This window comes from Variovorax raffinosi (assembly GCF_051216615.1).
Taxonomy (GTDB): domain Bacteria; phylum Pseudomonadota; class Gammaproteobacteria; order Burkholderiales; family Burkholderiaceae_C; genus Variovorax.
The window spans coordinates 1-53,343 of sequence record NZ_JBPJZR010000004.1; the positions used below are offsets into that span (position 1 = coordinate 1).

The following is a 53,343-nucleotide window of genomic DNA, read 5'->3' on the forward strand; positions in this document are numbered from 1 at the left end:
GAAAAACCGTATGACTTCCGTACCTGTAGTCCATACCAGCCACCTCCAGCACCACATCTTGGTGCTAAAGCTGACCGGCTGAAAGCCGGTGGTTTTAACCCTCTGATGGAAAATAAAAAAGCCCTCGTTGCGAGGGCTTGATTCATTCAATTCATCGACCAAAGAAAAAAGGCCCTTTGAAAATCAAAGGGCCTTTTAAATTGGTTGCGCGAGGGGGATTTGGACAGAAGAGCTTGGTACTCATCCCCAGCAGCCGTGCGCGATCCTAGGCAGGATCGGCCGCAGGTCCGCTCGCTCTGCCGTTTGTGCGACCTATTCGGGGTGAGTCACAGGCTCAAGCCCGGCCCCGTTGACGTCTGCAAGCCAACAGCGCCGTCACCCAGCGCGCCACAAGCTGAAGCAGCATGCCGCAGCGGGGTGTCCTGCGAAACAGATTCGCTCGCTTTTTGGCTCACGAGCCGAGCAGCGCCAGCAAACCGCCATGCCGACGCCCAATGCGAAACTGCGAAGCGCTCCGTCCTCAGAATCCGAGACTCGCTACGATACGTAGCTCGCTCGAATTACCCTGATCGCCTCCTGATGCTCAAGAACATCACCAAAAAAATATTGCGCCCGCTCTGGTCGCGCGTACGTCATCGCATCGAACATGTCATTCACTCCCAGACGGTACCGATCGAGCAACGCTCGGCCGACATGGCCGATCGACTCACCCTGATTGAAGCGCGCTTCGCCTCAACTGACGGATGCTCCATGTCGACACCTGAACATTCCGTCCTTTCCAAGCATCATCACCAAGTGGACTCATCGATGATTTGCAGCGTATGTGGCGGCCGCGAATTTGCTGGAAGAAAGATCCTCTGGCAAGGCTTGATTGATGAATGGCAACTGTCGCCTGACGAGGCGGATTACGTCGATCGTCAACAGGGTGAGCAATGCGTCTCTTGTGGCTCGAATCTTCGCTCCATCGCACTTGCGGATGCGATCCGTTCGTGCATGGGCCTACGTGGCACCTTGCGCGAAGCCGCTCAGATGCCGAATACCGGCCCGTTGCGAATACTTGAATTGAACGAAGCAGGCACTCTCACCTCAACGCTTCAACAATTTGCAGGCTACGTGTTCGGCAAGTATCCGGAAGTCGATATGCACGCGATGCCTTACCATGACAACAGCTTTGATATCGTAATTCACTCAGACACCTTGGAGCACGTTCCCAACCCGGTTCATGGACTCGAGGAATGCAGGCGAATCCTGAAGCCTGGCGGTGCACTTTGCTTTACTGTTCCCGTCATTGTTGGTCGAATGACGCGTGATCGATCTGGTCTTCAAAAGAGCTTCCATGGCGATCCATCGACGGCGACTGCCGATCTGGTTGTGCAGACAGAGTTTGGGGCGGATGCTTGGACATTCATCATGCAAGCAGGCTTTCGAAAGGTCACCACTCATACATTGGCGTACCCCGCTGCTACAGCGTTTTCTGCATTCAAGATTTAACTGATGTGCAAATCTTTGGGGTGTCCCGTGTGATGAACAAGTTGCGGACTAACACGCCGGAGAACTAAGAGCGCGCGCTCAATCGCGCGAGAGAGTTGATTCAGCAATACCGATCATTGATCGCAGCTCGGCACTCTGTCTAGGCGCTCCGACCCCGCCGCAGCTTGCGGCGATGCCGAGCGCCACCTGGCGAACTGGGCCGTTCGTCTATAACACCGCTCAAATTCCGTAAAAATGACTAATAGAGCGCCCCCGCGTGACACTCGGCGCACCAGCGTTGGCGCGGCCCGGCATGTCGCCGACCGGGTCGTAAAAACAGATACCCAAAGCGCGCGGGCTCGGTGAGGGTTAGACCGCACGCCCAGGGGCGGGTGGTACGTCAGCGGCTCGGGGGCGCATTGAGAGGGCCGCGCTGAGGCCACTGGCCGCCCCGTGGACGAGCCGAGCTGCACAAACCGGGGTGCGAAGACATGAGGACAAAAACCGCTATGCGCGCCCTCGGGGCTCTGCGGTGAAAAGTTTCAGCCTGTCTTGGCCAGCCGCGGCACTTCTACGAACCGCGCCAGCTCTTCCCCTGCCCAGTCGTTGGGCTCATGGAAGCGCTGCATCGGCGGAAGGATCTCGTTGCCGACGAACACCGCCAGCGCGTCGGGCGCATTGCCAATGCTCCTGGCGTTGGTCAGCACGATGCCCAACAAGCCGGGTGGCACACGGTGAGCAGCGAGCACATCGTCCTTGCTGACGTTCTTGATGGCCGCGAAGTCGTCTTTGGCCGCCACCTCACCGACCGGCATCAGCTTAGGGCCATCGGCCTTGTCCCCTGGCGTATGCAGAAACAAATTGCGGAAATTGCCAGGGCCTTTCGCGCCCTTCAGGGCTTCGCGCAGCGCATCCGCGTCGGCGGTACGGACCAGCGCGTCCGACAGGTACAGGGTGAAGCCTGCGTGCGGGCCGTTAGTGTAGTACTTGCGCCGGAACATCGTGGCTGCTGCGTTGAGCCAAGCCGACTTCAGCGTACTGATGTACATGGGCAAGCCCGTAGATTTCTTGGTTGATATCGTCCTCGCAAAGATGAAACAGCGAGCCGGCCGGAAACTCATGCTCCTGCACCCAGCCGCGCACGAAGAAAAGCTAAAACGGCCTGCCTCTTGCCCGCGCTGAGTGAACTTGGCCAGCACGCGCAGCAGCTTCAGCGCCCGTCCCGTGAGGGCGTGCAACTGCTCGACATAGGCATTGCCGAACACCAGAAAGTCCAGCGCCATGGCTCCGAACGTCGCGCTCGACAGCCGCGGATGGGGCAAGAACATGGCCTTGAGCAGGTTGCGCTTCAGAGGCAGATCGCGGAACCGTGGTGCGGGGACGCACGAAAGGCACTTGCCGGCGCTTCCCAAGGCAGCGGTGGCTCGTACCAGCGGCCATTGAACATGCTCTCATAGTCGAGCAGCTGGATACGGCCCACCGGCTCGTGGTCGCCGAAGCTGAACGCGTGAACGGCGCCGCCATCGCGCTGCGTCATCAGTTCCGACGCCCCGGGCGTGGCCATTGGCACGGTGAGAGTCAAGTGGCGGGACATATTTCCCTTGCGCTTGCTCATCCAAACAATCTCCATGCGAGAGCTACCGCCGACGACGTCGCCGCCCAGTGTTTCGTTGTCGAGCGCGTGCCGTTGCCCACGCAAGATCTGCGCGGCCCGTCGCTTCCGAGCGACCCGAGTCGTAGGTCATACTCCGGCCGCTGGCCATGAGCACGCGCTTGATGGCCATAGAAGCCCCAGCGATGTCGGTTCAACCCGCATCGAACTCCAGCCGCCCCTTGTGGATGACCTGCTGTGCCTGAGCACCAAGCGTCGCTTCACCCCGATACCGTACTGGTAGCTCTTCACCAGGGGAAAGAACTTCTCGACAATCTGGAAAATGCCAGCGCCGAGGCCCGTCTTGCCGATGCCGATGTGCACGACGTTGTATTGCTGCGTGATTCGCTTGATCGCTTCGGCCTGGGCCTTGAAGTCGGAACCCTTGAATTGCTCACGGTGCGAGATGCGGAACTTCCCGCGCGGCACCCGCGGCGGAGCGACCACAACGAATGCCATCGCGTCGCCCTTGTCCGATGGGTCATAGCCGACCCGCACTGGGTTGTTGGCATCCACAGTGGTTTGACGTTGCTCCAGACCTCCCAACTGTCGACCATGGCCTGCATCTGTGTCAGCGTGAACAGTGACAGGCTGTCACCAATGAACTAGTACATGAGCAGGTTCGCGAACTCTTCGAGGTTGTATTCCTCGTGCAGCTCGGCGATGTCGAACAGGTCGAAGCCCATCGCCACGGTGTCTTCCACGGCGACGATGTCGCGCCACTTTCGGTCCAGGCAAAGCGCTCGCGCGCAACGTCTTGTGTGTTGTGTCGACGCGGAGGTGGTCATTTTTTGCCCCCTGGTGCCTGTCGTCGCCTGTTCAGAGGCCGAACGCCTCATACCGCGCAGCTGGACACGCGCTCCATCGAAATCATCGCTCGCCAGTTCATCCAACAGACCATTCAGGATCGACATGAGAACTTGCCTATGCGCCCGGTACAGCACTGGCAACCAAAGTCAGAACAGCACCGTCGATCAGGCGCGTGCCGGCCATGAGCGCGCCGCGCGAAGGGTGGCCCATCGCGACGGTACATGCCGACGAAGGGGTCAGCGGCGCTACGCCAGTGGCCCTGCGCAATGGAGGCAAGGCACTGCTGGCCGACCGTTTCGACGTTCTCATCGTCGAGGGCTTAGACCACATCGCACGGGAGCTGGCCGAGCAGGAGCGCACGGTAAAGCCGCTGGAGCATCGCGGCATCCGCATCATCGGCACGGCCGACGGATACGACTCACAGGCCGACGGTCGCAAGGTGATGCGCATCGCACGCGGCTTGGTCAATCTGCTGGATCTCGATGACCTGTGCAAGAAGACGCACTGCAGCCTGCGTAGCCAGTTTGAGCGCGAGTTTGCCGCCAGCGGCCGGACCTGCGGCTATTCGAGTCAAGAAACGGACGGCGGGCCCTACATCTTCATCGATGCGGATCAAGCGCAGCATGAGCGCTGGATTTATGAGCAGGTTGCCGCCCACGCCACGGTATGCAGCATCGTCTGTGGGCTCAATGCCCGCGTGTGCCGAGCCCGTGCGGCGGTGGCTGGGCCGGGGGTGCACTGGTAGGGAATGCAAAGATGGGCGACGGCCTACTTAACAACGAGAATTACATGGGCCAGCTCGTATGGAACTGTCGCCAGTGGATGAAAGACCCAGGCACCGGCAAGCGCTTGCCGATCGCTCGGCCCCCGAGGAATCGCTGGTGCGCGAGGCCCCCGAGTTGCGCATCATCGATCAGGCGCTATGGGACAAGACCCGGCCAAGGCAACTCACGAGAGGTGAGGGAAAACGCGGACGGCCACACGCCACCTTGTTCGGTAGCCTGCTACGCTGCGAGACCTGTGGCCGCCCAATTATTGTGTTCAACGCCTGCCGCTACGGCTGCAGCGCACACAAGGGCAAGGGTCCAACGTCGTGCGCCAGCGCGGCGATTTGGCGGCACCCGATGTCGACCAGCGTTTGCTGTCGGAGCTTCGCGAGGACCTGCTGAGCCCGACCGCCATAGCCGAAGTGCAGAACGCCGTGCGCCGCTTGCTGGTCGAGCTGGATGGCGGCCACAAGCGCGCGCGGGCTGAAGTGCGCCGGCGCGGCGTCGAACTAGACCGCGAGATTCAGCGCATCGTTGACGCCATCGTGACCGTCGGCGCCAGCGAGGCATTGGCCACTCGACTGCGCGCCGCCGAACTGGAGCACAAAACGCTCGAGGCGACCCTGCCACAGCCCCGGCGCCGCTGGCGGGCGCGAGCGAAATCACAAGCCGGTATCGCCAGCTGATCACGAGCTTGAGAGAGACGCTGAGCGGAGACCCCGCCACAGTTTCAGAAGCCCGCCCGGCCATCGCTGACCTGCTAGGTCAGTGCCACGTTGATGCGAGACACGAGTACCGGCGAGAGCTGGGCGTAAATGAAAAACCCCGCTGAACAACTGCTTTTCGCAGCTGCATCAGCGGGGTCTCCAATGTTGGTTGCGCGAGCAAGATTTGAACTTGCGACCTTTGGGTTATGAGCCCAACGAGCTACCAGGCTGCTCCATCGCGCGGCAAGATGGAATTATATCTTATTCTGCAGCGCCTTGGGCGGCATCTGCTTCTTTAATTTCAGGACGGTCGACCAGTTCGACCAGAGCCATCGGCGCGTTGTCGCCCACGCGGAAACCCATTTTCAGGATACGCGTGTAGCCGCCCGGACGAGCCGCGAAACGCGGGCCCAGATCGGCGAAGAGCTTGACGACGCTGTCGCGGTCGCGCAGGCGGTCGAAGGCCAGGCGCTTGTTGGCGAGCGTGGGCTTCTTGGCGAGCGTGATCATCGGTTCGATGACGCGGCGCAGTTCCTTGGCCTTGGGGACCGTGGTCTTGATGACTTCATGCTCGATGAGCGAATTCATCATGTTCTGCAGCATCGCAAGGCGGTGCGAGCTGGTGCGGTTGAGTTTGCGAAGTCCGTGTCCGTGACGCATGGTGCTTTTCCTTTACTTTATTAAACAGGCAGCCGTATCAGGTACTGCCCGGGCACGAGCCCTCATGGGCTCAATTCAAAAAACAAAAATCAACGCTTGTCGAGGCCGGCCGGCGGCCAGCTTTCAAGCTTCATACCCAAGGTCAGGCCGCGCGAAGCGAGGACTTCCTTGATTTCGTTGAGCGACTTGCGACCCAGGTTCGGGGTCTTGAGCAACTCGTTTTCGGTGCGCTGGATCAGATCACCGATGTAGTAGATGTTTTCGGCCTTCAGGCAGTTGGCCGAACGCACGGTGAGTTCGAGCTCGTCGACAGGGCGCAGCAGGATCGGATCGAATTGCTGAGCGCTGCGCGGTGCCGGTGCATCGAATGCAGCCAGTTCGCCACCTTCGAGCTGCGCAAACACGGCGAGCTGTTCGACCAGGATTTTAGCCGAAGCGCGCACTGCATCTTCAGCAGTGATCGCACCGTTGGTTTCGATCTCGACCAGCAGCTTGTCCAGGTCAGTACGTTGTTCGACGCGGGCGCTTTCGACCGTGTAGCTCACGCGCTTGACGGGCGAGAACGACGCGTCGAGAACGATGCGGCCAATCGACTTGGTCGGCTCGTCGGCGTAGCGGCGCATCGTGCCGGGCACATAACCGCGACCCTTTTCAACCTTGATCTGCATGTCGAGCTTGCCGCCTTGCGACAGGTGCGCGATCACGTGGTCGGGGTTGATGATCTCAACGTCGTGCGGGGTCTGGATGTCCGACGCCAGGACCGGGCCTTCGCCGTCCTTGCGCAGGCTCAGCGTGACTTCGTCGCGGTTGTGGAGCTTGAACACCACGCCCTTGAGATTCAGCAGGATGTTGACGACATCTTCCTGCACGCCGTCGATCGACGAGTACTCATGCAGAACGCCAGCAATCGTGACTTCGGTGGCCGAGTAGCCGACCATGGACGACAGCAGAACGCGACGCAGCGCGTTGCCGAGCGTGTGGCCGTAGCCGCGCTCGAAAGGTTCGAGCGTGACCTTGGCCTTGTTGGGGGCAAGTTGCTCGACCTGGATGGTCTTGGGTTTCAGCAGGGTGGTTTGCATGCAGACTTCCTCTCAATACCCCCGGCTCGTTACACCGGTAAGGCTGGTGAAGCACCTGACCCGCGGCAAGGCACGGGGCAGGAACGTGAACAACAATAACAATCTCCCGCACGCGCCACAGGGCGGGTGCGGGTAGAAAAAATCAACGCGAATACAGTTCGACGATCAGCGATTCGTTGATGTCGGCGGCGAATTCGTCGCGATCGGGGACCTTCTTGAAGGTGCCTTCAGCCTTGTCGGCGTTCACATCGACCCAGGCCGGAATACCGACTTGCTGGGCGAGTTGCAGTGCTTCGACAATGCGGTTCTGCTTCTTCGACTTGTCGCGCACGGCGATCACGTCACCGGTCTTGACCAGGTACGACGGGATGTTGACCGACTGGCCGTTCACCGTGATCGCCTTGTGCGACACGAGTTGACGTGCTTCAGCGCGGGTCGAGCCGAAGCCCATGCGGTAGACGACGTTGTCCAGGCGCGATTCGAGGATGAACAGCAGGTTGGCGCCGGTGTTGCCACGGCGGCGGTCAGCTTCTTCGAAGTAGCGGCGGAATTGCTTTTCCAGCACGCCGTACATGCGCTTGACCTTCTGCTTTTCACGCAGTTGCAGACCGTAGTCCGACGTGCGCTGACCCGAAGTGCGACCGTGCTGGCCGGGCTTGGAATCGAACTTGGCCTTGTCTTGAATGGAGCGACGGGCGCTCTTCAGGAACAGGTCGGTGCCTTCACGGCGGGAAAGTTTGGCCTTGGGGCCGAGGTAGCGTGCCACGATTCTTCCTTTATGTATCTGCCGCAGTTGCCTGCGGGAGCCATCTGCGAGATGCGAATGGCGGTGGGCTTAGTTAAAAAACAAATGCGCAGCCGCTCGAAAGCTGGCTGCGCCTTGCAGACTGACGATCAGATGCGGCGACGCTTCTGGGGACGGCAGCCGTTGTGCGGAACGGGCGTCACGTCGGCAATGGAGTTGATCCGGATGCCGAGCGCAGCCAGTGCGCGCACCGACGATTCGCGACCGGGGCCCGGGCCCTTGATCTCGACGTCGAGGTTCTTGATACCTTGTTCGACAGCAGCACGGCCGGCAACTTCGGAAGCCACCTGCGCAGCGAACGGCGTCGACTTGCGCGAGCCCTTGAAGCCCTGGCCACCCGACGAAGCCCACGACAGGGCGTTGCCCTGGCGATCGGTGATCGTGATGATGGTGTTGTTGAACGAGGCATGCACGTGGGCGATACCGTCCGCAACGTTCTTGCGAACCTTCTTGCGAACGCGCTGTGCGGCGTTGTTTGCAGGTGCTTTAGCCATGCTGGTCTATCCTTATTTCTTCAGGGACTGCGCGGCCTTGCGCGGACCCTTGCGGGTGCGGGCATTGGTGCGCGTGCGCTGGCCGCGCATCGGCAGGCCGCGACGGTGACGGAAACCGCGATAGCAACCGATGTCCATCAAACGCTTGATGTTCATCGTCGTTTCGCGACGCAGATCGCCTTCGATCGTGAACAGAGCGATCTGGTCACGGATCTTCTCGAGATCGCCGTCGGTCAGATCTTTGATCTTCTTCGAATATTCGATGCCGCTCGCTTCGCAGATTTGACGGGCGCGGGTGCGACCGATACCGAAAATGGCGGTCAGGCCGATTTCAGCGTGCTTGTGCGGCGGGATGTTGATGCCAGCAATACGTGCCATGTGCGTCCTCTAATACTCTTCAATCAACCCTGGCGCTGCTTGTGGCGCGGGTCGGTGCAAATCACACGCACCACACCTTTACGGCGGATGACCTTGCAATTACGGCAGATGGTTTTGACCGAAGCCGAAACTCTCATTTCATTCTCCTAAAACTGTTTAACGTGGCGGCCTACCGCCCGGACTCAATACTGAAACTCACAGCCCTACGATGTCTTGAAGTTGGCCTTCTTCAGCAGCGATTCGTACTGCTGAGACATCATGTAGTTTTGCACCTGGGCCATGAAGTCCATCGTGACGACCACGATGATCAGCAGGGAGGTACCACCGAAGTAGAACGGCACGTTGTACTTCAGGATCAGGAACTCGGGCAGCAGGCAGACGAAGGTGATGTACACCGCGCCAGCCAACGTCAGGCGAACCAGAATCTTGTCGATATAGCGAGCGGTCTGGTCACCCGGGCGAATGCCAGGAATGAATGCACCACTCTTCTTCAGGTTGTCGGCCGTTTCCTTGCTGTTGAACACGAGTGCCGTGTAGAAGAAGCAGAAGAAAACGATCGCAGCGGCATACAGCAGCACGTAGATCGGCTCGCCCGGACGCAGTGCGCCGGCAATGTCCTTGATCCAGCGGAAGCCACCTTCACCGGTGCTGAACCAGCCAACCACCGTTGCGGGCAGCAGGATGATCGACGAAGCGAAGATCGGAGGGATCACGCCAGCCATGTTCAGCTTCAAGGGCAGGTGCGACGACTGGCCGCCATAGACCTTGTTGCCAACCTGGCGCCGCGCATAGTTCACGAGGATCTTGCGCTGACCACGTTCGACGAACACCACGAAGTAGGTGACCAGCACCACCACCGCGACGATGAAGAGCGCAATGATGACGTTCATGGCACCGGTACGCACCAGCTCCAGCAGTCCACCGATGGCGTTGGGCAAACCGGCTGCGATACCTGCAAAGATCAGGATCGAGATGCCGTTGCCCAAGCCGCGTTCGGTGATCTGCTCGCCGAGCCACATCAGGAACATCGAACCAGCCGTCAGGCTCACCATGGCGGTCAGGCGGAAGCCGAAACCGGGGGCGATGACCAGACCGGCCGACGATTCGAGGGCCACTGCGATGCTGAACGACTGGAACAGGGCCAAGCCGAGTGCGCCATAGCGCGTGTACTGCGTGATCTTGCGGCGACCGGCCTCGCCTTCCTTCTTCAATTGCTCGAAGGTCGGAAGCACGTAGGTCATCAACTGCATGATGATCGACGCCGAGATGTACGGCATGATCCCCAACGCGAACACGGTGAAGCGCGACAGCGCCCCGCCCGAGAACATGTTGAACAGGCTCAGAATGCCGCCCTGCTGGCCCTGGAACAACGCTGCCAGCTGGTCCGGGTTGATACCCGGCACAGGAATGTGCGCGCCGACCCGATAGACCACGAGCGCGAGCAGCAAAAAGACGAGCCGACGACGGAGGTCGCCGAATTTGCCTGTTTTTGCGATCGTTGCCGCGTTAGTTGCCACGAAGAACTTCTTTCAGTCCGAAGGTGATCAGGCGATGCTGCCGCCGGCTGCTTCGATCGCAGCCTTGGCACCAGCGGTTGCGCCCACGCCCGTCAGCTTGACGGCTTTGGTGAGTTCACCGGTCTTGATGATCTTGACGACCTTGGCGAGCTGGCCCACGAGGCCGGCTTGCTTGAGTGCCAGAACATCCACTTCGGCCAGGCCGAGCTGCTCGAGAGCAGTCAGCGTGACTTCGGCGTTGAACTTCAGCAGGTGCGACTTGAAACCACGCTTGGGCAGGCGACGTTGCAGCGGCATTTGGCCGCCTTCGAAACCAACCTTGTGGAAACCGCCAGCGCGCGACTTCTGACCCTTGTGACCGCGACCAGCGGTCTTGCCGATACCGGAGCCGATACCGCGGCCAACGCGACGCTTTGCGTGCTTGGCGCCGGCTGCCGGCTTGATGCCATTGAGTTCCATATCAGTCTCTCTTACAGAACTTTGACCAGATAACTGATCTTGTTGATCATGCCGCGCACCGCCGGGGTGTCTTGCAGCTCGCTCACGCTGTTGATCTTGCGCAGGCCGAGGCCACGCACGGTCGCGCGATGCGATTCCTTGGTGCCAATCGGGCTCTTGACCAATTGCACCTTGAGGGTTTGTTGTTGCGTCGTCATTTGAATGCTTCTTTCAGGCTTGCGCTCAAGCGAAGATTTCTTCGACGGTCAGGCCACGCTTGGCAGCCACTGCGGACGCGGTCGTCGAGTTCTTCAACCCGTCGAGCGTGGCGCGAACCATGTTGTAGGGATTCGACGAACCATGGCTCTTGGCCACGATGTCGGTGATGCCCATGACTTCGAAGACAGCGCGCATCGGGCCGCCGGCGATGATGCCGGTACCCTTCGGTGCGGGGATCATGACGACCGAAGCGGCGCCATGGTGACCCGTCACGCGGTGGTGCAGCGTGCCGTTCTTGATCGAGATCTTGGCCAGGTTGCGACGGGCTTCTTCCATTGCCTTCTGCACGGCAGCAGGCACTTCCTTCGACTTGCCCTTGCCCATGCCGACGCGGCCTTCGCCGTCGCCCACCACGGTGAGTGCTGCGAAACCGAGAATACGACCACCCTTCACCACCTTGGTGACGCGGTTGATCGCGATCATCTTCTCGCGCAAACCGTCTTCAGGGCCTTCGTTCTGCGTTCTTGCTTGAATCTTTGCCATTTTGAATCTCGTGTCCGGTTAGAACTGCAGACCGGCTTCGCGAGCCGCCTCGGCCAGCGCCTTGACGCGGCCGTGGTATGCGAAACCTGCGCGGTCGAAGGCGACCTTCTCGACGCCGGCAGCCTTCGCCTTTTCAGCGATGCGCTTGCCGACGGCGGTGGCTGCAGCGGCGTTGCCGCCCTTGCCCGAACCGCCGAGCGAGGTACGCACTTCGGCTTCTGCCGTCGATGCGCTTGCAATCACCTTGGTGCCGTCGTCGGAGATGACGGTGGCGTAGATGTGCAGGTTGGTACGGTTCACCGTCAGACGGGCCACACCCTGCGTCGCGATGCGAATGCGGGTCTGGCGCGAGCGGCGAAGGCGCTGTGCTTTTTTGGTCAACATCATTTTGCTGCCCCTTACTTCTTCTTGGTCTCTTTGATCACGATCTTCTCGTCCGAATAACGGATGCCCTTGCCCTTGTAAGGCTCAGGCGGACGAACAGCGCGGATCTCAGCGGCGATTTGACCAACGCGTTGACGGTCAGCGCCCTTGATCAGGATTTCGGTCGGGGTCGCGGTGGTCACCGTGATGCCCTGGGGCATTTCGATGTTGACCGGGTGCGAGTAACCAACCAGCAGATTCAGCTTGGCGCCGGACGCCGCAGCCTTGAAGCCGACGCCGACCAGGTTGAGCTTCTTCTCGAAGCCCTTGGTCACGCCAACAACCATGTTGTTCACCAGCTGACGGATCGTGCCGCTCATCGCATTCGCTTCACGCGACTCGTTGGCGGGTTCGAAGTTCAGCTTGCCGTCATTGCTGACGACCTTGACCAGTGCATTGCGTTGCAGGACGAGCGTGCCGCCCGTACCCTTGACGCTGATCTGGTCTTCCTTGATCGACACATCCACGCCAGCGGGGATGGTGATCGGCATTTTTCCTACTCGGGACATTTCAGTAACTCCTCGATGTCTCGGTTAGGCGACGTAGCACAGGACTTCGCCACCGACACCGGTAGCGCGCGCCTTGCGGTCGGTCATCACGCCCTGGGGGGTCGTGACGATCGCAACGCCGAGGCCGTTCTGGACTTGCGGAATGGAAGCACTGGCCTTGTAGACACGCAGGCCAGGGCGGCTCACGCGCTCGATGCGCTCGATGACCGGACGGCCAGCGTAGTACTTCAGGACAATTTCAAGCTCGCTCTTGCCAGCTTCGGTCTTGACTTGGAAACCGTCGATGTAGCCTTCGTCCTTCAGGACTTGTGCGATCGCGATCTTCACCTTGGAAGAGGGGACCGACACAGTGGGCTTCGCCACCATCTGCGCGTTACGAATACGCGTCAGCAGGTCGGCAATGGGATCACTCATGCTCATGTTGTTTGCTCCTGCCTGGCTTACCAGCTGGCCTTGGTGACACCGGGGATGTCGCCAGCGAAAGCCAGTTCACGGATCTTGGCGCGAGCCAGACCGAATTGACGGAAGGTACCGCGCGGACGACCGGTGATCGCGCAACGGTTGCGTTGGCGGGTCGGGTTCGCGTTGCGCGGAAGCTTTTGCAGACCCAGACGAGCAGCTGCGCGCTCTTCGTCGGTCTTCTTCACGTCGTTGGAAGCTGCCTTCAGTTCTGCGTGCTTCGCAGCGAACTTGGCAACCAGCTTGTCGCGCTTGAGTTCGCGCTGGATCAAAGATTGTTTAGCCACAGTTCGCCTCAGTTCTTGAACGGGAAACGGAAACCAGCCAGAAGCGCCTTGGCTTCTTCGTCGGTCTTGGCCGTCGTCGTGATGCTGATATTGAGACCGCGCAAGGCATCGACCTTGTCGTACTCGATTTCAGGGAAAATGATCTGTTCCTTGACGCCGATGTTGTAGTTGCCACGGCCATCGAACGCACGGCCGGAGATGCCGCGGAAGTCGCGAACACGCGGCAGCGCGATGGTCACGAAACGGTCCAGGAACTCATACATCTGCACGCCACGCAGCGTGACCATGCAGCCGATCGGCTGGTTTTCGCGGATCTTGAAACCGGCGATAGCCTTCTTCGACTTGGTGACCACGGGCTTTTGGCCGGCGATCTTGGTCAGGTCGGCGACAGCATTGTCGAGAACCTTCTTGTCGGCGACTGCTTCACCCACACCCATGTTCAGGGTGATCTTGGTGAGGCGGGGGACCTGCATCGGCGACTTGTAGCCGAACTTTTCCGTCAGGTCTTTCGCGATCTTTTCGCGATACTGTTGTTGGAGACGTGCCATGTGAGTACCTCTTAGGCGAACTTGATTTCGTCGCCGCTCGACTTGAAGACGCGAACAGCCACGCGCTTGCCGTCAGCACCCTGGGTGATCTTGATGCCCACGCGATCGGCCTTGCCGGTCGCGGCATTGAAGACCGCCACGTTGGATTGGTGAATAGGCATGGACTTCTCGACGATGCCACCGGTCGTACCCTTGAGCGGGTTCGGCTTGGTGTGCTTCTTGACGAGGTTCAGGCCGTCGATGACGACGTGCGAGTCATCCTTGCGAAGCGTGACAGTGCCGCGCTTGCCCTTGTCACGACCGGCCAACACGATGACCTGGTCGCCTTTGCGAATCTTGTTCATGGCGTTGTTGTCCTTACAGAACTTCAGGAGCCAGCGACACGATCTTCATGAACTTTTCAGTGCGCAGCTCGCGCGTCACCGGTCCGAAGATGCGGGTGCCGATAGGCTCCAGCTTGGCGTTGAGCAACACTGCTGCGTTGCCGTCGAATTTCACGAGCGAGCCGTCAGCGCGACGGATGCCCTTGGCGGTGCGAACCACCACTGCACTGTAGATCTCGCCCTTTTTGACGCGACCACGTGGAGCACATTCCTTGATGCTGACCTTGATGACGTCGCCCACGCTGGCATAACGCCGCTTGGAGCCACCGAGCACCTTGATACACAGGACGGATTTCGCGCCCGTGTTGTCGGCCACTTCGAGCCGGGATTCAGTTTGGATCATTTCTTGATATTCCCAACTTGTACCGATGAACTTCCAGGAGGGAAGCACCGCGGTCAGTCTTGGGCCCGTCGTTGGCACCTCGAACCACTCGAGGCACTTCCGCTTTGGGCTGAAAGCTTCGCCTTTTGGAAGCGAAGCCCGCGATTGTTGCACGCACTTGTGCCGATGTCAACAACCCCATTACACCACCACGCAGTGCCACTAGACTTCGGGGCGTGCGCACCACAGTGAATTTCCCCTCGCCGCTCCCGCTACGCCCCATGCGCCGGCGCCTCCTGGCGGGCGGAGCCGGGCTGCTGGCGCTGGGCCTGGCTGGATGCGGGAGCGCCACCCCGCATCCGGACCCCGGCCGCCTGCGGCGCATTGCTGAAGCGCGATGGCCGCACCGCCTTTCCATAGAGGGCACCACCGCCGGCGGCCTCTCGGGCATCGACTACGACCCGGTGCGAGGTGAGTACCTGCTCATCAGCGATGACCGATCAGACCTGGCGCCCGTTCGCTACTACATCGCCCGTTGGCCTCAGCCGGAGGCGGCGCCACCCGCTCCCACGGGCGTGGTGTTGTTGCAACGCCCCGGCGGCGGCCCTTGGCCAAGTCGCCGCCAGGCCATCGACGGACTCCCGGTCCCGGACCCCGAAGCCCTGCGCCTGCGGCCCGCCACCGACACCTTGCTCTGGACCAGCGAAGGCGACATTGCCCGCGGTTTCGGCCCCGCACTGTATGAATCAGCGCGCGATGGCCGCTTCTTGCGCGAATTCGCCCTGCCCGCGATGTTCACCCCCGATCCGGCGCAGCGCAGCGGCCCACGCGACAACCTGACGTTCGAGGGCGTGACGCTCACGCCCGACGGCCGCTTTGCCTGGCTGGGCATGGAAAACGCCCTGATCCAGGACGGCCCCATGCCGACCATCGGCGCGCCGGGCGGCCCCTGCCGCTTCACCCAGCTCGACCTGGAGACCGGCAAGGTCACCCGCCAGATCGCCTACGTGCCGGATGCGATCCCGCTGCGGCCGCTGGTCCCGGGCACCTACGCCGACAACGGCGTGAGCGAGATCCTCATGCTCGACGCCCACCGCATGCTGGTGCTGGAGCGCGCCTACGCCGCCGGCACGGGCAATTCGCTGCGCCTCTATGAAATAGACACCCGCGCGGCCAGCGACGTGCTGGCCGTCGATGCACTGGCGCCCGGCAACCATCGGCCCGCCGCCAAGACCCTGGTGGCCGACTTCGCCGCGCTGGGCCTGTCCCGCCTCGACAACACCGAAGGCATGTGCTGGGGCCCCACGCTGCCCAATGGCAAGCGCATGCTCGTGGTCGTGAGCGACGACAATTTCAATCCCCTGCAAGTCACCCAGTTCGCAGCCTTCGAATACACCGACCGACCATGACCATCGCCGTCACCTTCCTGCCCCGCACCGCCCCCTCACCGCTACCCCCCATCGCCTTCGTTGGCGGCGGCAACATGGCGAGCGCCATCATTGGCGGACTGATCCAGCAAGGCGCCCCGGCGGACGCGTTCGAGGTGGTCGAGCCCTTCGAGGAGGCCCGCACGAAGCTGGCGCAGTCTTTCGGCATCGTGGCGAAGGCGGAGGCCAGCGAAAGCCTGGCGCGCTGCGCCGTCGTGGTGTGGGCGGTGAAGCCCCAGACCTTTGCCGATGCCACCAAGCCCGTGCGCGCATTCGCCGCGAACGCCTTGCACCTGAGCGTGGCCGCGGGCATTCCGTCCGACAGCATCGCCCGCTGGCTCGGCACCGAGCGCGTGGTGCGCGCCATGCCCAACACGCCCGCGCTGGTGGGCAAGGGCATGACCGGCCTTTTTGCGCGGCCCGCCGTCGCGAGCGCCGACAAGGCGCTGGTCACTCAGTTGCTGACCCCCACCGGCGAGCTGATCTGGGTCGATGCCGAACCCGCGCTCGACGCCGTGACCGCCATGTCGGGCTCGGGCCCGGCCTACGTGTTCTATTTCATCGAGGCCATGACCGAGGCCGGCGTCGAGATGGGCCTCACGCCCGACCAGGCCCAGCGGCTGGCCATCGGCACCTTCACCGGCGCCTCAGCGCTCGCGCACAGCGCGACCGAGCCGCCCTCGGTGCTGCGCGAGCGCGTGACCTCCAAGGGCGGCACCACCTACGCGGCGATCACCTCGCTGCAGGGCGCGGACGTCAAGGCGCAGTTCAAGACCGCGATCCGTGCGGCGCAGAAGCGCGCGGCCGAGCTGGGCGAGGAATTCGGCCGCGGCTGAACCGAAGGTAGGTCAGTCCGCAGGCCGGGCGGCTTCCACGGCCCGCAGGCTGCGCGAAAGCAGTGGCAGCAGCGACGCCGCCATCAACAGCGCGGGCACGATGCCGAACAGCCACATCATCGCGGCGAGCGCGGACGCCGGCTGCGCAACCGCCTGGCCGGTCGAGGGAATGAAGCCGCTCCAGCCCAGCACCAGCCCCGACAGCATGGCGCCCAGCGCCAGCCCGATCTTTTCCCAGCCGACCCACACGCCCGTGAACGCGCCGTCGCGGTTCTTGCCGCTGTGCCGCCGGTGCACGTCGATCACGTCCGGCAGCAGCGAAAAGCCGAAGACCTGCCCCGCCGAAAAGCCGATGCCCGCCAGCACCGCCCCGATCACCAGCACGGCCATCGACGTCGACAGGCCCAGCACCGACACCAGGAAGCCGACCACGCCGATGCAGGTTCCCAGCACGAAGCAGGTGCGCTTGGGCAGGCGCCGCGCCACCATCGACCAGAGCAGCATCGCGATCACGCTCGCCAGCGTCATCACGCCGAAGTACAGCGCGAGGAAGTTGCCGCCCAGCGGGCTCAGGTACTTGCCCACGTACGCCAGCATGGTCGAGTTGGCGCTCTGCGCCAGCATCTGCAGCCCGTAGGCCAGCGCCAGCATCACGAAGGCCCGCTCGCCCAGCACCGTGCGCAGTTGCGCCGGCAGGCTCGTGGCATCGGTCGCGCCCTGCAGCAGCGGCATGCGGCGCGTGCCGAGCACGGTGACCAGCATCGCGATGAGGCACAAGGCGCCCACACCCCACCCGACCACGCCATAGGCCTTCGCTGTGCCGCCCAGCGCCTTCAGTACCTCGGGCCAGCCCACAGCGGCGATCAGCAGGCTCAGACCCAGGAAGCCCATGCGCAGCGCGACGAGGCGGGTGCGTTCATGCCGGTCGCCGGTGATCTCGCCGAGCAGTGCGGTGTAGGGCACGCTGAACAGCGCATAGCCCGTCGTCGCCAGCACGAACATGACCGTCACGTAGACCCAGCGGGCCTGCGGCGTGTCGAGCGCCGGCACGTTGAACACCAGCGCGATGCCGCTCGACAGCAGCACCGCGCCCAGCAGCATGAACGGATGGCGCCGGCCCCAGCGCGTCTCGGCGCGGTCCGAACGCAGCCCGATGTACGGGTCCGTCAGAAACTCCCACAGCTTGGGCAGCAGCAGCGTGAACGACGCCCACGCCGCCGCGATGCCCAGGTGGTCGGTCATGAAGAACAGCAGAAAAAGCTGCGGCACCACCAGGAAGCTGCCGGTGCCCAGCGTGGCGAACCCATAGGCCACGCGCACGCGCAAGGCCAGCGGCTGCGTGGCCGCGATCGGTGTGGTGGTGGTCATGCGGGCCTCGGTTCGGCGGGGAACACGGCAAGCGTCTCGCGCCTCGCCACGGCAGCGCAGGCCCGCGCCTTGAGCGCCAGCCGGTCGACCTTGCCGATGGGCAGCATCGGCAGCTCGCGCACGACCTCGATGTGCTTGGGCAGCTTGTAGTTGGCCAGCCGCTCGCGCAGCGCGGCCTTCAGTGCGCCGGGGCTGTCGTCCGGCTGCTGCGTGACGACGAAGGCGTAGCCCACCTCGACGTACTCGTCGTCCGGCACCGACACCACCACGGCCATCGTCACCGGCGCCAGCGCTTCCAGTGCCTGCTCGATCTCCAGCGGATACACGTTGTAGCCGCCCGACTTGAACATCTCCTTGCTGCGCCCCACCAGCTTCACCCGGCCTTCGGGCGTCACGACGGCGATGTCGCCGGTGCGGAACCAGCCGCCTTCCGCAAAGGCCTCGGCGGTTGCATCGGGGCGCTGGAAATAGCCGGTGAAGAGCCAATCGCCATGAAGCTGGATCTCACCGGCCGTGCCCTTGGGGCAAGGGCGACCCGCACTGTCCGCCACGCGCCATCCGATGCGCGAATCGAAGCGGCCGACGGTGCCGGCGATGGTCTCGGCGTCGTCGTCCATGTCGGTGAAGGTCGAAAAACCCATCGCCTCGGTCAGCCCGTAGCCGTTCATCACGGGCCGGCCCGTCACCTCCTGCAGCAGCCGAACCAGCGGCAGTGGCGGCTGGTTGCCGGCCAGGATGATCTTCTGCAGGCTCGAATAGTCGGTGCTGCGAAAGCGCGGCGAACGGCTGACGGCAAGGAACATCGCAGGCACGCCGCCGATCATGGTCAGGCGATGCGTCTCGATGGCCTGCAGCATCGCGTCGGGGTCGAAGTCGGGCTGAAACACCACGGTCGTGCCCGTCACCACGCAGTTGGTGCACAGGTCCACCACGCAGCCGACGTGATTGACCGGCAGGTTGCACAGCGTGCGCCCCTGCCCCTCGACACCGAAGTGCGCCGGGTCGTTGGTGACCGGCGCGATGAACACGATGCCTCGGTGCGTGAGCTGCGCGCCCTTCGGCGTGCCGGTCGTGCCCGAGGTGTAGACCAGCAGCGCCGTGTCCTGCCCGCGCACGGCGTCGCGCGCCGCCTGCAGCCGCTCGGGTGCCACGTCCTTGCCGGTCTTCGCGAAGGCATCGAGCCTGCGGCCGGACACGACCCAGCAACTGCCTTCCGCGCGCTCGGCCAGCGCCTCGATCTTTCGCACATGCGCCGGTTCGTCGTCGAGCAGGCCGAACAGCAGCGTGGGCCGGCAGTCGGCCATGATCACCGCGAGTTCCGCCTCGGTGTACTTGGGGTTCAGGCCCACGTAGATGCCGCCGACGCTGGAGATGGCGAGAAACAGCGCCATGAATGCGGGGCAAGGCTTGGCATAGACGGCGACGCGCTGGCCCGGCGTGAGTCCATGCGCCAGCAGGGCGCTTGCCAGCGCATCGACCCACGCCTGCGCCTGGGCGAACGAGATGCACTGGTCATCCGCCACCCAGGCGTCGGTGTCGGCGCGGGTGCGCGCGTGGTGCGCCAGCCAGGCGTCGGCGCGGGGCAGGTCAGTCAACGGCATGGTCCGGCTCCCCGCTTTCGGTCAACGCACGCGGCCCCAGGAAGAACAACCAACTGGCCGCCAGCGTGACGGTGCCGTCTTCCATCTCGAGCAGCACGTCTTCCTTCAGCAGGAAGCTGTCGTTGGGCCTGGGCGTGACTTCCGAGATGCGCACACGCGCCCTAAAGCGCGCGCCGACCGGCATCGGCCGCACGAAGCGCAGCTTGTCGAAGCCGTAGTTCAGCGCATGGTTCATGTCGAAGGACACCAGCGTGCGCATGGCCTCGCCGCTCAGCTTGATGAGGTGCGACACCTGGAAGAAGCCCTGCACGATCGTGCCGCCGTAAGAGGCCTCGCGGGCCGCGCGCTGCGGATCGAGATGAATCCATTCGCCAGTGCCGTCGCCCGACAGATCCGCATAGCGGTCGACCATGTCCTGGGTGATGCGGTGCCACTCGGACACGCCCTCCTGGCCGATCTTCTGTTGCATCCGGGCCAGCGCGGCGGCGGTCGATGGCGATGTTGCGGCTGTCTGCATGGGGTCTTCGTCTCCTGTGATTTTTCCGAATCCACATAACACTTGTTATGTTTAGTGGAAAATATAACAAGCGTTATGTAGATGCGCAATAGGGACTCGTCAGACAGGCATCCTCCTGTAGAGTCGTCGCACACCGGAGAGCGTTACCTTGGGAAAGACAGCAGAAGCACAGACACCGAAGCCACAGGCCGACAGGCGCGAAGCCATCGTCCACGCTGCCTGGCGCATGGCCGCCACGGGCGGACTGGCCGCGGTCACGATCCGCTCGATCGCCGGCGAGATCGGGTTCACCACCGGCATCGTGATGCATCACTTCCCCACGAAGGAAGCGATCCTGGAAGAAATGATCGAGCGCCTGTACCGGGGCCTGTTCGACGACTACCGCGCCGCCATCGAGCGCGCGCCGGCCGGCCGGCGGCTGGAACGCATGTTGCTGTCCTGCCTGCCGCTCAAGCCCCACACCGCCTTCGGCTGGAAGCTGTCGATCGTGCTGCAGAGCGAAGCGCTGCGTTCGCCCGTCATCGCGAAGATGCAGCAACGCCACTACCGCGTGTACGAAGACGACATGATGCAAGAGCTGGTGCGGCTGCAGGCCGACGGGCAGATTCCCGCGAAAACCGACCTCGGCTTCGCCATGTCGAGGCTGATCGCACTGGTGGAAGGCATCGGCGCCACCTACGCGCTGAGGCCGCGCGCCATGCCGATCAAGCTGCAACGCCAGCTCGTGCTCGACGAACTCGAGCGGCTGCAGGCGCCGCCGCGCGGCTAGCGAATCGCGTAGCCGGCCACGATACCGACGAACACCGCGAAGCCCAGCCAATGGTTCTCGCGGAAGGCCTTGAAGCAACCTTCGCGCGTGCGCTCGCGGATCAGGCGCCAGTGCCAGAACGCCTGCGCCACGGCCACGGCGATCCCCACGTAGAACAGCACGCCCAGCGAGCGGCTGGCACCGGCCCAGATCCAGACCGCCAGGAAGATCGCGTAGCTCAGCATCACCGCCGCCACGTCGAAGCGGCCGAAGGTGATGGCCGATGTCTTCATGCCGATCTTGAGGTCGTCGTCGCGGTCGACCATCGCGTATTCGGTGTCGTAGGCCAGCACCCAGAACAGGTTGCCCGCAAGCAGCAGCCAGGCGAACCACGGCACCGTCGACTGCACGGCCGCGAACGCCATCGGAATGCCGAAGCTGAAGGCGATGCCCAGCACCGCCTGCGGGATCGACACGTAGCGCTTGGCGTAGGGATAGATCAGCGTGATGGCCAGTGCCGCGAACGACCACAGCACCGTCGTGCGGTTGGTGGTGAGCACGAGCCCGAAGGACGCCAGCGCCAGCACCACGCCAAGGCCCAGCGCTTCCTTGACCGACATCGCGCCGCTGGTCACGGGGCGCTGGGCGGTGCGCTTCACATGGCGGTCGAACTCGCGGTCGGCCACGTCGTTCACGCAGCAGCCTGCGCTGCGCATGAGGAAGGTGCCGAGCGTGAACACCACGATCAGGTGCCAGCCCGGCCAGCCATCGGCGGCGAACCAGAGCGCGCCCAGCGTGGGCCACAGCAGCAACAGCCAGCCGGCGGGGCGGTTCCAGCGGATCAGGTCGAGGTAGAGCGCAAAACGACGGGCAAGCATGCGGGTGGCCGAAGAGGCAGACGAAAAAAGAGCGGCCATTGTGCCGCTCTTGGTGGGGTGCAAGGACCGGGGTGCGCTCAGTCTTCGAGCAGCGAACGCAGCATCCAGGCCGTTTGATCGTGCACGGTGCAGCGCGCGGTCAGCATGTCGGCCGTCGGATCGTCGCCGGCTTCTTCGGCCACGGGGATGAATTCGCGCGCGATGCGCGACACGGTCTCGTGGCCCTTCACGAGGATGCGCACCATCTCCATGGCCTTGGGCGGGGTCTGCGGCACGTCGGGCACGGTGGCGATCTTGCTGAACTCGGCGTACGAGCCCGGCGCGTAGTGGCCCAGGGCGCGGATGCGTTCCGCGAGCACGTCGGTCGAGTTCCACAGTTCGGTGTACTGGCCCATGAACATCGCGTGCAGCGAGTTGAAGTGCGGGCCCGTCACGTTCCAGTGGAAGTTGTGCGTCGTGAGGTACAGCGTGTAGGTGTCGGCCAGCACGCGGCTCAGGCCTTCGGCGATGGCCGCGCGGTCCTGGCGTTCGATGCCGATGTTGATGATCGGTGCGTTGCGGCTGCCGGACTCCTGCGCGACCACGGCACCGCCCTTCTTGGGCACCTTGCCGGCGGAGGAAGCAGACGACGATTTCTTCGAGGCTTTGGCCATGGCGAGAACTCTTTCTTCAAGTTGGGAGTGAACGAGTGATTCTCGAAGCCGCGCTGCGGCTTCGCAACAGCCTCACTCTATCCCAGCGATGAGCGATTCAAAACAGCCGCCACGTAGGCCGACTCCTCGAATCTCTATGAGAGACGCTTGACGCCCGGCAGCTCGCACGCATAGATCGCGTTGCGCAGCGCCGCAATCGCTTCATAGCGCGTGAAGGTGCGCCGCCATGCCAGCACCACGCGGCGCGTGGGCGGATCGCGGTCGTGCGCGTCGCGCACCGGCAGGTAGCGCACCATCTGCTCGGAGTCCTTGCGGCCCTTGCCCTTGGGCTTGAGCGCCTCGGCCGGCACCGACAGGCGCGGCACCAGCGTCACGCCCATGCCCGAGGCCACCATGTGCTTGATGGTTTCGAGCGAGGAGCCCTCGAAGCTCTTGCGGATGCCTTCGGCATTGCTGGAGAAGCGCGCGAACTCGGGGCACACCTCGAGCACGTGGTCGCGAAAGCAATGGCCGGTGCCCAGCAGCAACATGGTTTCGTTCTGCAGCTCTTCGGAGGTGATCGATTCGCGGTCGGCAAACTTGTGCTTGGTGGGCAGTGCCGCCATGAAGGGCTCGTCGTACAGCGGCGCCATTGCCAGGCCGGTGTCGGGGAAGGGCTCGGCCATCACGGCGCAGTCGATCTCGCCGGCGCGCAGCATCTCCAGCAGCTTGGCGGTGAAGTTCTCCTGCAGCACCAGCGGCATCTGCGGCGTGCGCGCGATCACCTGGCGCACCAGGTCGGGCAGGAGATACGGCCCGATGGTGTAGATCACGCCCAGGTTCAGCGGGCCGGCCAGCGGGTCTTTGCCGCGCTTGGCGATTTCCTTGATGCTGGCGGCCTGGTCGAGCACGCTTTGCGCCTGCTGCACGATCTGCTCGCCGAGCGGCGTGACGGTCACTTCGCCGGCACTGCGCTCGAAGAGCTTGACCTCGAGCTCGTCCTCGAGCTTCTTGATGGCCACCGACAGGGTCGGTTGGGAGACGTAGCAGGCCTCGGCCGCCTTGCCGAAGTGCCGTTCGCGGGCTACTGCGACGATGTATTTGAGTTCGGTGAGAGTCATAGCTTGCGTCAATTATGCGCAAGGGTGTGTGACCCGGCTTGAACGGGGTCTAAGCGGCCAGCGAAAAGCCGGCCGCCCCGGGCTCACCCGATGGTCGCGATCGCCACGCCGGCTGCCACATAACTGCCCGCCGCAGCGGACATGGCGATGCGCCCCGCGCGATGCGCGACGACCTGCATTTCCATCTTCATTGCTTCCATCACGGCGATGACGGTGCCTTGCGCGACCTCGTCGCCGTCGGCGACTTTCCAGCCTTGCAGGGTGCCGGAGACCGGCGCGGGCACGGCGGCGGCGTCTGCCACCGGCGCTTGCACAGCAGGCGCGGCGCCCACGCCACCACCAGCAGCAGCCGACGACAGCCCGCGCAGCAGCTCGGGCGGCAGGCCCAGCGACATGCGGCGCCCGCCCACTTCGATGGCGGTGCGATACAGCGTGGTATCCGGCATCGGTTCGGGCCGCACTGCCGCCGTCTCTGCGTTCGCAAAATCGGTCTCGATCCAACGCGTGTGCACCTTGAAGACGTCTTCCGAAACGAAGTCGGGATGCGCCATGACGGCACGGTGAAACGGCAGCACCGTCGCCAGGCCCTCGATGCGGAACTCCTTGAGCGCGCGGCGCGCCCGCGCAATCGCCTGCGCGCGCGTGGCGCCGGTGACGATCAGCTTGGCCATCAACGAATCGAAAGTGCCCGGCACCGCCCCGCCGGCCACAACGCCCGTGTCGACGCGAACACCAGGACCCGAGGGCGCATCGAACACATTGACCGGCCCCGGCGAAGGCAGGAAGCCACGGCCCACGTCTTCGGCGTTGATGCGGAACTCGAACGAATGGCCGCGCGGCACCGGCGTCTGCGTGATCGACAGCGGCAGGCCGTCGGCAATGCGCAGTTGCTCGATCACGAGGTCGATGCCGGTGGTTTCCTCGGTCACCGGATGCTCGACCTGCAGCCGCGTGTTGACTTCGAGGAACGAGATCGCGCCGCTCGCGCTGAGCATGAACTCGACCGTGCCCGCACCGGTGTAGCCGGCGGCCGCGCAGATGTCGCGCGCCGACTGATGGATGCGCTCGCGCTGCGCATCGCTGAGGAAGGGCGCGGGCGCCTCTTCCACCAGCTTCTGGTTGCGCCGCTGCAGCGAGCAGTCGCGCGTGCCGAGCACGACGACCTGGCCGTGCGTGTCGGCGATGACCTGCGCCTCGACGTGGCGCGGCCGGTCGAGGAACTGCTCGACATAGCACTCGCCGCGACCGAAGGCCGTGACAGCCTCGCGCACCGCCGACTCGTACAGCCCCGCCACTTCGTCCATGCGCCACGCGACCTTGATGCCGCGACCGCCGCCGCCGAACGCGGCCTTGATGGCGACCGGCAGGCCGTGCTGCTCGGCGAAGGCCAGCACCTCGTCGGCGCTGCTCACCGGGTCGGCCGTGCCCGCGACCAGCGGCGCGCCGACCTGCATCGCGAGCTTGCGCGCCTGCACCTTGTCGCCCAGGCGGGCAATGGCGGAGGGCGACGGGCCGATCCAGACCAGGCCCGCGTCGATGACCGCCTGCGCGAAGGCCGCGCTCTCGGACAGGAAGCCGTAGCCGGGGTGCACCGCATCGGCGCCGCTGCGCTTGGCAACCGCAAGCAGCTTGCCGATGTTCAGGTAGGTGTCGGCGGGGCGGTTGCCGTCCAGGCCGTAGGCCTCGTCGGCCATGCGCACGTGCAGGGCATCCAGATCGGCATCGGCATACACGGCGACCGATTGCACGCCGTAGTCGGCACAGGCGCGCGCAATGCGCACGGCGATTTCGCCACGGTTGGCGATCAGGACTTTTTTCATCGCAGGACTTTCGATCTCAAGGTTCGACGGGGCCGGGGCCGGAGCCTTGGCCCGCAATGGGTTGGAAGCGGACGCGGGCGTTCACGGGGATCTGCCCCGCACGGTCCAGGTGATAGGTGGCGACGGAAGCGATCACGGGGTAGCCGCCGGTCAGCGGGTGGTCGGCCAGGAACAGCACAGGCTGGCCGCTGGGCGGCACCTGGATCGAGCCCCGGGCCGTGCCTTCGCTCGGCAGCTCGGACGTGTTGGCGCGCACCAGCGCCTGCTCGCCGGCCAGCCGGATGCCGACGCGGTTGGACTGCGGCGTGACCAGCCACGCTTGGCTGCACAGGCGTTCGACCGCATCGGCGGTGAACCAGTCGGTGCGTGGGCCGAGCACGATGTCGAGCACGACTTCTTCATGCACGGTGGGCAGGTCGACCGGCGCTGCTTCAGGTGCGCCGACGACAGCGCCGGATGCGACCGCGCGCACCGGCAGCACGTCGCCCGTGACCACCGCCGGCGGGCCAATGCGGGCCAGCGTGTCGGTGGAGCAACTGCCGAGCACGGGCGCGATGGCGAAGCCGCCACGCACCGCCAGGTAGCTGCGGATGCCGGCGCTCGGCTCACCCAGTGTCACGACGTCGCCATCGGCCAGCGCGACCGGCTGGTGGCGCGGCAACGGCCATTGCGCGCCGTCGGCGCGGGTCAGCGTGAGCGGCCCGTCGGCGCCGGTGACGGCGATCACCGCCTCGCCACGGCAGGCGAACTGGAAGCCGCCGTAGGCGATCTCCAGGCAGGCGGTGTCGGAGGCATTGCCGACCAATCGATTGGCCGCCTGCAACGCCCGCTGGTCCATCGCGCCGGAGGCGGACACGCCCTGCTTCGCCTGCCCGTGGCGGCCACGGTCTTGCCACAGCGCCTGCAGTCCCGCGGCGCGAACCTCGAAAGCGCAGCCACCTTCGACGGCGGCAGGCACTGGTGCCACCGCCGCGTCCTGAACCACAGGCAGCGACACCTGCGACGCCGTGACATCCACGAAGCGCACCGTGTCGCCGGGCTGCAGCAGCGCCGGCGTTTCACGCGCCAGGTCCCACATCGGCGCATCGGTCACGCCGATGATCTGCCAGCCACCGGGGCTGGCCTGCGGGTACACGCCGCTGAAGCTGCCTGCCAGCCCGACCGCACCGGCCGGGATGCGGGTGCGCGGCACCGCGCGCCGTGGCACGTTCAGGCTCGGGTGGCCGCCGGCCAGATAGGCAAAGCCGGGTGCGAAACCGGTGAAGGCGACCTTGTAGTCGCTGCCCGTATGGCGGCGCACCACTTCCTCGGGCGTGATGCCGAGCAGGCCGGCCACTTCGGCCAGGTCCTCGCCCGTGTAGCGCACGGGAATCTCGATGCGCTTGTCGACTCGCGTCTCGCGGGCGTCCAGGCTGCGCTGCCCGATCTCGCGTGCGAGCGCCGCCGCCGAAATCGCGGCAGGCCGAAAGCTGACCAGGATCGTGCGCGCGGCAGGCACCAGTTCTTCGACGCCCGCGATGGGCTCGGCGCGCAGCGATGCCAGCAGCGCGAGCGTCTGTGCCAGGTCGTCGAGTTCGACCAGCACGGCATTCAGATTGACCGGCAGGAAGCGCATCGTCATGCAGCAGCCGCTTCCACGACGAAAGGCCTGATCGTCACGCCGGCTTGTTCAAGCCGCTCGCGCACCCGGCGCGCCATCTCGACCGCGCCCGGGCTGTCGCCGTGCACGCAGACCGAGTCGGCCTGGATGCGCACCACGCTGCCGTCGATGGCCGTGACCACGCCTTCGCTGGCCAGCCGCAGCATGCGTTCGGCCACGTCCTGCGCGTCGTGCAGCACCGCACCGGGTTCGCGGCGCGACACCAGCGTGCCCTGCGGCGTGTAGGCGCGATCGGCAAAGGCCTCGGCCACCGCGCGCAGGCCCTGCGCCTCGGCCCAGCCCAAGAGCGGCGAACCCGCCAGCGCCACGAGGCACAAGCCGGGGTCGATCTCGCGGATGGCCGCGATGACATCGCGCGCCTGCCGCTCGTCATGAGCGATGGTGTTGTAGAGCGCGCCATGCGGCTTCACATAGCGCACGGTGGTGCCGGCCGCTGAGGCCAGGCCCTTCAGCGCGCCGATCTGGTAGATCACGTCGGCGCGCAGGTCGGCGCTGTCCACGTCCATGTTGCGGCGGCCAAAGCCCACGAGGTCGCGGTAGGCCACGTGGGCGCCGACCGCGACGCCGCGTTCCTTCGCCTGTCGCAGCGTGCGCAGGATGCCCGCGGGGTCGCCTGCGTGGAAGCCGCAGGCCACGTTGGCGCTGCTCACGATGCCCAGCATGGCGGCGTCGTCGCCCATGCGCCAGACGCCGAGGCTTTCGCCGAGGTCACTGTTCAAGTCGATGTTCATCGTTGGTCTCCGGCGTGCATGCACGCACGCCTTGGGGTCAGGTCAATGCAGGCGGCCGGCCGTTTCACGCACGTCGTTGCGCACCGTGAGCGCGGTGCGGATCGCCACGCGCATCGCGTCCACCTGCGTGGCCAGCGCCATGCTGGCCACGCCCGGCTTGGACGTGGTCTGCTCGGGCAGGTAGGGCACGTGGACAAAGCCGCCACGCGCGTGCGCCAGCGCCGGACGCGTCGCGAGCCGATGCATCAGCGCGTAGAAGATGTGGTTGCACACGAAAGTGCCGGCACTGTTCGACACGGCCGCGGGCAGGCCCGCCGCGCGCATGTCGCGCACCATGGCCTTGATCGGCAGCGTCGCGAAGTAGGCGGCCGGGCCGTCCTTGACCACGGGGAGATCGATGGGCTGCTGTCCGACGTTGTCGGGGATGCGCGCGTCATCGATGTTCAGCGCGGCGCGTTCCATCGAAATTTCAGTGCGCCCGCCCGCCGCGCCGATGCACAGCACCAGCTGCGGAGGCGGGCCAGCCAACGCGGCGTCGAGCGTGTCGATGGCTCGGCCGAACACGCAGGGCAGTTGCACCGCCTGCACCACGGCGCCTTCGCAGGCCCAGCCGTCGAGCGTGCGCGCGATTTCCCACGCGGGGTTGACCGGATCGTTCTCGAAGGGCTCGAAGCCCGCGACCAGCACGCGCGGGGCCGAGCCGTCTGTCGTCTTGCGCAGGTCCATCAGCGGAACATCAGGAAGTACAGCAGGAAGATGTTGACCACCAGCAAGGCCGCCGCGGTCGGTATCTGCACCTTGATCACCGCGTTCTTGTCGGGCAGCTCCAGCAGCGCCGCCGGCACGATGTTGAAGTTGGCCGCCATCGGCGTCATCAGCGTGCCGCAGTAGCCCGAGAACATGCCAATGGCCGCCATCACCGCCGGGTCGCCGTGGTACACGCCCACCAGCACCGGCACGCCGACGCCGCCCGTCATCACCGGGAAGGCCGCGAAGCCGTTGCCCATGATGATGGTGAAGAGCGCCATGCCCAGCACGTAGACCACCACCGCCACGAAACGGATGTCCATGTTGATGTAGCTGGTGGTGATGTACGCCACCGCCTTGCCCACGCCGGCGTCGGAGAACACCAGGCCCAGCATGCCCAGCATCTGCGGCAGCACCACGGCCCAGCCGAGTGCGTCGGTCAGGCGGCGCGATTCGCGCATGCCCTGCACCGGGGTTTCGCGCGTCAGCCAGCAGGCCAGCGCCAGCGCCACCACGCAGCCTACGCCCAGGCTCACCAGCGTGGTGTTCTTGGGGTCGAGCAGGAAAGCGTCGCCGATCTTGACCTTGCTCATCAGCACGGTGCCGATGACGGTGACCAGCGGAATCGCCAGTGCCGGCATGAACAGCTTGTTGCCCAGGCGCGCGGCGCTGGCCTGGTATTGCTCGGGCGTGGGCTCGCGGTGCTTGCCCACGCCGACGCCGCGCATGCCAGCAATGACGGCCATCGCGATGGCGCCGACGCCGACCCATGCGGGCGGCAGCTTGTCGCCGATCAGGAAGACCAGCGAATAGAGGCCCCAGAACACCGCGCTGGTGTAGCGCTTGGGGTGCTTGGTGTCGGTCAGCGTCATGATCGCCGTGATGGCGAGGATGAGGCCGACCAGGATGTACAGGTGCTGGATCGACAGGATCATGATCAGCGTCCTTCCTTGGCGGGCACGGCGGCGGACGGCTCGGCAGCGCCCAGTTCACGGGCCAGCGACTGGTCCAGCCGGCGCAGGCGCCAGGAATGGATGATGAAAGCGGCGATGGCGGTCGGAATGCCCCACAGCGCGATGTGCAGCGGCTCCACGTCGATGCCGGCCTCGTGCAGGAAGGTGCTCATCAGCACGATGGCGCCGAAGGCCACGAAGATGTCTTCGCCGAAGAACAGGCCCACGTTGTCGGTGGCCGCGGCGTAGGCGCGCAGCTTGTGGCGGATGCGGTCGGGCAGCTTGCCGTAGCGGTTCTCGGTGGCGCCTTCGGCCATCGGCGCCAGCAGCGGACGCACCATCTGCGGATGGCCGCCCAGGCTGGTCAGGCCGATGGCTGCCGTGAGTTCGCGCGCGGCGAGGTAGACGATCAGCAGGCGCCCGGCGGTGGCCGACTTGATGCGGCCGATCCAGTTCTGTGCGTGCTGGCGCAGGCCGTGCCGCTCCAGCAGGCCGATCACAGCCAACGGCAGCAGCAGGATCAGCGGCAGGTTGCGCGTCTTGATGAAGCCCGTGCCGATGGCCGTCAGCACCGCCATCGGGCTGAAACCGGCGGCGAACGCCGTCACGATGGCCGTGACGATCACCACCAGCATCGGATTGAAGCGCAGGATGAACCCCGCAATGATCACGGCCACGCCAATCAGCGGCCACAGGGGAATGTCAGGAGTCATGTTGGTCTTTCGTTTGAACTCGGAGCCAGCCTGCGCGGGCGCGCCGGTGAATCGATTGATGCAAACCCCGTGCCAATGAATGAGCAATTCATTTCTTATGAATCACTCATTTAAGACAAGTTGTTGAACAATTTGCGGCAGTATGCCCAACAACAGTGCCCGGATACCCCCATGAAAACCCTGAAAAAAGCATTCTTTGGTGCGCATTTCGCCGCCCCCGCATGCGCGGCTCGGCGCGGGGGAAATCTGCTACAAAGCAGGCTCGCTGCGCCTTGTGGGACGGTGTCGCCCAGTCGGCATGGCCGGTGAGCGCGCGGCATCCACGCTCCCTTTGCATCCCCTCCCGGCATGAACCGACTGGTCTCCTCCACTTCCCCTGCCGCGCCGGCCGCCGGCGCGCAGACCCTCAACGACCGGGTGGCCGAACTCATTCGCCAGAAGATCGTCAAGGGCGAGTTCTCGCCGGGGCAGCGGCTGTCGGAAGCCGCGCTGGCCGACAGCCTGGAGATTTCGCGCAACACCCTGCGCGAGGTGTTCCGCACGCTGACCAAGGAAGGGCTGCTCAAGCACGCGCCCAACCGCGGCGTGTTCGTGGCGGTGCCCAGCATCGCGTCGATCATCGACATCTACCGGGTGCGGCGCCTCATCGAATGCCAGGCGCTGGCCCAGGCCTATCCGCGCCACCCCGCCAAGAAGCACATGCGCGACGCGGTTGAAATGGCACACCAGTGCCGCGAAGCCGGCGACTGGCTGGGCGTGGGCACGGCCAACATGGAGTTCCACATGGCCATCGTGGAACTGGCCGACAGCGAGCGGCTGAACATCCTGTTCGCGCACATCCTGGTCGAGTTGCGGCTGGCCTTCGGCCTGCTGAAAGACCCGGAGTTCCTGCACGCGCCCTACGTGGACATGAACACCAAGCTGCTCGAACTGATCGAAGCCGGCAAGTTCGCCGAAGGGGCGGTGGCGCTGAACGACTACCTCATTCACTCCGAGCGCATCGTGCTTGCGGTCTATGCGCGGCAGATGCCTGAAAGCGGTGTCGACGGCTAGGCCCCTCTTCGAGCGCTACCTCAAGCGATGGGATTTGACCATCGACGGTGAGGCGCTCACCTCGCTGAACGGCCATCTGCTGCCTGTTCGCCAGCGCGGCGTGCCCGCCATGCTCAAGCTTTCGCAAGCGCCCGAGGAACAGGCCGGCGCCCTGCTGATGGCCTGGTGGAACGGCGATGGCGCAGCGCCCGTGCTCGCTCACGACGGCGAAGCCCTGCTCATGGTGCGTGCGCAAGGGGCGGACTCGCTCTCGCGCATGGTCGAACGCGGCCACGACGACGACGCCACGCGCATCCTGTGCGCAGCGGCCGCGCGCCTGCATGCGCCGCGCAACAAGCCGCTGCCGCCGCTGGTGCCGCTGACCGACTGGTTCAGGTCGCTGTGGGCCGGCGCCGCCACACACGGCGGCGTCTTCGGGCACAGCGCGCGCATCGCACGCGAACTGCTGGCGGCGCCACGCGACGCCACGGTGCTGCATGGCGACATCCACCACGGCAACGTGCTCGACTTCGGCCCCGCGGGCTGGCTTGCCATCGACCCCAAGGGCCTGCACGGCGAGCGAGGCTTCGACTACGCGAACATCCTGTGCAACCCGGACGGTGAAAGCGCCCTGGCACCGGGTCGCCTTGCGCGCCACATCGACCTCATTGCGGACGCATCGGGCATCGAGCGCCGGCGGCTGTTGCAGTGGGTGCTCGCGTGGGCCGGCCTGTCGGCGATCTGGATGCTGGAGGACGGCGATGAGCCAGGCAGCACCCTGGAGGTGGCGAAGCTGGCGGCATCGGCACTCGGCATCGCAGACGCTCCAGGCTGAGGCCTGCTAGACCAGTTCCAGCTTCAGTGGCCTCGAAGCCCAGGCGCTCGTAGAAGCGGTGCGCGTCGGTTCGGCGCTTGTCGGTGGTGAGCTGCACGAGGCGACAGCCGGCCGTGCGGGCGGCCTCGATGGCGTGGGCGAACATGCGCTCGCCGATGTCCTGCCCGCGATGGGTGGACGCCACCCGCACGCCCTCGATCTGCGCCCGCAGCGCGCCCTGCCGCGCCAGCCCCGGAATGACGATGAGCTGCAGGCAGCCCGCGACCTGCGACCCCAGCACCGCGACCAGCACCTCGTTGCCGGCCTGCGCCTGCATCTGCCGCCACGCGCTTTCGTAGACGGAGAGATCGCCGGCTCGTTCGCGCGATGCGCCGAGCACGTCGTCGGCCAGCATGGCCGCGATGGCGGGCAGGTCCGCCAGCACGGCGGTACGGATGCTCAGGGGTGGGTTCGTTGTCATTGCATGCCTCGGGTGAACTGAAATAATGACCGACCCTGCCACGCCACGCTGACGGATACGCGCCATGACCCTGTCTGCCTACCTGCTGTTCCTGCCCGCCTGCTTCGCCATCAACATGGCGTTCGGCCCCAACAACCTGCTGTCGGTGACCAACGGCGCAAAGCACGGCGTGTCGCCTGCCGTGCTCGCGGCCGGCGGGCGCCTGCTGGCCTTCGCGATCATGATCGCCATCGCGGGCCTGGGCATGGGCGCGGTGCTGGTGGCGTCGGAGATGGCCTTCGACGTCATCAAGTACATCGGCGCCGCGTACCTCGTGTGGATCGGCATCCGCCTGCTGCGCGCGCCGGCTCCGACGGCCGAGGTGCAGGCACGCGATGCCTCCGCGCCGCCCTCGCTGCGCGCACTGGCGCGGCAGGAGTTCACCGTGGCGGCGGGCAACCCGAAGGCCATCCTGGTGTTCACCGCCTTCTTTCCGCAGTTCGTGGTGCCCGGCGCGTATGCGTCGAGCTACATGCTGCTGGGCGTGACCTTCCTGGTGTTCGAGCTGGTCGCGATTGCGCTCTATGCGCTGCTGGGCGTGCGCATGCGCCGCATGGCCAACGGCAGCCGCGCGATGCGCTGGTTCAACCGGGTCAGCGGCAGCATGATGGTCGGCTTCGGGCTGATCCTGGCGCTCACGCGCCGGCCGGCCGGTTGATCGCGCTTCAGGCCTCGCGCTAGCACTCGACGATGTTCACGGCGAGGCCGCCGCGCGAGGTTTCCTTATACTTGGTCTTCATGTCCGCGCCGGTCTGCATCATGGTGCGGATGACCTTGTCCAGCGAGACGAAGTGGGAGCCGTCGCCGCGCAAGGCCATGCGCGCGGCGTTGATGGCCTTGACGGCGCCCATCGCATTGCGCTCGATGCACGGGATCTGAACCAGCCCGCTGATCGGGTCGCAGGTCATGCCCAGGTTGTGCTCCATGCCGATCTCGGCCGCGTTCTCGATCTGCCCGGGCGTGCCGCCCATCACGGCGGCGAATGCCCCCGCCGCCATCGAGCAGGCCACGCCGACTTCGCCCTGGCACCCGACCTCCGCACCCGAGAGCGAGCCGTTCTTCTTGTAGATGATGCCGATGGCCGCGGCGGTGAGCAAAAACTCGACCACCGCATCTTCGCCCGCGCCGGGAAAGAAGCGCTGGTGGTAGTGCAGCACCGCTGGAATCACGCCCGCCGCGCCGTTGGTGGGCGCGGTGACCACGCGCCCGCCGACCGCGTTTTCTTCGTTGACGGCAATGGCGTACAGGTTGACCCAGTCCATCGCCGCGAGCGGATCGGGTGTGGCCGCATCGACCGCGTCACCTTTCAGTTGCCGGAACAGGTCCGCCGCGCGCCGCCGCACCTGCATGCGCCCGGGCAGGGTGCCGGTGCTCGCGCAGCCACGCCGCACGGCCCCGGCCATGGTGTCCCACACCCGAAGCAGTTGCGCCCGTACCTCGGCCTGCGGGCGCCATTGGCTTTCGTTGTCCATCATCAGCGCGGCGATCGACTTGCCGTGCGCCTTGCATTGCGCGAGCAGGTCCGCGCCGGTCTCGAACGCGAAGGGCAGCGTGGTGGGCGACAGGCGCTGCACGCCCTCGTCGTTGCGCACGCCTACGCCCTGCACGTCGACGACGAAGCCGCCGCCCACGGAGAAATAGTCGGCCTCGGCCAGCGGCAGGCCCTGCGCATCCAGCGCAATGAACCGCATGCCGTTCGGGTGATACGGCAGGCTCTTGCGCATGAAGAGCAGGTGCGCCTTTTCGTCGAAGGCCACGGTGTGCACGCCCAGCAGGCACAGGCGGCGCTCTTGCCGGATGGCCGCGACGATGGGCTCGATGGCATCGGGGTCGATCAGGTCCGGCCGATGGCCTTCCAGCCCGAGCAGCACGGCGCGGTCTGTTCCGTGGCCCCGGCCGGTGGCGCTCAGCGAGCCGTACAACTGCGTCACCAGCGTGGCCACGTTCGGCAACAGGCCCCGCGATTGCAGCAGGCAGGCGAACTGTCGCGCCGCGATCATCGGCCCGACCGTGTGCGAGCTGGACGGCCCGATGCCGATCTTGAAAAGATCGAAGGCGCTGACGAGCGTGGAGCCCGACTTCGCAGCGTCGGTCACCGCGCCTTCACCGCCAGGTTCCACAGGGCCACGAGCTGTTCGTACTCCGCCGAAGCCGCGTCCTGGTCGAGCGGGAAGATCTTGATGGCGCCAAGGTCGGGCAGCGATGTGAGCTTGGACACCGGGATGTCGCTGCGCACCGGGCGGCGGAAGTTCTTCACCAGCAGTTCCTGCTGTGTTTCCTTGCTCAGCAGGTCGTTATACAGCGTGATGGCGGCGTCCATGTTCTTCGCGCCCTTCACGATGAACATGCCTTCGGGCGCCAGGTAGCTGCCCTCGGTGGGGTAGACCAGCTTGATCTCTTTCTGCCCGCCCGCCACGTACTCCTGCGCCGCGTATTCGATGGTCAGGCCCACCGGGTATTCGCCGGCGGCCACGCCCTTGTAGGTGCTGCCCGAAGACGCGGTGATGACCGCATTGGCCGCCAGCTTCGCGAGCCCGTCGCGGCCGAACTGCTTGAGCAGCCCATACACCAGCATGTAGGCCGTGGCGCTCTTGCTCGGATCGGTGATGGCGAACTTGCCCTTCCATTCGGGGCGCATCAGGTCCGACCAGGTCTTGGGCGCGGCCATGCCCTTGAGCTGGCGCTCGTTGACCATCATCACCATCACATGCACGTTGGTGCCGACCCACAGGTCGTTCGGTCCGCGGAACGCCGCGGGAACAGCGGACAGCTCAGGCGACTTGTAGGGCGCCATCTGGTCCTTGTAGGCACCCAGCGTGCCGAAGCCGCCGCTCCAGAGCAGGTCGCCGCGCGGGCTCTTGGCCTCGGCCTGGATGCGCTTCATCAGCGTGCCGGTGCCGCCGGTGACCTGCTGCACCGTGAGCGCGGGCGACTTCTTCTTGACCACCGCCAGCGCGGTCTCGACGGTCTCCGTGTTGTTGGACGAGTAGAGCACCACCGTCTGCGCGCCGGCCACGCCCGCCACGAGGGCCAGGGCCGCGACCGCGCATTTCGCCAGAGACTTGAAGGACATGAAAACCTCGCAGGTTGAAGTTGGTTATTTGCTGGAAAAGAGATTGATGCGGAACACCTTGATCGACACGACGATGGGCAGCAGGATCACCGTGACCAACGCCGCGCCGTAGGCCGAAGCCAGCCCCAGGCGGCCGCCGTCGACCTGGCGGAAGATGGCGATGGGCATGGTCTCCAGGCCGCCCGTGTAGACCACGATGGAGGCGGACAGCTCCGAAATGGTGGTCACCCACATCAGGATGCCGGCCGAGATGATCGAGGCCTTCATGGCCGGCAGCAGCACCTTGAAGAAGGTCATCAGCGGCGACACGCCCAGGCTGATCGACGCCTCTTCGATCGAGTCCGAGATGTTGAACAGCGTCGACGACGCATTGCGCACCGCAAAGGGCAGGCGGCGCACCGTGTAGCACAGCACCATGATCCCCGAGGTGCCCGCCAGCACCAGCCAGCCGGTGTTGAAGGTCTGCACCAGCGCAATGCCCAGCACCGTGCCAGAGATGGTGAGCGGCAGCACCACGATGTAGTCCAGCAGTTGCGTGAACGGGTTGCGCTTCTTGATCGTCAGGTAGCTCACCAGCACGGCGAAGGCCACGCCCACCACCGTGGCCATCGAGGCGAACTTCAGCGAATTGAAGATCGGCTCGGGCGCACCGCGCAGCGCGCGCTCCAGGCTCGACAGCGACCACTGGCCCCAGCGCATCACCGGCCCGCTGGTCTCGGTGAATGCGCCCACGAAGACGATGAGCAGCGGCAGCATCGACAGCACGATGATCACGCCCACGCTGAGCGCGTAGAGCACCGCCGCGCCCGAGCGCACGCGCACCACCGCCGGCGCGCGCCCCTGCGTCATCGTGTAGATCTTTCGCTCGACCACGCGCTTCTGGAAGAACAGCACGATGGCCACGATGCCGATGGACACGACCGACATCGCGCTCTGCAACGTCGGGCTGCCGCCCATCTCGCCGACGAAGGCGTTGTACGTCATGACCGACAGCAGCGGCACGCTGCTGCCCAGCACCACCGACAGCGCGAAGTTGCCCACCACCAGCGTGAACACCACCAGCGCATTGACCAGCACCGCGGGCAGGATCACCGGCACCAGCACGCGCAGCTTGGTCGCCAGCGGCGAGGTGCCCAGGCTCAGGCCCGCTTCTTCGAGTTGGCCGTCGAAGCCGCGCAGCGCGGCCAGCACACCCAGGTAGATGTAGGTGTAGTAGACCAGGGTCATGGAAAAGACCATGCCCGTCCAGCCGTAGAAGGTCGGCAGCTCGATGCCCACGCCGGCCAGCATGTTGGTCACCAGCCCGTTGTTGCCGAGCAGCAGCAGCCACGACTGGCCGACGATGATCTCGGGGATCACGATGGTCATGATGGGCAGCACGGCCACCAGGTTCTTCAGCGGGAAGTCGTAGCGCGCCACCATGTAGGCGAAGGGCACGCCCACCGCCACCGTGCAGGCCGTGACGGACACGCCGAGCACCAGCGTGTTGCGAAACGCCAGCAGGTATTCGCTGTCGCGCAGCAGCGTGATGAAGCCGGACAGCGAGAACGCACCCGACTCGTCACGCACGCTGTTCACGAACAGCGTGCCCAATGGATAGAACACGAAGAACAGCAACAGCACAAGGCTGAGCAGGGTCAGGAAGCCCCAGGGCCACCATTTGATTTTCATGGTTCGCTTCCCGCTCAGGCGCCGACGATGCGGCTGTCGGCCGGCACCAATACCTGCACCGCGTCACCGGCCTGGAAGTCGGCCACCATGTTGCCGGCATGAAGCTCGACACGGATCTCGGAGTTGTCATGCAGCCGGATGCGGTAGGCGGTCTTGAAGCCCAGGTACTGGCGGCGCAGCACCTCGCCCGCAATGGCGTTCGGCACATGCGGCGCGGGCGCCATCAGCGACAGCGCTTCGGGCCGCGCGATGAGGATGCCCTGCGCACCCAGCGCGGCACCGCCCTGCATGCCGTCGAGCTGCTGGCCGCACAGCTGGTAGCGCACGTGCGACGCGGCCCCGCCAGCGGACTCGGCCGGCACCGGAATCACGTTGGCCGAACCGATGAAGTCCGCCACGTAGGCGTTGACCGGCGTGCCGTACAGCTCTTCGGGCGTGCCCAGTTGCGCGATGCTGCCGCGGTCCATGATGGCGATGCGGTCCGACATGGCCAGCGCCTCTTCCTGGTCGTGCGTGACGAACACGGTGGTGATGCCGGCCTCGCGCACCAGGTCCAGGATCACGTCGCGCATCTGCAGGCGCATCTTGGCATCCAGGTTCGACAGCGGCTCGTCCATCAGCAGCACGCGCGGGCGGATCACCAGCGCGCGGGCCAGCGCCACGCGCTGGCGCTGGCCACCGCTCATCTGCGCCGGGTAGCGGTCGGCCAGCGCGAGCAGGCTCACCTTGTCCAACGCTTCATTGACGCGCCGGGCAATCTCCGCCTTGGGCACCTTGCGCGCGCGCAGGCCATAGGCCACGTTGTCGAAAGCCGTCTTGTCGGGAAACAGCGCGTAGTCCTGGAACACCATGCCGATGTCGCGGTGGTGCGTCGACACGCGCGTCACGTCGTCCTTGTCGAACAGGATGCGGCCGCCGTCGGGTTCGTTGAAGCCCGCGATGCAGCGCAGCAGCGTGGTCTTGCCGCAGCCGCTGGGGCCAAGCAGGGTGTAGAAGGCGCCATCCGGCACATGCAGCGACAGGTTCTGCAGCACCGTCTGATTGGCGAACTGCTTGACGACGTTGTCGATGGTGATGGAAGCCATGTCTCTTGTTCAGGGTGGAAAGAAGCGCGATGCTAGGTGCGCCCCTCCCGTGCCACCAGCCGTATTTTTTAAGGCCGCTGGTTAGTTTTTCTGCAGGCTTCCCGGTCTACGATGCCCGCCGGCCACCGAACGAAGGCGGCAAGCAACCGAACACAAGAAAAGCATGAGGAAGACAAGCCTGTCCGCCAAGGTACGCATGTGGTGACGCGACGCCTCCCCCCTTTGAAAGCGCTGCGCGCTTTCGAAGCGGCGGCGCGCCATGCCAACTTCACCGCGGCCGCCGACGAACTCAGCATCACCCACAGTGCTGTCAGCCAGCAGATCCGCCTGCTGGAGGACTACCTGGGGCAGCCGCTGTTCGCGCGCGAGGCGCGCGGCGCGACGCTGCTGCCGCATGCGCGCGAGTACTTCGCCGAAGTGCAGGCCAGCCTGGACCGCATCGCCAGCGCCACGGCGGCGCTGAAGTCGCCCAACCAGCGCAGCAGCCTGCGGGTGTGCACCACGCCTTCGCTGGCGATGAAGTGGCTCATTCCCCGGCTGGCCGGGTTCCAGGCGCTTGCGCCCCTGGCCGACGTGCAACTGTCGACGCTGGGCCGGCAATTCTTCGACCAGGCCGAGGCCGGCAGCGACGTGCTGATCCGCCGCATGCCCATGCAACGCCCCGATCACACCTGCGTGCGCTGCCTGGACGACCACCTGGTGGCCGTGGCGTCGCCACGCTTCATCGAGCGCCATCGCATCGCCAGCATTGCCGATTGCCTGGGCCATCCCTTGCTGCAGGCCACGGGCGGGCTGGAGAACTGGCCGCGCTGGTTCGAGCTGGCCGGCCTGCGCGTGCCGCCCCAGTTGCCCGGCCCCGTGTTCGACCACCAGTTCCTCTGCATGCAGGCGGCCATGAACGACTTGGGCCTGGCCCTGGCGCCCTGGTGCCTGCTGGAAGAAGACATCCGGGCGGACCGGCTGCGCCTGATTTTTCCCGAGCCCCGCCTGCCCGCCTCGGGCGTCTACGCGCTGTACCGCACCGAAGGGCCGGTGGCCGCACTGGCGCGGCAATTCGTCGACTGGCTCAGCACGCAGCACTGGACCGCAGGAAGCACCCCATGAACAAGACACCCGGGCAGCACCTGCCCTTGATGCGGCTTTCGGATTTCAAGCTGATCGCTTTCGACATGGACTCGACGCTGATCGACATCGAGACGGTCGACGAGATCGCCGACATCGCCGGCTGCGGGCCCGAGGTCGCGGCCATCACCGAAGCCACGATGCGCGGCGAGATCACCGACTACAAGGAAAGCCTGCGCCAACGCGTGGCCCTGCTGCGCGGCGTACCGCTGTCCGCGCTGCAGGCCGTGTACGACCAGCGCCTGCACCTGAACCCGGGCGCCGAAACGCTGATCGACGCCTGCAAGCGCGCCGGCCTGCGGGTCGTGCTGCTGAGTGGCGGCTTCACCTTCTTCACCGACCGCCTGCGGGACCGCTTGCAACTGGACGACACCCGCTCCAACGTGCTGGAGATCGAGGACGACCGGCTCACCGGACGCATGCTCGCCCAACCGTGGGGCGACATCTGCGACGGCGAGGCCAAGAAGGACAAGCTGCTCGACTGCTGCCGCGCGATGGGCATTTCGCCGGCGCAGGCCATCGCCGTGGGCGACGGTGCCAACGACCTGCCGATGATGCGGGTGGCCGGGCTGTCCGTGGCGTACCACGCCAAGCCCAAGGTGCGCGAAGAAGCGATGGCGGCCATCGACGAAGGCGGGCTCGACCGGTTGCTCGACTTCTTGCAGGGCGCGCACGCGGGCGCCTGAGTTCGCTCAGGCCTTCAGGTACTCGGCCTTGGTGCCGAGCCAGCGGTCGATGTGGCGCTGCGCCAGCTCGGGGTGCTTCTTGAGCATGACGGGTGCCAGCTCGCGCGCCCAGTCGAGCAGCAGGATGTCGGTCGTCAGGTCGGCAAAGCGCAGCAGCGGCGCGCCCGATTGGCGGGCACCGAGAAATTCACCGGGGCCGCGAATCTCCAGGTCGCGCCGCGCGATCTCGAAGCCGTCGCCGGTCTCGGCCATCGCCTTGAGGCGCGCGCGTGCCGCCTCGCCCACGCGCCCGCTGTCGCCCGGTGCATAGAGCAGCACGCAGGCCGAGGCCGCCGCGCCGCGGCCCACGCGACCACGCAACTGGTGCAACTGCGAGAGGCCGAAGCGCTCGGCGTGCTCGATCACCATCAGCGAGGCATTGGGCACGTCGACGCCCACTTCGATCACCGTGGTGCTCACCAGCACCTGGATTTCATTCGCGGTGAAGGCGGCCATCACCGCCTGCTTCTCGGCGGTGGGCATGCGCGAATGCAGCAGGCCGACATGCACGGCATCGCCCAGCGTGCCGGCCAGCTCGTCGCGCGTTTCGGTGGCGTTGCGCAGATCGACCGCCTCGCTTTCCTCGATCAGCGGGCAGACCCAGTAGACCTGCCGGCCTTGCGAAATCTGCGCCTGGATGCGGTCGATCACCTCATCGCGCCGGTGGTCGGCCACCAGCTTGGTGACGATGGGCGTGCGGCCCGGTGGCAGCTCGTCGAGCGTGGACACGTCGAGGTCGGCGTAGTAGCTCATCGCCAGCGTGCGCGGGATGGGGGTGGCGCTCATCATCAGCAGGTGCGGCTCCAGGTCGCCGACGGCCTTGCCTCGCAATGCCAGGCGCTGCGCCACGCCGAAGCGGTGCTGCTCGTCGATGATCGCGAGTGCGAGGCTCTTGAAGCGCACCTTCTCCGAGATGACCGCGTGCGTGCCGATGACCAGCGCGGCCTCGCCGCTTTCAACGGCGGCCGACATTGCATCGCGCTCTTTCTTCTTCTGGCTGCCCGTGAGCCACGCCACGCGCAGGCCGCGCGCGGCCAGCAGCGGATCGAGCCAGCCGACCAGCTTGCCGAAATGCTGTGCCGCAAGGATTTCGGTCGGCGCCATCAGCGCGCACTGGAAGCCCGCGTCGATGGCGCGCGCCGCCGCGAGCGCGGCCACCACCGTCTTGCCCGAGCCCACGTCGCCCTGCAGCAGCCGGTGCATCGGGATCTCGCGGCCGAGGTCGCGCGTGATCTCTTCGCCCACGCGTTGCTGCGCGCCGGTCAAGCCGAAGGGCAGCACCGCGAGCAACTGCGCATGCAGCGAAGTCGCCACCGGCTCTGCCGACGCAGGCAACACCGGCGCGCGCTGCGCCGCGCGTTCCAGCCGGGCCTGCAACTGCGAGAGCTGCTGGGCCAGCAGTTCTTCGGCCTTGATGCGTTGCCACGCCGGATGGCTGTGGTCTTCGAGCGTGGCCATCGCCACGTCGGGCGTGGGGTAGTGCAGGAAGGTGAGCGAGGCGCGCAGGTCCCATGCACCACGCAGGCCGATCTGCACGGGGATCGTTTCGTCGAGCACGGCGCGCGCCAGGCCCGAGCGCACCTCGCGCCGCAGCACCGGCTGCGCCAGGCCCGCGACGGTCGAGTAGACCGGCGTGAGCGCGTTCGGCAACGCCGTGCCCGCCGCCTTCACCGTGGGATGCATGATCTGCCGCCCCACGAAGCCGCCGCGCACGCGCACCCGCGCGCCGACCGCGAGCTGCTTTTGCTGCGACGGATAGAAATTGAAGAAGCGCAACTGGCAGGTGTCGCTGCCGTCGTCGATGGTCGCGATGAGCTGGCGACGCGGGCGGAACACCACCTCGCATTCGGTCACCACGCCCTCGACCTGCGCCATGTCGCCGTCGCGCGTGTCGGCCAGCCGCACGATGCGCGTCTCGTCCTCGTAGCGCATCGGCAGGTAGAGCGCGAAGTCGATGTCGCGCACCAGGCCCAGCTTGCGCAAGGCGCGCTGCACCAGGCTCAGGCCGGTGCCGGGCGGCTGCGGCGGCGCTGCTGCAGCCGCAGGGGCTGCGCCGGCTGCGGGTGGGGGCGGGGCTTTCTTGGGCGGCACTGGCAGGGTTTCTAGCGCGGGCGACAAAGGTCCGTCAAGGCGCTGCGCGCATCGGGGAACGCGAAGCGGAACCCGGTCTGCAGCAGGCGCGCGGGCACCACGCGCTGCCCTTCGAGCAGCAGGTCGGCCTGTTCGCCCAGCAGCAGCTTGACCGGCGCAGCGGGCGTCGGCATCCAGCAGGGGCGGTGCATCACGCTGGCGGCCACGCGGGTGAACTCTTCCTGCGTGAGCGCACCGGGCGCGGTGAAGTTGAAGACCTGCGCGGCGGCACCGTCGCCGGCCTCCTGTTGTTCGGTCAGCGTCCACACATGGGCCATCGCGCGGATCACGTCATGCACATGCACCCACGACAGCCACTGCCGCCCGCTGCCCAGGCGCCCGCCCATGCCGAGCGCCACGGGCAGCAGCAATTGCGGCAGCGAACCCTGGTGACCCAGCACGAAGCCGAAGCGCATGCAGGCCACGCGCACGCCATGCGCCACTGCCCCCCGCGCCGCCTGCTCCCAGCCCTGGCACAGCGTCGACATGAAGATGTCCTGCGGCGGTGCGTCTTCGGCCAGCTCGGCGGTGTCGCCTTGCGGCTGCACGCCGTAGTAGCCGATGGCCGAACCCGACAGCAGCAGCCACGGCTTGCGCGGTCGGGTCGCGATCCACGTGACCAGCGTGTCCGTCAGGCCTGCGCGGCTTTGCATCAACTGGCGCTGGCGCCGTTCGCTCCATCGCTGGCCGAGGATGCGCGCGCCCGCCAGGTTGATGACCACGTCGACATCGTCCGTCGCCGGGATCTGTTCGAGCGCCTGCACGCAGCGCACCGCGCCGCCGAAGCCCCATGCGGCCGAGCGCGCATCGCGCGTCCACACCGTCACCGCATGGCCGTCGGCCACAAGGTGGCGCACCAGGAGTTGGCCGATGAAGCCGGTGCCACCGGTCACCAGCACGCGCTGCGGCTTGTTGCTGCCGAAGCGCACCGGCGCATCGACCGCGCGCTGTTCTTCCTGCGCGGTGCGGCGGAACAGCGCACGCGCCGCCAGCCCGTCGCGCAGCCCCGAGATGCCCACGCCCACGCCGCACAGCGCAAGGAAGGCACCGAGCCAGCCCTGCGGCTGCCACACCAGCGCGGTGGGTTGCGCCGCCCAGTCCACCGCATTCATCGCCAACAGCGCGATGAACGCGCCCGCATTGATGGCCAGCACCGTGTGCGTGACGCGCTCGGTGGGCGGCAGCAGGCGGCTGCCGTCTTCCACCACGAAGTCCCACAGCGTGAGCACGATCTCGACGCCGAACACCGCGAGCAGCACCCAGGCCCACACGCCGTGCCAGGCCCACGACGACAGCCCGATGAACATCGCGCAGTAGATCGACGAGCGCACCGCGTGGATGGACAGCTCGCGCCGCGCGGTGTTGCGCTGCGCCAGCGCCTCGGTGCCTTCGTGGTGATAGAGCGTGTCGAACGCGCCCATCAGCCCCTGCGCGGCCATGAGCTGCAGCGCCAGCAGGTGGGTGTCGATCGTCATGCGGCCACCGCCTTCGGCTCGGCCACTTCCTCGAACACGCCGACCTGGGTGAAGGTGGTGCCCATCAGCCAGTGCCGGATCTCGATGCGGATGTTGAAGCGTTCCGGCGTCTCGTTGTGATGCCACAGAAAAGTCTTGCCGGGCGTGAACAGGCCGGGCAACGGAATGCGCCAGCCCAGCACGTCCCAGAAGTAACCGTCGCTCTGAAAGTGCAGACTGCCGCTGGGTTCCACGCTCAGCACCAGCTTCATGCCCAGGCCCATGCCCACGTACTCCAGCACCTCGCCGCGCTCGCTCTCGCGCATGAAGCTGGTGAACTGGATCGGCTTGCGTCCATGCAGGCGGTAGATGCGCTGCTTGTAGATGGCCGGGTCCTGCGGCTTGGCGTAGACCTGGATCTCCACCGGGAAGTCGGCGTCGCTGTAGGGAATGAGCGCACCCTGGATCATCGGCTGCGTCAGATATCCCAGCAGCTTGCCGAAGCGCGAGCAGCGCAGTTCGCTGAGCGCGCCGAGGTAATGCAGCGCCTTGCCAGGCGACGGGTTCTTGTCGAAGCGCCGGCGGATGTCGGGGTGCAGGCCCTGCCACTTGCTCCCCAGGATCTTCTTGAAGAGCTCGCCTTCGGAGGGGCCGGGCTGGGGGGCGGTGCGCGCGGCATGTGAATCAGGCATCCGTCGATTCTGCCTTGGCAACACGGCCCCGATACCCCCGTGTCGATGCCCTGTTTTCCGTCCATGGGACAATCCCGCCCGCTTCCGGTTTTCTCTTTCCTTTCCCCACGCCTCCTTGGCACGGGCCCGTCCGGCCCTCAAGCACCATGCGCGCCTTCACGCTTTCCGATTTCGATTTCGTCCTGCCACCCGAGCTGGTGGCACAACACCCGGCCACCGAACGCACCTCTTCCCGTCTGCTCGACGGCACAGGCGACGCCCCGGTCGACCGCATCTTCAAGAACCTGCCTTCGCTGCTGCGCGCGGGCGACCTGCTGGTCTTCAATGACACGCGCGTGGTCAAGGCGCGCCTGTTCGGCGAGAAGCCGACCGGCGGCAAGCTCGAACTGCTGGTCGAGCGCGTGCTGCAGGGCCAGGAGGTGGTCGCGCACATGAAGGTGAGCAAGAAGCCGCCGGTCGGCACCACGCTGCAGATGGTCGGTGGCTTCCGCGCCACGCTGCTGGGCCGCTGGCCCGAAGAAGACGGCGCGCTGTTCCGCTTCGGCTTCGAGAGCGACGCCGGCGAAGATCCGTGCGCGCTGATGTCCCGCTGCGGCCACGTGCCGCTGCCGCCCTACATCACGCACACCGACTCGGCCGACGACGAGAGCCGCTACCAGACCGTGTTCGCACGCGTGCCCGGCGCCGTGGCCGCGCCCACCGCCGCACTGCATTTCGACGAAGGCCTGCTGGCCGAACTCGAAGCGCGCGGCGTGCAGCGCGCCAGCGTCACGCTGCACGTGGGCGCAGGCACCTTCCAGCCGGTGAAGACCGAGAACATTTCAGAGCACACGATGCACGCCGAGCGCTATGAAGTGCCCGAGGCCACGCAACGCGCGATTGCCGAGTGCAAGGCGCGCGGCGGCCGTGTCGTCGCGGTCGGCACGACCACGGTGCGCACACTCGAATCGTGGGCCAAGAGCGGCGAAGCCACGGGCGACACGCGCATCTTCATCACGCCCGGCTTTGCCTTCGAACACGTCGACCTGCTGGTGACCAACTTCCATTTGCCCAAGAGCACGCTGATGATGCTGGTCTCGGCCTTCGCGGGCTACGAGCGCGTGATGGCGCTGTATGCCCACGCCATTGCCAACGGCTACCGCTTCTTCAGCTATGGCGACGCCATGCTGCTGGAGCACACAAACACCCTGAATTGACGATCGATATAATTCCGCTTACCAAGCAGGGATCGATATGCCAACCGTCACAGTTTCATCCAAATTCCAGGTGGTCATTCCGCAAGCCATCCGCGAGCAGATGGCCATTGAGCCGGGCGCGCGATTCAGCGTCGTGCGACATGGCAAAGCCATCGAGTTGATCCCCGTCCCGACGCTGGAGGAGTTGCAAGCCGAGTTGCGCGGCATTCCGACGGACATCGTGGACGATCCCGAACGCTTCTGATGGCGCGCACTTCCGTCAAGGCTCCAGTCGGGCCTCTGGTTCTGGATTCGTCCTGCTGGCTCGAAGTCTTCGGCGCCACGGATCGCGCCAAGCTCTACCAGGCCGCAGCAGCCGACCCCAGCCTGCTTGTCGTTCCGGTCGTGACCTTGTACGAGGTCTACAAAACCCTGCGTCGCATTCGCGATGCCTCCATCGCATCGCGCGCCGCAGCCTACATGCAGCAGGGCGACGTGGTGGAGCTTGACGCCGCCTTGTGTCTGGGGGCTGCGGACAACGGCCTGCCTTTTGCCGACAGCCTGATCTATGCCACTGCGCAAATGCGCAGCGCCACGCTCTGGACCCAGGACGCGCACTTCGACGGACTGCCCGGCGTCAAATACTTCTCCAAACCCTGATGCTGAACTTCGACCTCCTCAAGACCGACCCCGACAGCCACGCGCGCCGCGGCACGCTCACGCTCAACCACGGCAAGGTGCAGACGCCGATCTTCATGCCCGTGGGCACCTACGGCACCGTCAAGGGCGTGATGCCGCGCAGCCTCGAAGAGATGGGCGCGCAGATCATCCTGGGCAACACCTTCCACCTGTGGATGCGCCCGGGTCTCGATGTGATGCAGAGCTTCGGCGGGCTGCACCAATTCGAGAAATGGGACAAGCCCATCCTGACCGACTCGGGCGGCTTCCAGGTGTGGTCGCTGGGCGCGATGCGCAAGATCAGCGAAGAGGGCGTGAAGTTCGCGTCGCCCGTCAACGGCGACAAGCTGTTCCTCACGCCCGAGGTGTCGATGCAGATCCAGACGGTGCTCAACAGCGACATCGTGATGCAGTTCGACGAGTGCACGCCCTACGACACCAACGGCCACATCACGACCGAGGCCGAGGCACGCACTTCGATGGAGCTGAGCCTGCGCTGGGCCAAGCGCTGCCAGAGCGAATTCGCGCGGCTCGAAAACCCGAACGCGCTGTTCGGCATCGTGCAGGGCGGCATGTTCGAGAACCTGCGCGAAGAATCGCTGGCCGCGCTGGTCGACATGGACTTCCCCGGCTACGCCATCGGCGGCGTGAGCGTGGGCGAGCCGAAGGAAGAGATGCTGCACATCATGGGCCACACGCCGCACCGGCTGCCGGCGAACAAGCCGCGCTACCTGATGGGCGTGGGCACGCCCGAAGACCTGGTGCAGGGCGTGGCCGACGGCGTGGACATGTTCGACTGCGTGATGCCCACGCGCAATGCGCGCAACGGCACGATGTTCACGCGCTTCGGCGATCTGAAGATGCGCAACGCGCGCCACAAGACCGACCCGCAGCCGGTGGACCCGAGCTGCACCTGCCACGCCTGCGCGGGCACCTCGGGCGTGTCGTGGAACGACGGCGGGCGCGAAGGCTTCAGCCGCGCCTACCTGCACCACCTGGACCGCTGCGGCGAAATGCTCGGGCCGATGCTGTGCACCATCCACAACCTGCACTACTACCTGAACCTGATGACCGAGATCCGCGCGTCGCTGGACGCGGGCACATTCACGGAATTCCGGGCGCGCTTCAAGGCCGAGCGCGCGCGCGGGGTCTAGGGTTTTGCGGCCGCCCCCGGCGGCTTGATCGGCAGCGGAGACGCATAGGGTTCGAGGCGCAACAGCTCGTTCTTGAAGATCACGACCTGCTTGAGCGGCGCCTGCACCAGCGCCCCGCCCGCGTCGTGCTGCGATGCGTACTGCCAGAGCGTGAGCTGCCCCTTGTCGGCCAGCATCGCGGCCAGGCGCTGCACGGGCGGCGTCGTGCCTGCGCCGAGCTGGGCCGCCTCGATGCCCACGACGATGTCGTCGCGCGGCGAAACCATCTTGAAGAGCAACACGGGCGCCGATGCCTGCGCGCGGGCCCTCCGCGCCAGGAAGGCGGCGGGGAGAAGCACAAGGCCGAAAGCGGCGCGGCGGCGAAGGGGGTCCATGACGGCAAGCGTAGCCATGCCGGGCCCGCCTGCCCACAGGCCGGAAGCCATACGCCGGTCGGACGCCCCGTTCACGCTGGAAGCGGATATCCGGTACGCTCGTCGCCTGTCTTTTCGCTGTTGTCTTCATCCTCATGACCAACGCCTCCGCACCCTCGATCTACACCGCCCGCTATCCCTCTCTGGCGGGTCGCACCGTCTTCGTTTCGGGCGGGGCCAGCGGCATCGGCGAGGCGCTGGTCCGGGCCTTCCATGCGCAGGGCGCGAAGGTCGGCTTCTGCGATCTCGACACCGCCGCGGGCGATGCGCTCGCGGCCCAGTTGCAGGGCGAGCATCCAGCGCTGTTCCTGGCCTGCGACGTGACTGACACAAAAGCGCTTGCCGCCACCATCGCCGCGGTGCGCGCGCGCTTCGGCCCCATCGCCGTGCTGCTGAACAACGCGGCCAACGATCGGCGCCATGAAATGGCCGACGTGACCAGCGAAGACTTCGACCGCCTCGTGGCCGTCAACTTCAAGCACCAGTTCTTTGCGGCGCAGGCCGTGGCCGACGACATGCGCGCGCTGGGCGGCGGCTCGATCATCAACCTCGGCTCGATCAGCTGGATGATCAAGGGCCGGGGCTACCCGGTCTACCAGGCCTGCAAGGCGGCCGCGCGCGGCCTCACGCGTTCGCTGGCACGCGACCTGGGCAAGCAGAACATTCGCGTCAATTCGGTGGTGCCGGGCTGGGTGATGACCGAGCGGCAGATCAAGCTGTGGGTCAAGCCCGAATCGGGCGCAGAGATCGATGCGGCCCAATGCCTGCCGGGCCGGGTGATGGCCGAGGACATCGCGGCGATGGCGCTGTTCCTGGCCGCCGACGATTCGCGCATGTGCACCGCGCAGGACTACGTGGTGGACGCGGGCTGGACCTGAGCCCTCGCACTTTTCTCCGCACAGCAAAAAGCCCGGCATGCCGGGCTTTCTGCTTTGTGCGAACCGAAGAGATCAGTCGCGCAGTTCGGCGGGCAGCGTGCCGCCATTGGCGGCGATGCGGGTCATCACCTGCTTGTGCAGGCCGATGTTCCATTCGGCCGAACCCGGCTCGCCGTCGCTGAAGAGAATTTCGCCGGCCAGTTCCTTGCGCGCGGCGAGGCTGCTGTCCAGGCCCAGCAACTTGAGCAGGTCGACGATCGACGTGCGCCAGTTCAGGCCGGCGGCACCAGGCATCGCGTCCAGGATGGCGGGCACGTCGCCCAGCGGGATCGAGGGCGGTGGTGCCACAGCGGCCGGTGCGCCCGATGCGTCCGGTGCAGCCGCCGGCGGTGCGGCGACGACTTCAGCGGCGTTGGCCGACGGAAAAATCTTGGAAAAAATCTTGCCGAAAAAGCTCATGGGGAGGTCCTCGTCGTGCGTGGTAGAAGCCGGGCGCCGCATGAAAGTGAACGCCGGCTGCGTGCGAAATGCAGCGCAGGCCAAGGTTCTAACACTTTGCGGCGACAGCTTCGCCAAAGATGGCCGCGCAGCGTGCGAAAAACCCCGCTTGCGGTAGAGAGATTCGGTGCCTCGGCGCCCCTCAGGCCGGCGCCGTGGCGCCACCGGGCTCCGCCGCATGCGCCGAGGTGCCGCAGGCATGGCAGAACTTCGAGAACGCGCTCTTGCGTGTCTCGCACTGGCCGCAGTGGTCGAACAGGCCGATGCCGCAGTGCGGGCAGAAGTCGATTTCGTCGTTCTTCAGGTCCACCGGCCGCTCGCAGCCGGGGCACACGCTCTTGCCGAGCCGCGCCAGCGCGATGTCGTAGCTCAGTTCCTCGCGCCGCACCTGGTCGGGCTGCTGCTCGGCCAGCTTCTGGCGCGCCAGGTAAGCGTTGAGCGCGACGATGGCGTAGCGCCCCACCAGCACCGTGAGCACGATGCCCACCACGTAGCGCACATAGCCGCCGTAGCTCGGCAGGTAGGGCACCAGCTCGACGAAGAAGGCGAACAGCGCGAAGAAGATGAAGCCCCACACGAAGGGCCAGTAGGTGCTCTTGCGCTTCTTCGCGAACAGCCAGCCCGCCACCACCAGCAACGGCAGCGTGAGCGCCAGGCGATAGAGGAACACGCGCAATTCCACGCGGCGGTATTCGGCAAGGAGCTTGACCTGCGCGTCACGCTCCAGCACCGACAGCGATTCGCGCGCGCGTTGCTCCGCCTGGCGCGCGTCCAGCACGATCTGGCGTTGCGCATTGACCTGGCGCTGCGCCTCGTCTTCCTTCTGCTTGAACGCATCGAGCGCCTTGGTGCGCGCGATCAGTTCCGTGTCCTGGTCGGGCTGCGCGGTGGCGCGGCGGGTGGCGATCCAGTTGCCGAAGGTCTCGCGCGCGTTGGCACTGGCCTGCTGCGCGGCATTGAGCTTCAACTGGATCTGGTCGAGGTCGCGCGCGGCCTGCAGTTCTGTCGCTTCAGAGGCCTTGATCGTGTCGCGCAGCGGCTCTGCCCGCGGTTTGTCGATGAAGTCGTCCAGCTGGCGGGCGCGCTCGACCTGCGGCAGGTCGCTCACGACCGTGCTGCCCAGCCCGATGAGAAAGCTCGCGAACACCAGCGCCACCAGCCAGAGGCCGCGGCGAAACCATTTTTCGGAAAGACGCAGGGACTTGCTCATTTGATTTCTTTCTTGTTCTTCATTGCAGCTTGAGCTGCACCGGCGCCGCGCCGAGCCCCGCGCGCGGCAGCCACGCGAACACCGAATCGACCGTCACCGTCTCGATGCGGTCCGAAAAGCGCTTGTCGTTCGGATGGTCGTCGAAGGCGATGTTGGCCGAGGTCACGCGGCCGCCCAAGCGGGTCAGCGGGCCGAGCTTGAGCGTGGTCGGCTCGTAGCCCTTGAACTGCATCCAGGCCTGCGCCTGTGCGCGGTTGCCGATGGTGGCGGGCTCCATGGCCGCGGCCAGGGTTTCGACGGCCCACTGGTTCGACTGCTGGTACTTCTGGCCCCAGGCGTAGCTCACGAGGCTGTAGGGCGCGACGTTCATGCGGGTGAGGCGCGCGGGCGATTCGGCGAGCGCGGCCATCAGTTGCGCCTGCACCTGCGGCGTGGGCACGACCCAGGCGGTTTCGTAGCGCCACAGGTCGTCGAGGAAGAACTCGCCCAGCCCCTGGCGATAGACCGAGGCCACCGCCGTGCCGCATTCGTTGAGCTTGTGCACCACGCGCCACGGGCCTTCGTCGGTCTTGTAGGCGATGCCCAGGTGCGAATAGCGCAGGCCGTACTTGCTCAGGTCCTGCCCGACGCGCGCCAGGATCACCACGCGGGCACCGCTGGCATCGAGCGCCTGCGAGGTGCGCTCGGCCAGCTCCATGCCCTTGACGATCAGCGCGGGCGTCGGCTTGACCTGCTCGCACGAGCGGCCAGCCTGCGCCTGCAGCGGCAAGGCCAGCGCGAGCGCCAGCAGCGCGGGAACGACGACGGCGAGTTTCACGACAGCCTCTCGTTGTGAAGCAGCGCGCGGCCGACGGCGTTGGGCACGAAGGCCAGCACCTCGCCGGCGGCCGACAGCACGACACCGGTGCCGATCACGCTGACCAGCACGCTGGTGCCCACGGCCTTGGACACGCCATCGGCGGCGCGGCCGGCCACCTTGATGCTGGCGCGGGCGCCGTCGGAGGCGCGTTCGAGCACGTACACCGTGCCATCGGCCGAGGCTTCGACCGCCATCACCGTGAGCGTCGAGCCGCCCACCGACAGCGCGGCAGGCACCGCGACCACGGCGGTGGCCGAAGCCCCGACCGCCGAGGCGCCGACGAGCACGGAAGCCACGGGCATCAGCGACAGCGCGGTGGAGGCATCGCTCTGCGCCCGGGCCTGCAGGGGAAGCGTGGCGCCCGCGAAGACGGTGCAGGCGGCGAGCAGGACCGTGGCCATCGACTTGCGGAATTTCCAGGCCCGCGAATCGCGATGAATGGAAACGGTCGAGGAGGAGAAGGTTTGCATGAAGGCCTCGCGGCGCAGTGAAGGTGGGCGAATGATGGTTCGCTTCCGCATCGCGAGGCTCGAATGCTTCGACCAGTCCTGACTTAGGGCGCCATGGGTATCTGAATTCGATACTTCTCGGTGCGAGCCGCACCGGGAAGAGGGGCGCGCGTCAGGCGCCGAGCAGGCCGCTCACGCGCTGGCGCAGCGACTCGGGCTGCACCTCGGCCGGCGGCACGGGATGGCCGACGTTCAGGCCCACGCGGCTGAAGAAGCCACGGCGGAAGGGCTTGGCCATCGCGACCTGTTCGCCGCCGCGCAGCTCGATGCGGCTGAAGTACGAGCCCCAGAGGTTGGTCAGCGCCATCGGGATCACCGGCGGCTCGATGCCCTCGGCGCGGGCGCTCTCCACGATCTTCATCACGCCGCCCTTGAAGGGCTGCAGCGCGCCGTCGCGGGTGATCGAGCCTTCGGGGAAGATCGCGAGCAGGTCACCCTCGCGCAGCACGCCGAGCGCCTTGGCAAAGGCCGCTTCGTAGGCCGCCGGGTCTTCCTTCTGCGGCGCGATCGGGATCGCCTTGGCCAGCTTGAACAGCCAGCCCAGCACCGGCACCTTGAAGATGCGGTGGTCCATGATGAAGCGGATGGGGCGCGGGCTGGCCGCCATCAGCAGCACCGCGTCGATGAAGCTCACGTGGTTGCACACCAGCACGGCGGCGCCTTCGGTCGGGATGTGCGTCTCGCCCTTGATGTCGAAGCGGTAGACGAAGCGCGACAGCACCCAGGCCACGAAGCGCAGCATGTACTCGGGCACCAGCATGAAGATGTAGAACGCCACCACCGCGTTGGCGATGCCGGTGAACAAGAAGATCTGCGGAATGGTGAAGCCCGCGCCGAGCAGCGCACCCGCCAGGATCGAGCTGCCGATCATGAACAGCGCATTGAGGATGTTGTTCGCCGCGATGATGCGCGCGCGGTGCGTGGGCTGGCTGCGCAACTGGATCAGCGCGTACATGGGCACGCTGTACAGGCCCGCGAACAGCGACAGCAGCGCCAGGTCGGCCATCACGCGCCAGTGGGCGCCCTGGTGCACGAAGGTGCCGATGCCCATCTCGGCCACCTTCGGCAGGCCGCGCGAGGCAAAGTACAGGTCGATGGCGAACACGCTCATGCCGATGGCGCCCAGCGGCACCAGGCCGATCTCGACCTGCCGGCGGCTCAGCGTCTCGCACAGCAGCGAGCCGACGCCGATGCCGATCGAGAACACCACCAGCAGCAGCGAGGCCACCTGCTCGTCGCCGTGCAGCACTTCCTTGGCGAAGCTGGGGAACTGGCTCAGGAACACCGCGCCGAAGAACCACATCCACGAGATGCCCAGCAGCGAGCGGAACACCACGATGTTCTCGTGCGCCAGCTTCAGGTTGCGCCAGGTTTCGCTGAAGGGGTTCCAGTTGATGACCAGGTGCGGGTCGGTGGCCGGCGCCGGCGGA

60 protein-coding genes, 1 tRNA gene and 2 pseudogenes (1 of these 63 only partly in view) are annotated in these 53,343 nt (G+C 65.8%); 16 read left to right on the forward strand and 47 right to left on the reverse strand.

The genetic code is table 11. The features are described from left to right. Nucleotides 1-579 precede the first annotated feature (579 nt). Nucleotides 580-1,491, forward strand: a complete 912-nt coding sequence (locus ACSFB7_RS14080) for a class I SAM-dependent methyltransferase (RefSeq protein ID WP_435471057.1) — start codon at nt 580-582, stop codon at nt 1,489-1,491. A 521-nt stretch (nt 1,492-2,012) separates the two neighbouring features. Here the strand turns inward: ACSFB7_RS14080 and ACSFB7_RS14085 are convergent. The 3 genes and pseudogenes from ACSFB7_RS14085 to ACSFB7_RS14095 form a co-directional block, all read right to left on the reverse strand. After that, nucleotides 2,013-3,085, reverse strand: a pseudogene (locus tag ACSFB7_RS14085) (phage portal protein). A 126-nt stretch (nt 3,086-3,211) separates the two neighbouring features. Then, on the reverse strand, nt 3,212-3,637 hold the full coding sequence (locus tag ACSFB7_RS14090; protein WP_435471059.1) for a phage terminase large subunit family protein: 426 nt from the start codon (nt 3,635-3,637) through the stop codon (nt 3,212-3,214). Between the two features lie 89 nt (nt 3,638-3,726). Continuing rightward, nucleotides 3,727-4,035 carry a hypothetical protein gene (locus ACSFB7_RS14095; RefSeq protein WP_435471061.1) on the reverse strand — a complete coding sequence of 103 codons (309 nt, stop codon included), beginning with the start codon at nt 4,033-4,035 and terminating at the stop codon, nt 3,727-3,729. Nucleotides 4,036-4,112: 77 nt separating this feature from the next. Here ACSFB7_RS14095 and ACSFB7_RS14100 point away from each other — a divergent pair, with 77 nt between their 5' ends. Then, a complete protein-coding gene (locus ACSFB7_RS14100; RefSeq protein WP_435471063.1) occupies nt 4,113-4,676 on the forward strand; it encodes a recombinase family protein in 564 nt (187 codons plus the stop codon). A 348-nt stretch (nt 4,677-5,024) separates the two neighbouring features. Beyond that, a complete protein-coding gene (locus ACSFB7_RS14105; RefSeq protein ID WP_435471065.1) occupies nt 5,025-5,384 on the forward strand; it encodes a hypothetical protein in 360 nt (119 codons plus the stop codon). Nucleotides 5,385-5,571: 187 nt separating this feature from the next. On the opposite strand, the gene ACSFB7_RS14110 is transcribed toward ACSFB7_RS14105, so the two are convergent. The 18 genes from ACSFB7_RS14110 to rplN all read right to left on the reverse strand — a co-directional run bounded on the left by ACSFB7_RS14110 (nt 5,572) and on the right by rplN (nt 14,490). Further along, a tRNA-Met gene (locus tag ACSFB7_RS14110) sits at nt 5,572-5,648 on the reverse strand. Between the two features lie 18 nt (nt 5,649-5,666). Further along, complete coding sequence (rplQ, locus tag ACSFB7_RS14115) at nt 5,667-6,065, reverse strand: 50S ribosomal protein L17 (protein ID WP_093243007.1); 399 nt, start codon at nt 6,063-6,065, stop codon at nt 5,667-5,669. 89 nt (nt 6,066-6,154) lie between these two features. After that, complete coding sequence (locus ACSFB7_RS14120; protein WP_093059385.1) at nt 6,155-7,144, reverse strand: DNA-directed RNA polymerase subunit alpha; 990 nt, start codon at nt 7,142-7,144, stop codon at nt 6,155-6,157. A 142-nt stretch (nt 7,145-7,286) separates the two neighbouring features. Next, nucleotides 7,287-7,910: a 30S ribosomal protein S4 gene (gene rpsD / locus ACSFB7_RS14125; RefSeq protein ID WP_009124826.1), complete on the reverse strand. Its 624-nt coding sequence runs from the start codon at nt 7,908-7,910 to the stop codon at nt 7,287-7,289. A gap of 128 nt (nt 7,911-8,038) precedes the next feature. Beyond that, on the reverse strand, nt 8,039-8,443 hold the full coding sequence (gene rpsK, locus ACSFB7_RS14130) for a 30S ribosomal protein S11 (protein ID WP_009124825.1): 405 nt from the start codon (nt 8,441-8,443) through the stop codon (nt 8,039-8,041). A gap of 12 nt (nt 8,444-8,455) precedes the next feature. Further along, the gene (gene rpsM, locus ACSFB7_RS14135; protein WP_093243005.1) at nt 8,456-8,821 is read right to left on the reverse strand and encodes a 30S ribosomal protein S13; all 366 of its coding nucleotides are present in this window, start codon (nt 8,819-8,821) and stop codon (nt 8,456-8,458) included. A 23-nt stretch (nt 8,822-8,844) separates the two neighbouring features. Beyond that, nucleotides 8,845-8,958 carry a 50S ribosomal protein L36 gene (gene rpmJ / locus ACSFB7_RS14140; protein ID WP_013544106.1) on the reverse strand — a complete coding sequence of 38 codons (114 nt, stop codon included), beginning with the start codon at nt 8,956-8,958 and terminating at the stop codon, nt 8,845-8,847. 66 nt (nt 8,959-9,024) lie between these two features. Further along, on the reverse strand, nt 9,025-10,338 hold the full coding sequence (gene secY / locus ACSFB7_RS14145) for a preprotein translocase subunit SecY (RefSeq protein WP_435471067.1): 1,314 nt from the start codon (nt 10,336-10,338) through the stop codon (nt 9,025-9,027). Between the two features lie 27 nt (nt 10,339-10,365). After that, the gene (rplO, locus tag ACSFB7_RS14150) at nt 10,366-10,797 is read right to left on the reverse strand and encodes a 50S ribosomal protein L15 (RefSeq protein WP_013544108.1); all 432 of its coding nucleotides are present in this window, start codon (nt 10,795-10,797) and stop codon (nt 10,366-10,368) included. 11 nt (nt 10,798-10,808) lie between these two features. Next, entirely contained in the window at nt 10,809-10,994 is a 186-nt protein-coding gene (gene rpmD / locus ACSFB7_RS14155; protein WP_124464540.1) for a 50S ribosomal protein L30, read from the reverse strand. Between the two features lie 25 nt (nt 10,995-11,019). After that, complete coding sequence (gene rpsE / locus ACSFB7_RS14160; protein ID WP_013544109.1) at nt 11,020-11,538, reverse strand: 30S ribosomal protein S5; 519 nt, start codon at nt 11,536-11,538, stop codon at nt 11,020-11,022. An 18-nt stretch (nt 11,539-11,556) separates the two neighbouring features. Further along, a complete protein-coding gene (gene rplR / locus ACSFB7_RS14165; protein WP_042577535.1) occupies nt 11,557-11,922 on the reverse strand; it encodes a 50S ribosomal protein L18 in 366 nt (121 codons plus the stop codon). A gap of 14 nt (nt 11,923-11,936) precedes the next feature. Further along, nucleotides 11,937-12,470: a 50S ribosomal protein L6 gene (rplF, locus tag ACSFB7_RS14170; protein ID WP_187112765.1), complete on the reverse strand. Its 534-nt coding sequence runs from the start codon at nt 12,468-12,470 to the stop codon at nt 11,937-11,939. A 24-nt stretch (nt 12,471-12,494) separates the two neighbouring features. Continuing rightward, a complete protein-coding gene (rpsH, locus tag ACSFB7_RS14175; protein ID WP_013544112.1) occupies nt 12,495-12,890 on the reverse strand; it encodes a 30S ribosomal protein S8 in 396 nt (131 codons plus the stop codon). 20 nt (nt 12,891-12,910) lie between these two features. Then, a complete protein-coding gene (rpsN, locus tag ACSFB7_RS14180) occupies nt 12,911-13,216 on the reverse strand; it encodes a 30S ribosomal protein S14 (protein ID WP_187112766.1) in 306 nt (101 codons plus the stop codon). A gap of 8 nt (nt 13,217-13,224) precedes the next feature. Next, nucleotides 13,225-13,764: a 50S ribosomal protein L5 gene (gene rplE, locus ACSFB7_RS14185; RefSeq protein ID WP_187112767.1), complete on the reverse strand. Its 540-nt coding sequence runs from the start codon at nt 13,762-13,764 to the stop codon at nt 13,225-13,227. Between the two features lie 11 nt (nt 13,765-13,775). Then, nucleotides 13,776-14,108, reverse strand: a complete 333-nt coding sequence (gene rplX, locus ACSFB7_RS14190) for a 50S ribosomal protein L24 (RefSeq protein WP_435471070.1) — start codon at nt 14,106-14,108, stop codon at nt 13,776-13,778. A 13-nt stretch (nt 14,109-14,121) separates the two neighbouring features. Beyond that, complete coding sequence (gene rplN, locus ACSFB7_RS14195) at nt 14,122-14,490, reverse strand: 50S ribosomal protein L14 (protein WP_068630284.1); 369 nt, start codon at nt 14,488-14,490, stop codon at nt 14,122-14,124. Between the two features lie 260 nt (nt 14,491-14,750). Between rplN and ACSFB7_RS14200 the strand changes: the two genes are divergently transcribed. Both ACSFB7_RS14200 and proC read left to right on the forward strand, forming a co-directional pair. Beyond that, on the forward strand, nt 14,751-15,878 hold the full coding sequence (locus ACSFB7_RS14200; RefSeq protein WP_435471072.1) for an esterase-like activity of phytase family protein: 1,128 nt from the start codon (nt 14,751-14,753) through the stop codon (nt 15,876-15,878). After that, nucleotides 15,875-16,732 carry a pyrroline-5-carboxylate reductase gene (proC, locus tag ACSFB7_RS14205; protein WP_435471074.1) on the forward strand — a complete coding sequence of 286 codons (858 nt, stop codon included), beginning with the start codon at nt 15,875-15,877 and terminating at the stop codon, nt 16,730-16,732. The genes ACSFB7_RS14200 and proC overlap by 4 nt, the downstream gene beginning before the upstream one ends. A gap of 12 nt (nt 16,733-16,744) precedes the next feature. Here proC and ACSFB7_RS14210 read toward each other — a convergent pair whose 3' ends face one another. The 3 genes from ACSFB7_RS14210 to ACSFB7_RS14220 are packed head-to-tail and all read right to left on the reverse strand — an operon-like array spanning nt 16,745 to nt 20,218. After that, nucleotides 16,745-18,100: an MFS transporter gene (locus ACSFB7_RS14210; protein WP_435471076.1), complete on the reverse strand. Its 1,356-nt coding sequence runs from the start codon at nt 18,098-18,100 to the stop codon at nt 16,745-16,747. Continuing rightward, nucleotides 18,097-19,701, reverse strand: coding sequence for a class I adenylate-forming enzyme family protein (locus tag ACSFB7_RS14215; protein WP_435471078.1), 1,605 nt, complete (start codon nt 19,699-19,701; stop codon nt 18,097-18,099). Before ACSFB7_RS14215 ends, ACSFB7_RS14210 begins: the two co-directional genes overlap by 4 nt. Continuing rightward, complete coding sequence (locus ACSFB7_RS14220; protein ID WP_435471080.1) at nt 19,688-20,218, reverse strand: MaoC/PaaZ C-terminal domain-containing protein; 531 nt, start codon at nt 20,216-20,218, stop codon at nt 19,688-19,690. Before ACSFB7_RS14220 ends, ACSFB7_RS14215 begins: the two co-directional genes overlap by 14 nt. Before the next feature lie 148 nt (nt 20,219-20,366). Here ACSFB7_RS14220 and ACSFB7_RS14225 point away from each other — a divergent pair, with 148 nt between their 5' ends. Beyond that, the gene (locus tag ACSFB7_RS14225) at nt 20,367-20,987 is read left to right on the forward strand and encodes a TetR/AcrR family transcriptional regulator (RefSeq protein ID WP_435471082.1); all 621 of its coding nucleotides are present in this window, start codon (nt 20,367-20,369) and stop codon (nt 20,985-20,987) included. Here ACSFB7_RS14225 and ubiA read toward each other — a convergent pair. The 9 genes from ubiA to ACSFB7_RS14270 all read right to left on the reverse strand — a co-directional run bounded on the left by ubiA (nt 20,984) and on the right by ACSFB7_RS14270 (nt 30,221). Further along, nucleotides 20,984-21,844, reverse strand: a complete 861-nt coding sequence (gene ubiA, locus ACSFB7_RS14230) for a 4-hydroxybenzoate octaprenyltransferase (protein WP_435471084.1) — start codon at nt 21,842-21,844, stop codon at nt 20,984-20,986. The two genes, ACSFB7_RS14225 and ubiA, sit on opposite strands and share 4 nt — an antisense overlap. Nucleotides 21,845-21,921: 77 nt before the next feature. Beyond that, nucleotides 21,922-22,497: a Dps family protein gene (locus tag ACSFB7_RS14235; protein WP_435471086.1), complete on the reverse strand. Its 576-nt coding sequence runs from the start codon at nt 22,495-22,497 to the stop codon at nt 21,922-21,924. A gap of 134 nt (nt 22,498-22,631) precedes the next feature. After that, entirely contained in the window at nt 22,632-23,597 is a 966-nt protein-coding gene (locus ACSFB7_RS14240; protein ID WP_435471088.1) for a LysR substrate-binding domain-containing protein, read from the reverse strand. Nucleotides 23,598-23,680: 83 nt separating this feature from the next. Next, the gene (locus ACSFB7_RS14245) at nt 23,681-25,417 is read right to left on the reverse strand and encodes an acetyl/propionyl/methylcrotonyl-CoA carboxylase subunit alpha (RefSeq protein ID WP_435471090.1); all 1,737 of its coding nucleotides are present in this window, start codon (nt 25,415-25,417) and stop codon (nt 23,681-23,683) included. Nucleotides 25,418-25,433: 16 nt separating this feature from the next. Next, the gene (locus tag ACSFB7_RS14250; RefSeq protein WP_435471868.1) at nt 25,434-27,032 is read right to left on the reverse strand and encodes a 5-oxoprolinase subunit B/C family protein; all 1,599 of its coding nucleotides are present in this window, start codon (nt 27,030-27,032) and stop codon (nt 25,434-25,436) included. 2 nt (nt 27,033-27,034) lie between these two features. Further along, a complete protein-coding gene (locus ACSFB7_RS14255) occupies nt 27,035-27,808 on the reverse strand; it encodes a LamB/YcsF family protein (protein WP_435471092.1) in 774 nt (257 codons plus the stop codon). A gap of 42 nt (nt 27,809-27,850) precedes the next feature. Next, on the reverse strand, nt 27,851-28,534 hold the full coding sequence (gene pcp, locus ACSFB7_RS14260; protein ID WP_435471094.1) for a pyroglutamyl-peptidase I: 684 nt from the start codon (nt 28,532-28,534) through the stop codon (nt 27,851-27,853). Continuing rightward, nucleotides 28,534-29,490: a DUF979 domain-containing protein gene (locus tag ACSFB7_RS14265; protein WP_435471096.1), complete on the reverse strand. Its 957-nt coding sequence runs from the start codon at nt 29,488-29,490 to the stop codon at nt 28,534-28,536. Before ACSFB7_RS14265 ends, pcp begins: the two co-directional genes overlap by 1 nt. A gap of 2 nt (nt 29,491-29,492) precedes the next feature. After that, nucleotides 29,493-30,221: a DUF969 domain-containing protein gene (locus ACSFB7_RS14270; RefSeq protein WP_435471098.1), complete on the reverse strand. Its 729-nt coding sequence runs from the start codon at nt 30,219-30,221 to the stop codon at nt 29,493-29,495. Nucleotides 30,222-30,569: 348 nt separating this feature from the next. Between ACSFB7_RS14270 and ACSFB7_RS14275 the strand changes: the two genes are divergently transcribed. Continuing rightward, nucleotides 30,570-31,274 (forward strand): GntR family transcriptional regulator, encoded by a 705-nt coding sequence (locus ACSFB7_RS14275; RefSeq protein WP_435471100.1) that lies wholly within the window; start codon nt 30,570-30,572, stop codon nt 31,272-31,274. Then, the gene (locus ACSFB7_RS14280) at nt 31,237-32,088 is read left to right on the forward strand and encodes an aminoglycoside phosphotransferase family protein (RefSeq protein ID WP_435471102.1); all 852 of its coding nucleotides are present in this window, start codon (nt 31,237-31,239) and stop codon (nt 32,086-32,088) included. The genes ACSFB7_RS14275 and ACSFB7_RS14280 overlap by 38 nt, the downstream gene beginning before the upstream one ends. Nucleotides 32,089-32,143: 55 nt before the next feature. On the opposite strand, the pseudogene ACSFB7_RS14285 reads toward ACSFB7_RS14280, so the two are convergent. Beyond that, nucleotides 32,144-32,614, reverse strand: a pseudogene (locus ACSFB7_RS14285) (N-acetyltransferase family protein); the annotation flags it as partial. On the opposite strand from ACSFB7_RS14285, the gene ACSFB7_RS14290 reads away from it, so the two are divergent. Continuing rightward, entirely contained in the window at nt 32,613-33,245 is a 633-nt protein-coding gene (locus tag ACSFB7_RS14290) for a LysE family translocator (protein ID WP_435471104.1), read from the forward strand. The pseudogene ACSFB7_RS14285 and the gene ACSFB7_RS14290 overlap by 2 nt on opposite strands. Before the next feature lie 19 nt (nt 33,246-33,264). On the opposite strand, the gene ACSFB7_RS14295 is transcribed toward ACSFB7_RS14290, so the two are convergent. The 4 genes from ACSFB7_RS14295 to ACSFB7_RS14310 are packed head-to-tail and all read right to left on the reverse strand — an operon-like array spanning nt 33,265 to nt 38,416. Then, entirely contained in the window at nt 33,265-34,683 is a 1,419-nt protein-coding gene (locus tag ACSFB7_RS14295) for an L-serine ammonia-lyase (protein ID WP_435471106.1), read from the reverse strand. Further along, nucleotides 34,680-35,660: an ABC transporter substrate-binding protein gene (locus tag ACSFB7_RS14300; protein WP_435471108.1), complete on the reverse strand. Its 981-nt coding sequence runs from the start codon at nt 35,658-35,660 to the stop codon at nt 34,680-34,682. Before ACSFB7_RS14300 ends, ACSFB7_RS14295 begins: the two co-directional genes overlap by 4 nt. A 24-nt stretch (nt 35,661-35,684) precedes the next feature. Next, entirely contained in the window at nt 35,685-37,331 is a 1,647-nt protein-coding gene (locus tag ACSFB7_RS14305; protein WP_435471110.1) for an ABC transporter permease, read from the reverse strand. A 14-nt stretch (nt 37,332-37,345) separates the two neighbouring features. Beyond that, entirely contained in the window at nt 37,346-38,416 is a 1,071-nt protein-coding gene (locus tag ACSFB7_RS14310; protein ID WP_435471112.1) for an ABC transporter ATP-binding protein, read from the reverse strand. A 222-nt stretch (nt 38,417-38,638) separates the two neighbouring features. Between ACSFB7_RS14310 and ACSFB7_RS14315 the strand changes: the two genes are divergently transcribed. Next, on the forward strand, nt 38,639-39,520 hold the full coding sequence (locus ACSFB7_RS14315; RefSeq protein WP_435471114.1) for a LysR substrate-binding domain-containing protein: 882 nt from the start codon (nt 38,639-38,641) through the stop codon (nt 39,518-39,520). Beyond that, nucleotides 39,517-40,224, forward strand: coding sequence for a phosphoserine phosphatase SerB (gene serB, locus ACSFB7_RS14320; RefSeq protein WP_435471116.1), 708 nt, complete (start codon nt 39,517-39,519; stop codon nt 40,222-40,224). Before ACSFB7_RS14315 ends, serB begins: the two co-directional genes overlap by 4 nt. 6 nt (nt 40,225-40,230) lie before the next feature. Here serB and recG read toward each other — a convergent pair whose 3' ends face one another. From recG to ACSFB7_RS14335, 3 genes are read right to left on the reverse strand one after another with little or no spacing between them, the layout of a single operon-like run. Next, nucleotides 40,231-42,354 (reverse strand): ATP-dependent DNA helicase RecG, encoded by a 2,124-nt coding sequence (gene recG, locus ACSFB7_RS14325; RefSeq protein WP_435471118.1) that lies wholly within the window; start codon nt 42,352-42,354, stop codon nt 40,231-40,233. Between the two features lie 11 nt (nt 42,355-42,365). Next, nucleotides 42,366-43,868 (reverse strand): TIGR01777 family oxidoreductase, encoded by a 1,503-nt coding sequence (locus tag ACSFB7_RS14330; protein WP_435471120.1) that lies wholly within the window; start codon nt 43,866-43,868, stop codon nt 42,366-42,368. Then, nucleotides 43,865-44,539 (reverse strand): DUF4166 domain-containing protein, encoded by a 675-nt coding sequence (locus ACSFB7_RS14335; protein WP_435471122.1) that lies wholly within the window; start codon nt 44,537-44,539, stop codon nt 43,865-43,867. Before ACSFB7_RS14335 ends, ACSFB7_RS14330 begins: the two co-directional genes overlap by 4 nt. A 146-nt stretch (nt 44,540-44,685) precedes the next feature. On the opposite strand from ACSFB7_RS14335, the gene queA reads away from it, so the two are divergent. From queA to tgt, 4 genes are read left to right on the forward strand one after another with little or no spacing between them, the layout of a single operon-like run. Next, nucleotides 44,686-45,735, forward strand: coding sequence for a tRNA preQ1(34) S-adenosylmethionine ribosyltransferase-isomerase QueA (gene queA / locus ACSFB7_RS14340; protein WP_435471124.1), 1,050 nt, complete (start codon nt 44,686-44,688; stop codon nt 45,733-45,735). Between the two features lie 37 nt (nt 45,736-45,772). Next, the gene (locus ACSFB7_RS14345) at nt 45,773-45,979 is read left to right on the forward strand and encodes an AbrB/MazE/SpoVT family DNA-binding domain-containing protein (RefSeq protein WP_286553614.1); all 207 of its coding nucleotides are present in this window, start codon (nt 45,773-45,775) and stop codon (nt 45,977-45,979) included. After that, complete coding sequence (locus ACSFB7_RS14350) at nt 45,979-46,374, forward strand: type II toxin-antitoxin system VapC family toxin (protein WP_435471127.1); 396 nt, start codon at nt 45,979-45,981, stop codon at nt 46,372-46,374. The genes ACSFB7_RS14345 and ACSFB7_RS14350 overlap by 1 nt, the downstream gene beginning before the upstream one ends. Then, entirely contained in the window at nt 46,374-47,546 is a 1,173-nt protein-coding gene (gene tgt / locus ACSFB7_RS14355) for a tRNA guanosine(34) transglycosylase Tgt (protein ID WP_435471129.1), read from the forward strand. Before ACSFB7_RS14350 ends, tgt begins: the two co-directional genes overlap by 1 nt. Here tgt and ACSFB7_RS14360 read toward each other — a convergent pair. Continuing rightward, the gene (locus tag ACSFB7_RS14360; RefSeq protein WP_435471131.1) at nt 47,543-47,938 is read right to left on the reverse strand and encodes a hypothetical protein; all 396 of its coding nucleotides are present in this window, start codon (nt 47,936-47,938) and stop codon (nt 47,543-47,545) included. The two genes, tgt and ACSFB7_RS14360, sit on opposite strands and share 4 nt — an antisense overlap. A 116-nt stretch (nt 47,939-48,054) precedes the next feature. Between ACSFB7_RS14360 and ACSFB7_RS14365 the strand changes: the two genes are divergently transcribed. Further along, a complete protein-coding gene (locus ACSFB7_RS14365) occupies nt 48,055-48,837 on the forward strand; it encodes an SDR family NAD(P)-dependent oxidoreductase (RefSeq protein ID WP_435471133.1) in 783 nt (260 codons plus the stop codon). A 72-nt stretch (nt 48,838-48,909) separates the two neighbouring features. On the opposite strand, the gene ACSFB7_RS14370 is transcribed toward ACSFB7_RS14365, so the two are convergent. From ACSFB7_RS14370 to ACSFB7_RS14390, 5 genes are all read right to left on the reverse strand, one after another. Further along, entirely contained in the window at nt 48,910-49,296 is a 387-nt protein-coding gene (locus tag ACSFB7_RS14370; RefSeq protein ID WP_435471135.1) for a DUF3597 domain-containing protein, read from the reverse strand. A 181-nt stretch (nt 49,297-49,477) separates the two neighbouring features. Continuing rightward, nucleotides 49,478-50,545, reverse strand: a complete 1,068-nt coding sequence (locus tag ACSFB7_RS14375) for a serine endopeptidase (protein ID WP_435471137.1) — start codon at nt 50,543-50,545, stop codon at nt 49,478-49,480. Nucleotides 50,546-50,564: 19 nt separating this feature from the next. Beyond that, a complete protein-coding gene (locus tag ACSFB7_RS14380; protein ID WP_435471139.1) occupies nt 50,565-51,362 on the reverse strand; it encodes a DUF2145 domain-containing protein in 798 nt (265 codons plus the stop codon). After that, on the reverse strand, nt 51,359-51,874 hold the full coding sequence (locus ACSFB7_RS14385; protein WP_435471141.1) for a hypothetical protein: 516 nt from the start codon (nt 51,872-51,874) through the stop codon (nt 51,359-51,361). The genes ACSFB7_RS14380 and ACSFB7_RS14385 overlap by 4 nt, the downstream gene beginning before the upstream one ends. 151 nt (nt 51,875-52,025) lie before the next feature. Beyond that, nucleotides 52,026-53,343: the 3' portion of an MFS transporter gene (locus tag ACSFB7_RS14390; protein WP_435471143.1), read on the reverse strand. The gene runs 638 nt beyond the window's last position; 1,318 of the gene's 1,956 nt are visible here — the last part of the coding sequence; its start codon lies off the right edge, out of view — the gene reads right to left on this strand; the stop codon is at nt 52,026-52,028.

What these genes read in the sequence shown, in the direction of transcription:
- ACSFB7_RS14080 (WP_435471057.1), top strand. Translation starts at nt 580, where the DNA reads ATGCTCAAGAACATCACCAAAAAAATATTGCGCCCGCTCTGGTCGCGC.
- ACSFB7_RS14095 (WP_435471061.1), bottom strand. Translation starts at nt 4,035, where the DNA reads ATGTCGATCCTGAATGGTCTGTTGGATGAACTGGCGAGCGATGATTTC.
- ACSFB7_RS14100 (WP_435471063.1), top strand. Translation starts at nt 4,113, where the DNA reads ATGAGCGCGCCGCGCGAAGGGTGGCCCATCGCGACGGTACATGCCGAC.
- rplQ (WP_093243007.1), bottom strand. Translation starts at nt 6,065, where the DNA reads ATGCGTCACGGACACGGACTTCGCAAACTCAACCGCACCAGCTCGCAC.
- ACSFB7_RS14120 (WP_093059385.1), bottom strand. Translation starts at nt 7,144, where the DNA reads ATGCAAACCACCCTGCTGAAACCCAAGACCATCCAGGTCGAGCAACTT.
- rpsK (WP_009124825.1), bottom strand. Translation starts at nt 8,443, where the DNA reads ATGGCTAAAGCACCTGCAAACAACGCCGCACAGCGCGTTCGCAAGAAG.
- rpsM (WP_093243005.1), bottom strand. Translation starts at nt 8,821, where the DNA reads ATGGCACGTATTGCTGGCATCAACATCCCGCCGCACAAGCACGCTGAA.
- rpmJ (WP_013544106.1), bottom strand. Translation starts at nt 8,958, where the DNA reads ATGAGAGTTTCGGCTTCGGTCAAAACCATCTGCCGTAATTGCAAGGTC.
- rplO (WP_013544108.1), bottom strand. Translation starts at nt 10,797, where the DNA reads ATGGAACTCAATGGCATCAAGCCGGCAGCCGGCGCCAAGCACGCAAAG.
- rpmD (WP_124464540.1), bottom strand. Translation starts at nt 10,994, where the DNA reads ATGACGACGCAACAACAAACCCTCAAGGTGCAATTGGTCAAGAGCCCG.
- rpsE (WP_013544109.1), bottom strand. Translation starts at nt 11,538, where the DNA reads ATGGCAAAGATTCAAGCAAGAACGCAGAACGAAGGCCCTGAAGACGGT.
- rplR (WP_042577535.1), bottom strand. Translation starts at nt 11,922, where the DNA reads ATGTTGACCAAAAAAGCACAGCGCCTTCGCCGCTCGCGCCAGACCCGC.
- rplF (WP_187112765.1), bottom strand. Translation starts at nt 12,470, where the DNA reads ATGTCCCGAGTAGGAAAAATGCCGATCACCATCCCCGCTGGCGTGGAT.
- rpsH (WP_013544112.1), bottom strand. Translation starts at nt 12,890, where the DNA reads ATGAGCATGAGTGATCCCATTGCCGACCTGCTGACGCGTATTCGTAAC.
- rplE (WP_187112767.1), bottom strand. Translation starts at nt 13,764, where the DNA reads ATGGCACGTCTCCAACAACAGTATCGCGAAAAGATCGCGAAAGACCTG.
- rplX (WP_435471070.1), bottom strand. Translation starts at nt 14,108, where the DNA reads ATGAACAAGATTCGCAAAGGCGACCAGGTCATCGTGTTGGCCGGTCGT.
- rplN (WP_068630284.1), bottom strand. Translation starts at nt 14,490, where the DNA reads ATGATCCAAACTGAATCCCGGCTCGAAGTGGCCGACAACACGGGCGCG.
- ACSFB7_RS14200 (WP_435471072.1), top strand. Translation starts at nt 14,751, where the DNA reads ATGCGCCGGCGCCTCCTGGCGGGCGGAGCCGGGCTGCTGGCGCTGGGC.
- proC (WP_435471074.1), top strand. Translation starts at nt 15,875, where the DNA reads ATGACCATCGCCGTCACCTTCCTGCCCCGCACCGCCCCCTCACCGCTA.
- ACSFB7_RS14210 (WP_435471076.1), bottom strand. Translation starts at nt 18,100, where the DNA reads ATGACCACCACCACACCGATCGCGGCCACGCAGCCGCTGGCCTTGCGC.
- ACSFB7_RS14215 (WP_435471078.1), bottom strand. Translation starts at nt 19,701, where the DNA reads ATGCCGTTGACTGACCTGCCCCGCGCCGACGCCTGGCTGGCGCACCAC.
- ACSFB7_RS14220 (WP_435471080.1), bottom strand. Translation starts at nt 20,218, where the DNA reads ATGCAGACAGCCGCAACATCGCCATCGACCGCCGCCGCGCTGGCCCGG.
- ubiA (WP_435471084.1), bottom strand. Translation starts at nt 21,844, where the DNA reads ATGCTTGCCCGTCGTTTTGCGCTCTACCTCGACCTGATCCGCTGGAAC.
- ACSFB7_RS14235 (WP_435471086.1), bottom strand. Translation starts at nt 22,497, where the DNA reads ATGGCCAAAGCCTCGAAGAAATCGTCGTCTGCTTCCTCCGCCGGCAAG.
- ACSFB7_RS14240 (WP_435471088.1), bottom strand. Translation starts at nt 23,597, where the DNA reads ATGACTCTCACCGAACTCAAATACATCGTCGCAGTAGCCCGCGAACGG.
- ACSFB7_RS14245 (WP_435471090.1), bottom strand. Translation starts at nt 25,417, where the DNA reads ATGAAAAAAGTCCTGATCGCCAACCGTGGCGAAATCGCCGTGCGCATT.
- ACSFB7_RS14250 (WP_435471868.1), bottom strand. Translation starts at nt 27,032, where the DNA reads ATGCGCTTCCTGCCGGTCAATCTGAATGCCGTGCTGGTCGAACTCGAC.
- ACSFB7_RS14255 (WP_435471092.1), bottom strand. Translation starts at nt 27,808, where the DNA reads ATGAACATCGACTTGAACAGTGACCTCGGCGAAAGCCTCGGCGTCTGG.
- pcp (WP_435471094.1), bottom strand. Translation starts at nt 28,534, where the DNA reads ATGGACCTGCGCAAGACGACAGACGGCTCGGCCCCGCGCGTGCTGGTC.
- ACSFB7_RS14265 (WP_435471096.1), bottom strand. Translation starts at nt 29,490, where the DNA reads ATGATCCTGTCGATCCAGCACCTGTACATCCTGGTCGGCCTCATCCTC.
- ACSFB7_RS14270 (WP_435471098.1), bottom strand. Translation starts at nt 30,221, where the DNA reads ATGACTCCTGACATTCCCCTGTGGCCGCTGATTGGCGTGGCCGTGATC.
- ACSFB7_RS14275 (WP_435471100.1), top strand. Translation starts at nt 30,570, where the DNA reads ATGAACCGACTGGTCTCCTCCACTTCCCCTGCCGCGCCGGCCGCCGGC.
- ACSFB7_RS14280 (WP_435471102.1), top strand. Translation starts at nt 31,237, where the DNA reads ATGCGCGGCAGATGCCTGAAAGCGGTGTCGACGGCTAGGCCCCTCTTC.
- ACSFB7_RS14290 (WP_435471104.1), top strand. Translation starts at nt 32,613, where the DNA reads ATGACCCTGTCTGCCTACCTGCTGTTCCTGCCCGCCTGCTTCGCCATC.
- ACSFB7_RS14300 (WP_435471108.1), bottom strand. Translation starts at nt 35,660, where the DNA reads ATGTCCTTCAAGTCTCTGGCGAAATGCGCGGTCGCGGCCCTGGCCCTC.
- ACSFB7_RS14305 (WP_435471110.1), bottom strand. Translation starts at nt 37,331, where the DNA reads ATGAAAATCAAATGGTGGCCCTGGGGCTTCCTGACCCTGCTCAGCCTT.
- ACSFB7_RS14310 (WP_435471112.1), bottom strand. Translation starts at nt 38,416, where the DNA reads ATGGCTTCCATCACCATCGACAACGTCGTCAAGCAGTTCGCCAATCAG.
- serB (WP_435471116.1), top strand. Translation starts at nt 39,517, where the DNA reads ATGAACAAGACACCCGGGCAGCACCTGCCCTTGATGCGGCTTTCGGAT.
- ACSFB7_RS14330 (WP_435471120.1), bottom strand. Translation starts at nt 43,868, where the DNA reads ATGACGATCGACACCCACCTGCTGGCGCTGCAGCTCATGGCCGCGCAG.
- ACSFB7_RS14335 (WP_435471122.1), bottom strand. Translation starts at nt 44,539, where the DNA reads ATGCCTGATTCACATGCCGCGCGCACCGCCCCCCAGCCCGGCCCCTCC.
- queA (WP_435471124.1), top strand. Translation starts at nt 44,686, where the DNA reads ATGCGCGCCTTCACGCTTTCCGATTTCGATTTCGTCCTGCCACCCGAG.
- ACSFB7_RS14345 (WP_286553614.1), top strand. Translation starts at nt 45,773, where the DNA reads ATGCCAACCGTCACAGTTTCATCCAAATTCCAGGTGGTCATTCCGCAA.
- ACSFB7_RS14350 (WP_435471127.1), top strand. Translation starts at nt 45,979, where the DNA reads ATGGCGCGCACTTCCGTCAAGGCTCCAGTCGGGCCTCTGGTTCTGGAT.
- tgt (WP_435471129.1), top strand. Translation starts at nt 46,374, where the DNA reads ATGCTGAACTTCGACCTCCTCAAGACCGACCCCGACAGCCACGCGCGC.
- ACSFB7_RS14360 (WP_435471131.1), bottom strand. Translation starts at nt 47,938, where the DNA reads ATGGCTACGCTTGCCGTCATGGACCCCCTTCGCCGCCGCGCCGCTTTC.
- ACSFB7_RS14365 (WP_435471133.1), top strand. Translation starts at nt 48,055, where the DNA reads ATGACCAACGCCTCCGCACCCTCGATCTACACCGCCCGCTATCCCTCT.
- ACSFB7_RS14370 (WP_435471135.1), bottom strand. Translation starts at nt 49,296, where the DNA reads ATGAGCTTTTTCGGCAAGATTTTTTCCAAGATTTTTCCGTCGGCCAAC.
- ACSFB7_RS14375 (WP_435471137.1), bottom strand. Translation starts at nt 50,545, where the DNA reads ATGAGCAAGTCCCTGCGTCTTTCCGAAAAATGGTTTCGCCGCGGCCTC.
- ACSFB7_RS14385 (WP_435471141.1), bottom strand. Translation starts at nt 51,874, where the DNA reads ATGCAAACCTTCTCCTCCTCGACCGTTTCCATTCATCGCGATTCGCGG.